Raw genomic sequence first — 57,671 nt, forward strand, 5'->3', positions numbered from 1 at the left:
AAAGCCCCCCATATTTTGATTCTTTAAGGTGACATTTTCATGCGATAATTAACCACATTTTGGCCTATTTTTAGGTGACATTTTTAAAAGATATTGACATAGTCTTTTGAATATACCTTCAAAAAGACAGGTGCCTTTTATCCCCTCTCAAAAATAATTTATGTAATCGTTTCATGTGAAACCATTATCTTACAATTATGCTATATTCTTGTTTTTTAATTACCTTTCCTAATTACATGTCCTATGCCCTTAAACTTCAGTGCATCGGACCGCTGCACAGATATCATAAGGCCGCTGGAGGTTTGGGGATCATACAATATGTCTTGCATGTATACCGATCAAAGCATCAGCAGCACTTATAGTTCCATAATTATAGGGATTATCTACAATCGGCGTAAAAAAGTCCAAAGTATGGATAACAGCGGTATTTTCATTTAACATGTGCACCGCAGTGTCATCACCGGCTTCCATATCTACCAGCAACTTGTCGTTTTTCATAACAGGTATATAACGCAGAACCTGCGTCAGGGTATCCAAACTCATTTTTGATGCTCAGCCCGCACAGGTGGTAAGATTTGTAAGCTTGATATCCATCTGTATTCACTTCCCTCGATTATATTGTTATCTTATCCTTGATATTTTCAAATGTCTTGGGACCTATCTTTTCCACATTCATAATGTCCTCAATTTTCTTAAACGGGCCATTGGCATTTCTGTATTCTATTATCCTTTCCGCAAGTACATCTCCTATGCCGGGCAACGATTTTAACTCTTCCAACCCCGCAGTGTTTATATTTATTTTATGCAAATTCGCAGGCGCCGGGCTTGTTGAAAAATTTGCCGTTGCAGTGGCTGGATTATTTGATACCGGTATACTTTCCCCTTTTTTAGGCACATATACCTTTTCTTCATCATTTAATTTTTTTGCCAGATTAAGGCTATCAAGGTCAGCCTCATCTAACGGACCCCCGGCCATATTAACGGCATCAATAACACGCGCACCAAACTGCAATTCATAAACACCAGGATTTTTCACCTGACCCGCCACATGGACAAATACAGTCTTTGTTTCCAATTCTCCCTGGGTTTTATCCTTAGAAGCAGATACAACATTTTCATCTGTCACCTCTACATTCCCCTTGTCACTTTCACCTGCCTGTATTACGGTAACATCACCTGAATCCGATCTTATGTAAAAAATTATGCAACCTGCAACCGCTATCATGACTAATATCATTATTAGAAATCCCTGCATTTTTTTAAAGTTCATTGCCAGAATCTCCCTTTCAAAAAGACATTCTTTTTTGATATACTATAAGTGTTAAACTTTAATGCTATTTAGCTTCACTCACTTTAGATATACAAGGAGGACACCTGATGAAAAAGTTCTTAGTTATGTACATATTGGGCATGATTATATGTATGTCCTTACCTTTTGCAAGAGTTGCAGCACAGGATTTAGATATTTCTGCTCCATCTGCTGTATTAATTGACTTCAATACAGGCCAGTTCCTTTATGAAAAAAACGCAGACCAGAAGATGTACCCCGCCAGCATCACAAAGATACTCACTGCTATTATAGCACTGGAAAATTCAAATCTCAATGAGCAGGTAACAGCTGGCGAAGATGTACTTAATGTAGATGGAAATAAGATATATATTTCACCTGGAGAAACCCTCTCAATGAAGGACCTGATATACAGCCTGCTTATTGCATCGGCAAACGACTCTGCCATTGTGATAGCTGACCATGTTGGCGGCAGTGTAAAAGGATTTGCAAACATGATGAATGAAAAAGCAAAAGAACTTGGTGCAAAAAACACCCATTTTACTAATCCAAATGGCCTGCACGATGATAATCATTATACTTCTGCCCGTGATATGGCATTGATTGCCAGATATGCAATGCAAAATGAAACTTTCAGGAAAATAGTTACAACCATGAAATATAGCATACAACCTACCAACAAATTTGACAAGGTAAGGGAATTGTACAACGAAAATAGGCTCCTGAAAAATACAAAGTATAAGTACGAAGGAGCAGACGGCATTAAGACAGGATATACAATCAAGGCCGACCAGACACTGGTAGCAAGTGCCACAAGGGACGGTCACAGATTAATTGCTGTAATTATGGGTGCAAAGGGTACAAAAGTATGGGAGGATGCTATTTGCCTGCTGAATTACGGGTTTAATAATTATAAGCTGGTTTCATTAAATAATAAAGACGATGTTATAACCACAATGAATTTTGATAATCAGAAAATAACATTAAAATCTAATAATAGCTTAGCGGCTGCGGTACCTGTTGATGCACAGGATATAACAAAAAAAATAAGCATAGTTGAAAATATATCCTTCCCTTTAGACGCAGGTACTGTACTTGGAAAACTTGAATATTATATAGGTGATAAAATGATAGGGTCTGTTGATCTCGTAACCGACAAGTCGTACCAAAAGGGGTTATTTGGAAAGATACATGTTGTTGGAGAAGATAACGGCATCAAAAGTAAAATAATATATACTCTCTTTTTTATAGTTATTTCCGGGACAGCCTTGTTGTCTTTTCTGTTTTTAAAAAGAGCAAAGCAAGATAAAAAATTTATGTTTAAAAGATCAGATGAGTGGTAGTCTATTTACCACCATTCACCTGATCTCCCGCAGCCCTTATTTCATCCAAGTAATTGTAAATTGTATAGCGAGATACACACAGGACTTTTGCTACATAATCCACAGAACCCTTTATGAGGAAAACACCTTTCGAGTCTAAAATCTTAACCACATTAACCTTGTCCTCCTTGGTCATGTAGTTTATAGGTCTGCCAAAGTTATCCAGTGTATTGCTTACAATATTTGCAAGTACGCTGTTTACATCATCAGCAAATGTTTCATCGACCATCTGTGTATTGTCTGATTCTGTGTCACATATCTCAGTAAGTATATTCCTAAGCATTTCTACCTCTGATATATCAAAGTTTATGCAGATGCATCCAAAAGCCCTGTTTTTTTCATCTTTAAGGAATATTGTACTAGATTTTAGTATTTTCCCATCCTTGCTTTTACTCCTGTAATTTATAATGTCCTCATACTTACCCTCTCTTAAAATCATAAGACCATAGTCAGTCATAGGTCCCCCTACCTTCCGCCCTGTTACATGGCCGTTCGCAATGGCTACTATGGACCTTTGAGGGTTGCTAATATCGTGAAGAACAACCTCACAGTTCTTCCCAAACATTTTCCCTAATGCTTCTACAAGAGGTATAAAACTATTGAGCAATGGATTATAATTCTCAGCCATCTCTAACTCCCCCAACATAAAATTTATCATAACTCAAGTCCGGTAAGTCCGGCGGCCTGGACAGGTATAATCTATTGCATATAAAATATAATATGACATCCCTGATGAGTTTTTTAAAGCCTACTTAAAATATTTTGTACATGCATATCTTTAACATATCATTATTCCTTACACCACAATATTTATCAGTTTTTTAGGCACAACTATAACATTCTTAATAGGTTTTCCTGAGATGTATGCGCCGACCCTTTCGTTGCTTATAGCAAGTTGCTTTACAGTCTCATCATCTGCATCTGCAGGTATATTGAGCTTCCCCCGTACCTTTCCGTTAATCTGAATTACCAGTTCTATCTCATCTTGTTTTAACGCCTCTTCGTCCCAAGATGGCCAGGAAACCTGATGAATACTTCCTTCATATCCAATCTGGTGCCACAGTTCCTCCGAAACATGTGGGGCAAATGGTGCCAACATTACCAGCATGTTATATATCAATTCACTAACAACATTCATATTCCTGTTATTGTGTTTCAAAGAAAGATAATCATTTAATGAATTAGAAAGCTCCATTATTGCACTAACAGCTGTATTAAAGCTAAACCTTCCATCCATATCCTGAGTAATCTTTCTAATTGTACTGTGTGTCTTGTATCTAAGTTTTTTGTCTTCTTCATCCAGGTTATCAAATCGCCACTTATTTTTAACATATAGATCCTTTAGCTCCGAAACCTGTCTAAATACCCTGTTTATAAACCGATAACATCCCTCCACCCCCTGGTCACTCCATTCCAGATCCCTCTCAGGAGGCGCTGCAAACAATACAAAGAGCCTGGTCGTGTCAGCACCGTATTTTGCTATAATATCCTCAGGGCTTACTATATTTCCCTTTGACTTTGACATCTTTGCACCATCTTTTAAAACCATACCTTGAGTTAGAAGGTTTGTAAATGGTTCATCTACCGGAACAAGTCCGATATCATATAAAAATTTTGTAAAAAACCTTGAATACATAAGATGCAGTATGGCATGTTCCACACCACCCACATACTGATCTACAGGCATCCAGTATTTCACTTTATCATAATCAAATGGCCTCTCATCATTTCTCGGATCTGTATACCTCTCAAAGTACCAGGATGAACACATGAATGTATCCATGGTGTCAGTCTCTCTCTTAGCCGGTTTACCACATATTGGGCATATGGTATTCACAAATGACTCACATTCAGCTAAAGGAGATTCACCCTTTCCAGTAAATGTAACGTCTTCAGGTAGCAGGACAGGCAGATCTTCTTCAGGCACGGGTACAGTGCCACACTGTTCACAGTATATGATTGGAATAGGCGCTCCCCAGTACCTCTGTCTGGATATCAACCAATCCCTCAGCTTATAGTTTACTTTTCTTTTCCCATATCCCTTATCTTCAATATATTGTTTTATCTTCTCCATCATCTCAGCGGAAGGAATTCCATTAAATCCCGGTGAATTAACCATTACCCCCTCATCCACATAAGCCCTTTCCATTGTAGCTGGGGAGAGGATATCATCCTTCGGTTGAATTACTACCCTTATCGGAAGTCCATATTTTCTGGCAAACTCAAAGTCCCTTTCATCATGAGCCGGAACCCCCATCACCGCACCTGTACCGTATTCCATAAGCACATAGTTAGCAATCCACACAGGTATCCTCTCATCATTTAAAGGATTTACAGCATAACTTCCTATAAACATGCCAGTCTTTTCTGTTTCCGTGGAGGTGCGGGTTATTTCATTCATTGACTGAAGTTCATATATATAATCGCTAACAGGCTTCTCATACTCTGTTCCCCTTATCAGTTTTGATACAAGGGGATGCTCAGGAGCAAGCACTATATAAGTAACACCAAAGATTGTGTCCGGCCTTGTAGTAAAGATTGGTACCTCATCACCGCTCTCCAGTTTGAAGGTAATCTCTACGCCTTCACTCCTGCCTATCCAGTTTTTTTGCATGGTCTTTACCTTTTCTGGCCAGCCTGGAAGTCTATCAAGTCCTTCCAAAAGCCTTTCTGCATAATCAGTTATCTTAAAAAACCATTGTTCCAGTTCCTTTTTTCTCACCACAGTACCGCAGCGTTCACATTCTCCATTTACTACCTGTTCGTTGGCAAGAACCGTCTTACATGAAGGACACCAGTTTACAAAGGATTTCTTCTTGTAGGCCAGGCCGCGCTTATAGAGTTGTAAAAACATCCACTCAGTCCACTTATAATAGCCAGGGTGGCATGTGGCAACCTCTCTGTCCCAATCATAACTGATGCCAAGCCTTTTAAGCTGGCTCCTCATGTTGTCAATATTATTCCATGTCCATACACTTGGATGTATCCCATTTTTTATTGCAGCGTTTTCTGCAGGCAGGCCGAATGCATCCCACCCCATAGGGTGCAGTACATTGTAACCCCTCATTCGTTTATATCTGGCTATAACATCACCAATAGAGTAATTCCTAACATGTCCCATGTGAAGTTTGCCCGAAGGATATGGAAACATTTCTAAGGCATAATATTTGGGACTTTCACTATCCTCCGTAGCTTTATAAAAGTTATTCTCTCTCCAGTATTCCTGCCATCTGCTTTCAATCTCTTCAAAATTATAGTCCATGTTGATCCCTCCTGCTATAAAATAAGGACTCATCCCTGTAGGGACGAGTCCTGTAAACCCGCGGTACCACCCTATTTGGCATTAAGCCCTCTCATTAGACCAATGCTTTTACAGAGGCGAGTTCAGGTATCTTTCCTGCTGGCTTTCACCGGCCGCCAGCTCTCTTTAAGGCAGGCATACCCTACTACTCCTCCAGCCTTATTATTAATTTTTAATAGTTATTATATTAAATAGGATAACCAATGTCAAGCGTTATTTATAACTCAGCCTTTTAGCATCGGCCCATATTCTATCCAGATTGTAAAATCCCCTGTCTGCAGGACTGAAGATATGGGCAACAACACTGCCATAGTCCATTAATATCCAGTTATTGCTCCTGAGTCCTTCTATATGACCAACTTTTATGCCATTTTCTTCCATTTTTTCTTGTATCGAGTCACATATGGATGATACATGAGTAGCATTTTTACCTGTACATATCACAAAGTAGTCAGCAATAACCGTAAGGTCCTTTATCTCCAAAATCACAATATCTTCAGCCTTTTTATCTTCCATTACATCTGCAATACACTGGGCAATTTCCAAAGGATTATCCACCAAAAATTCATCACTCCTTTATTGTTTATAATTCTTCCCTACTATTACGGTCACATCAACTCCCAGGGATGGGTCTGGGTCATTGATAATCACAGAATCACCAATAACTTCCGATAACATCTTACCAATATCAGTATTATCTGTTCTATTAATTATCTGAGTGCTACTGTATTCAGTACCGGAAATATTTGAAATTCGCTTTACGTCAAATCCATAATCCTTTAGCATATTTCCAACTTCAGTAGCTGAATTGGGCGGTGCACCTCCATTTAAAACCTCAATTTTAATCCCTGATGGGTCAAGTCCGTACTTTTTTATCGCATCCAGTGCTCCATTCTGTAAGTCACTATTTTTATCATTATTTTCTACATTTACTTCTTGCAGAAGTTCCTTAGCCTGCTCTTCATCCATCACGTAATATGATATGCCGTCGATGTATTTCGGCTCACCTGGTAACGTATACATCTTAATATTTTTACCAACTTTTAATGCATCATCCACATAGCTCAAGGCTTCCGATGGAGTCATGTTTGTTTCTACATATTCATTGATGGTTTTTAAAATCTTTTGTGCATTCAAAACAGCAGCCGGACTTGTTAACTTATCTATAAATGCCTTTACAAATAGCTGTTGAGTCTTTATACGCCCAAGATCCTGATCTACATAACCCTTTCTCCACCTGACCAGGCCAAGGGCCTGTTCCCCATTTAACACCTGCTCACCCATCTTTAAATGTATATGCAGATTGCCAGCATCATCATCATAATCCATTTGCAGTGGCACATTCACTTTGACACCACCAATATCATCTACAAGCTTAATAAAACCCTGATAATCGATCTTTACATAATAGTGAATAGGTATATCAAGAAGGTCAGAGACAGCTTTCATACTTCCCTGTTCATTTTCATACGTGTATGCGGCATTTATCTTTTGATATCCATACCTATCAAGTTTTATTCTGGTATCCCTTGGTATTGATATCAGTGTGGCTTTTTTCAGGTCAGGATTATATGTTAGCAGCATCAGAGTGTCTGACCTTCCCTTGTCTGTTTTATTAATTCCATCAATACCTAAAATCAATATGTTAACTGGTTCATGTTTGGCCGGTTTTGGCGTGTCCAAACTTGAAGATTGATTTTCACTGTTTTGGCCATATCCAGGATTTAAATTTTTTAAATAAAAATAGGCACCTGAAAGAACCAGCAATACCAAACATGCTAATATTATAGCAACATATCTGATTATTTTTTTCATTCATATTCCCCCATCTTTTCTCATTTCCATTATTAAAGAGTTTCTGGCATATATGGTATTGGGGTGAAGCAGGGACTTTAAGGATATGACATAATTAATTGTATTCTCAAAAGACTTTAGGAGCGCAGCATTAAGATCTTTAAATGCCAACTCTCTTAAGTATTCTACCCCTTCATAATCTCTTCCTTCCTCAATAAAATCAGACAGATATATTATCCTGTCCAGTTTACTCATAGATTTACCACCTGTGGTATGCAGCTCTATAGCGTGAAGAATTTCTTCATCTTCTATACCAAAAAAATCCCTTGCCAATCTTGCGCCCAGTGGACCGTGGATAAGGGCTTTCTCAGCCATGCTTACCTCATCCAGTTCAACACCATACTTGGCTGCCATATCAATGAGTTTATTCTCAGGTATGTTCTTAGCGCAATCATGGACAAGGCCCGCTATCCTGGCTTTTTCGATGTCTACACCATACTTTTCCGCCAGTAAAACAGCCATCTTTTCAACCCTTAAAGAATGGCTGTATCTTTGAGGAGTAAGCATTGATCTCAACCTATCATTAATTTCATCATAGGATAGCATAAAATCACTCCTGATACAAATGGTTTTTCTGAATATATCTCTCTACTGCCTCAGGAAGCAGGTACTTTATGGGCTCCCCATGGGCTACTCTTTGCCTTATATCTGTCGATGATATGGCAAGGGACGGAACCTCAACCCTGAATATATCCTTATCATAAGTCTTCTTTATATATTCCAATTTGTCAGCCAGATCCTTAGTATTAAATCCAGGTCTGGTGGCTGCGACAAAGTTACAAAGATTCAATAGCGTATCAATGTCCTTCCATTTCAATATTTCCAAAATTGCATCGGCACCTGTAATAAAATAGAACTCAAAATTTTCCCCATATATGGTCTTAAATTCTTTCATAGTATCAACAGTATAGGTATACCCCTCTTTGTTGAGTTCAATTGCTGAAACCTCAAAATTAGGATTGGTCACAGTGGCCAGAATAGTCATTAAGTATCTATGTTTTTTTTCAGTAATAACCCTGGCCTCTTTGTGTGGCGGATTACCCGATGGCACAAAAATGACTTTAGCAAGGTTGAACTTGTATCTTACTGCTTCGGCGGTAACAAGGTGCCCATAGTGTATGGGGTCAAATGTACCCCCCATGATTCCCACCTTGATATGGTTATCCAATCCCATCCTTCTTCCCCTTAATTTTTATTTCTGAAATCATTAATATTTATTATACTATATACACAGTATATTTAACAAGTTAATAAAAGCTTAAAAGGCTGATGCCTCATGTATCAGCCTTTAAACCTCTATTCTGGGCTTTCGTGTTGACCTCCTATATATGACAAATCTTTTGCCAATCACCTGAATTGGTTCAGCTTTGAGTTTTTCTGTTATTAAGTCGATGGCATCTTTGATAGAAATCGGCGAATTTTCCATAACATTGATTTTAATTAACTCTCTTGCCTCCAACGCATCCTCAATCGAAGCCAGTACAGTTTCATTTATCCCATCCTTACCAATGTTTACTACCGGTCTTATACCATTGGCCATTGCCCTTAACCGTGCTCTCTTTTTACCCGTTATTATATAAACCACCCGCTATTCAATATATTCAAATTCAAATCCTCTTACACTTATATAATCACCATTCTTAAGCCCCATGTTTTTAAGCTCTTCTAATATACCATATTTCAACAGGGTATTCTGGAAATATCTTAATGAGTCTTCATCAGTGAGGTTCACCCTTTTTAATATTCTATCTATCATCGCCCCGGAAAGCTTAAAGGTATTCCCATCTATTTCAATGTCTATCTCTTTTGTTTCTTTTATCGGTGGAGGTAAAGTGACAATCTCATCCTCTTGGGGGATATCTTCTTTTTTTTCATCTTTAAAAAATGTCGAGACCTCCTTTAAAAGTTCATCAACACCTTCTGTAGTAACTGAAGAAATACCAAATACTCTATAGCCTTTAGACTCTATTTCTTTCTTAAACCGCTCGTATATCGTCCTATCCTCAACTATATCCAACTTTGTTGCAACAACCAGTTGGTTTTTTTTTGATAGGTCCTCATTATATAATTCAAGCTCTTTATTTACTTTCTCAAAATCCTCAACCGGGTCCCGCCCTTCCATTCCTGAGACGTCAACAAGATGGAGGAGAAGTCTTGTCCTCTCTATGTGCCTCAAAAATTCATGTCCAAGTCCTACACCCACGTGGGCCCCTTCAATAAGACCCGGTATATCTGCTATGACAAAGCTGGTATCATTGTAGTAGCACACCCCTAAATTTGGTGTGACAGTAGTAAATGGATAATCTGCTATCTTTGGCCTGGCCTTTGTCAAAACCGAGAGAAGCGTAGATTTGCCTGCATTTGGAAAACCTATAAGACCTACGTCGGCTAATAGCTTGAGCTCCAGTATCAGCCATCTCTCAACCCCGGGGTCTCCACTCTCAGCAAAATGTGGAGTCCTCAAGGTAGATGACTTAAACCTAGCGTTGCCTCTACCCCCTTTTCCACCTTGAGCTGCAATTACCCTCTGACCTGGCCTGGCCAAATCATAAAGCACATCCCCTGTATCAGGATCTTTCAAAACAGTACCTACAGGCACCTTTATAACAAGGTCTTCACCGTCCCTTCCATGCTTATTGCCACCCATACCGTTACCACCATTTTGGGCTTTATAGTGCTGCCTATACTTAAAATCCATCAACGTCTTGAGGTTTGGGTCAGCCATCAATATGATATCTCCGCCATTACCCCCGTCTCCACCATCTGGACCACCATAAGCCACAAACTTTTCTCTTCTAAATGAAATCACTCCATTACCGCCATCGCCGGCCTTTACATATATCCTGGCTCTATCAACAAACATAAAACCACCTATCCGACCCTTTCTAACATTACTTTCCCGTTGAAAAGAAGCCTGAGATGAAGTTCCTCATAGCCGTTTGCCACTGCATCATCGATGTATCCATTCAACTGGTTCTCTATTTGACTATAATCCTCATCAGTGCAAACCATATCCGAAAGACCATCTACATCTATATCAAGTCCAATAAAGTTCTCCTTAGCCCTATTATACCCTTTTATTAAGACATATTGCATACGGTAATCACTAATATGTGATATTCTGGATTCAGCCTCCATCAACCTGCTTATCTTTTTAATGTATTCGATAGCTGCGTCCTGCCTACCCAGCTGGATATACCCCATTATCACCTGCAGGTCATTCAGGTAGATATGCCTGTATCCTTTTAGAATATCAATCATGTCTTTTTCAGTAAACATATCCAGAGAGCCCCCCATACTCAAAAGGTTCTAGCAGTGCTAGAACCTAAAAAAATTATATTGCCTCATTTACCGCAGGAATGATATTTACGTATTTCTTATCTTTCCCCTTGGTCTCAAATTTCACAACACCATCTTTTAAAGCAAAGAGTGTATCATCCCTACCTATGCCGACATTTTTCCCCGGATAAATCCTGGTACCCCTCTGCCTAACCAGTATATTCCCAGCAAGTACAAACTGGCCATCAAATTTCTTAACTCCAAGCCTTTTGGCCTTACTGTCTCTACCGTTTCTTGAGCTTCCCACACCTTTCTTATGGGCAAAAAGCTGAAGATCCATCATATTAACCCCTCCTTTCCATCACCTTGATATATTTTGGATAACTCTCCTCTATGCTATTTAACCCTATTAACAGTCCCTCAAGGAGAACATTAATCTTCACGGCATCTTCACCCGAGGCATAATCTAAAACCTCAAGATAAAAATCCCCGTTTTCTATCCTTATCAAAAACCTTCCAGCAGTAAGTTTTTCAAGGCTCTCAGCGCAGGCCTGACATAGAGCCGATACTCCGGCACACACTATATCCTTTCCATAGGGCCCATATCGGGAATGCCCCTTAACCTCAAAAACTTTAATACATTCATCTATTCTGGTTACCACTGCCTGTATCATAATTAATAGTTTATCTTATTTATTTTCAGTTCAGTGTATGGTTGCCTGTGCCCCTTTTTTTTACGTTCATTCTTTTTAGCCTTATACTTATAGACGATTATCTTGGGAGCCTTACCCTGAGCTATTACTTCCGCCTGCACAGTTGCGCCTTGAATAGTTGGTGTCCCAACCTCGACGCTGTTGTCATCCTTTTTCACAAGAAGGACTTTATCCAGGTTCACTTCACTGCCCACACTGGCATTGAGCTTTTCCACCCTTATCACATCGCCCTCGGCTACCCTGTACTGCTTTCCACCTGTTTCTATCAGTGCGTACATCATACTTCCCTCCTCACACACAGACTCGCCGGAACAAGGTAATAGCTTTAGACCTTCCCCGAGCGGTTTACCTTAAGTATTCTAACACAAGGTTCACTCCTTGTCAATCAAACTTCAGATACCCATTTTGATCACGCTTCCACCGGATATACCTTGTAACCGTCCAGCGGGAGGTTCCTGTTGTCTTTTATTATTATTTCAGAATTTGAAATATTCTTTAAATCTATCAAAAAAGCATTCCCATCTGTAAATGTTTCACGCAGGTATGGATTTAGTTCCACCACCATTGCCATATCAGAGATGTCTCCGGCAAGTCGGATTATGTCACGCTTTATCTTGCTTATCAGATATTCTTCGGTAAAGACCCATCCGCGCCCATGGCAGTATGGACACTGGTTTACAAAATAACTGTCATTAGTTTCTTTTTCTTTTTTCCTTGTTATTTCTACAAGCCCAAGGGCTGTAATGTCAACCACATTGGTTTTTACCCTATCCTTTTTTACCAGTTCCTTTATATATTCTATAAGTGCCTTTTTATTATCTTCTGAAATCATATCTATGAAATCGATGATAATTATTCCACCTATATCACGTAATCTAATCTGTCTGACTATCTCAGTGGCGGCCTCTAAATTAATAGCATACACGGTTTCCTCTAAAGTGTCCTGCCCTGTAAACTTCCCGCTATTTACATCAATGGCAGTAAGAGCCTCAGTAGTGTCTATAACAATATATCCACCGCTCTTTAAGTTAATTTTTCTCATAAAAATGTTTTCTATGCTGTCTTCTATTCCAAGGCTTTTAAATATATTCGGATCAGAGTTCAACTTCAGTTTCGGTAAATACATTGGCATTTCTACAGACATATAGCTATGAAGGTACTCAAAGTCCTCTGTGCTGTTAACTATTATCTCATCAACGCCAGGTGTGACCATATCCCTTAATATGCTCTCCAGCATGTTCGTATTTTTGTAAAGCGGCACAGGAACCGTAAACAGTTCATAGGTATTTAAAATTTCGGTCCATGTATCAAGCAATTTTTTAAGGTCATACTGCAGTTCATCTACTGGTATATCAGCAGCGTTTGTCCTCATTATAATGCCCATATTCTCCGGTTTTAACTGCCTTGCCTTATCTCTCAGTTCCCTTTTTCCCTCTTCGGAATCAATTCTGTGGGAAATGCCTATATTATTTGTAAATGGCATAAGAACAATATATCTACCCGGCAGGGTAATATCCATGGTAAGCTTCGGTCCCTTCTTACCTATAGACTCCTTTGTAACCTGAACTATCACAAAGCCTCCAGGGGTTATCTTTTTCATATCATCTTTTTTTAATGGAAGATATGCATTCTTCTTATAACCTATATCTACAAAAGCTGCTTCCAAACCAGGGACAATATTCACTACCCTGCCTTTATATATGTTGCCAACTAACCTGCCGGCAGGCTCGACCTTAAACTCTAAAACCTCCTCATTTTCAGTCAAAGCTATCCGTCTCTGCCCCGTATAAGAATCAATTATTAATCGGTTCATTAATAACACCTTCCCGCATTGGTGTATTTTTTTTCTCATCTATATATTGTTCAAGCCTTGTTATGATGGCATTGCTCTCCTCAAAGTCAAATCCGCTAAAATGCAAAAAGGCCTTAACAACATATACGGGATTTACACTCTCGGATGAATTCGAGGCCAACCACAGACATATATTCTTCTCATCTACTTTTGAAAAACTATATATCAACGGCCTTATATTAATTGTCTTTTTTCCCTTTTTTGATTCCTTCTCAACCATTATCTCATCACTCAGAAACCTCTCAATCCCGGACAGGACCCCCTCTGGAAAAGGATAGTAAACATTATACTCAGAACTTTTGATGATGCTGTTTAACGATTTTGACTTTTCATCTATGGATATAGCTTTAATTACCATTATACCTTGCGGCAATACGTTATTCATCCTGTATATGAACTCTTCAGGGATCATATCGTCACCTACATCCAAGTCAAAGTATTCAGCCTTACTGATATATCCTAATGAAAGAGGAGGAGAAAAATTTATCTTTGGCTTAGGATTAAAACCCTCAGTTAAGACAAATGGAATATCAGCCCTCCTGAAAGCTCTTTCTAATGCCCTTACAATGTCAAGATGAGATATAAACCTCACTTCTTTATCTTTAATGTATTTTGCTCTAATTCTGCCCATAGCACTTTAACCCCTCTTCAAAATCCTGGATGCCACACTTTATGCAAAATTTCCTACAATCAAAAGTGCTTTTTCCTTCATATGCTCTTCTCCTCTCCCTCTTCAAAAATTCCTTAGTTACACCTACATCTATATGGTCCCATGGAAAAACTTCATTCTCTTCTCTTTTCCTATTTGCATAAAATGCTGGATCTATACCAGTCTCTTTAAATGCATCCATCCAGGTCTCAAAATTAAAGCACTCATTCCATGAATCAAAGCGGCATCCCTTTTCCCATGCCTTTTTAATCACCATTGAAACCCTTCGATCTCCTCTAGATATGACGGCCTCCAAGAAACTTAAACGGACATCATGATAGGTAAACCTCAGGGCATGTCCTCTTATTTTACTCTTTATCAATAACTGTTTCCTATAAAGTTCTTCCATACTATCCTGCGCCTCCCATTGAAATGGGGTATGCGGTTTTGGCACAAAAGATGATGCACTCATAGTCACCGTAAGCCCTTTGAGATTTCCATTAACCTCTTTATACACTTGAAGTACCCTTTCACCCAACTCTGCAATTCCATCAAGGTCCTCATCTGTTTCTGTGGGTAGGCCAATCATAAAATAAAGTTTTATGGTACGCCATCCAAATTTAAATGCCGAAAAAACTGCATTCATCAGGTCTTCTTCTGTAACATTTTTGTTGATTACATCCCTCAAACGCTGTGACCCGGCTTCTGGCGCAAAGGTTATACCTGATTTTCTAACCTCTTCTATCTTATTAAATATATCCACATAAGCAGCATCAATGCGCAGGGACGGCAGGGATATACCTACACCCTTTCCCTTAAATTCGTCTATAAGTGAATAAATCAGTTCCTCTAAAAATGTATAATCACAGCTGCTCAATGATACCAGCGATATCTCATCATAACCAGTTGATGATACCAGCTTTCTGGCCAATTCTAATAAATTCTCCCATGACCTTTCCCTGACCGGCCTGTAAATCATACCGGCCTGGCAAAAACGGCAGCCTCTGGTACATCCTCTGAAAATCTCCAGCATTATCCTGTCATGTACAGTCTGTAGATATGGTACAATCATTTTTTCAGGATAATAGCTGTTATTCATATCTTTTATGACCCTCTTTTTTATTTTCAGCGGAAGGTCGACGTCTACAGGTTTTACATTTTTTACTGTACCATCCTCATTATATGTCATAATGTAGAGTGAGGGAACATAAACCCCATCTATATGGGCCATACAGTGCAAAATTTCTTTCCTCGAAAGCCCCTTGTCTTTGCAGTCCTTATAGGTATCTATTATCTCATTTATTACCTCCTCACCCTCTCCCATGACAAAGAAATCTACAAACTGTGCCAGAGGCTCTGGATTATACGCACATGGGCCACCTGCTATGACGAGAGGAGAGCTTTCACTACGTTCTGCAGCGTTAATAGGTATACCAGCTAAGTCCAGCATGTTGAGTATATTTGTATAGCTCATCTCATACTGAAGGGTAAAACCTACAAAGTCAAAGTCCCTGACCGGGGTCATACTCTCCAGTGAAAAAAGCGGGATACCCTCTTTCCTCATTATCTTTTCCATGTCTACCCATGGTGCAAATACCCTCTCACATACAGTATCTTCTCTCTCGTTGAGAAGGTGATACAGTATCTTTATTCCTAAATGAGACATACCTATCTCATATATGTCGGGAAACGCAAATACAAATCTTACCATACCATCCATGTATTGCTTATGAACACTATTCAGTTCATTCCCTATATATCTGGCGGGTTTTTCAACGCACGGCAGTATCTCATTTAGTATTCTATCCTTAAGCATCTCACACCTCATTCCTAACGTGTTTTTAGATAGCCTTATTTTATCACATATAGGCAAAAACTACTTTAAATTATAAAAAGAGGTCAGCCCTCTTCTTAATATATATCGTAATTATATCGCAAAATCACAATCAAAAAAACAAAGGATAGCAGCTTCCTTTAATAATCGATGACCTGTACACTAAAATTGAAATGGATTGAAGCAGTTTTTATTGTCTGAATTGACCCAGAGGCATAATTGCTTAATAAGCGACATCTGCTATGATAATTATAGAAAAACACAAAGGTAAAATCAATGGGACATTGGATAGAGGACAGTGAAATCCTCATTATCGTATAGTTTTAAATACATTTTCAAAGCATCATGGTCCTGTAAAGAGCCTCTAAAATGTCGCAAAAGTTTAGCCATACTTTACATACAGGCCATTATGATATATAATGGGCACAATCTTTAGATTTTGGATAAACTACTTACTCTTTCCCTTCTGATTTAACATAGTTAATGGATCAACGGCTTTTTCGCCGTTCCAAACCTCAAAATGCAAATGAGGATTTGTTGTAATTCCTGTCATCCCCACTTTTGCTATTATATCTCCCTGTTTGACCTTGTCGTCAACGTTCACTGTAACATCAGATAGGTGGGCATACAATGTCCTTAGATTGCCTGAGTGTTTCAGAACAATGTATGTACCCAGTTCGTTATCTGTATCAATTTTCTCTACAGCACCATCGAGCACAGCCTTTACAGGCTCGCCCTCATCTGCGGCTATATCTATTCCTTGATGTGGGCGTAAGTCATTGAAAACCGGATGTATCCTCATCCCAAATTCTGAGGTAATCGGGCCATCTATAGGCATTATCATATCCTTTTTTGTGTCAGAGCTTCCCAATTCTTGAAAAACAGAGATAATCCTATCACGAAACACGGGTATCTGGCTAAATACATATTTTATCCCATTTATACCGTCTTCAACAGTGTAGTCATAGGCCAGGCCCTTTTTTACGTATCCTATTGCATCATCTACAAATGACACTTTTATAGATGACAGACTCAGCAAAACAGTTAGTATCAATAGTGATACAGCTAACTGCTGTAAGAAAACCGCCACCTTATTTTTGGTGCTTACCTGTCCCATCCTTCTGATTTTTCCTCTAAATGGTGCTTTATGCATAAGAAGGCCTCCTTCGTCCTTTTTATTAATAAAATATATTTGAAGGAGGCTCTTTTTATTACACTATTCCATTTTTTTGTCCAGTAAAGGGTTTACCACATCACGCCACGCCAGGTCTCCACGTGATAGCCCTTTAATCAATATCTCCGCTGAGGCCACGTTGGTAGCCAGAGGGATATTGTGGACATCGCATATACGGAGAAGTGCTGTTATATCCGGCTCATGGGGCTGAGCCGTAAGGGGGTCTCTCAAAAAAATCACCATGTCTATTTCGTCCTGAGCTATCATGGCACCGATCTGCTGGTCACCACCCAAGGGGCCAGGCCTAAACTTAATTACTTTTAACCCGGTGGTTTTTTCAACCAGTTCGCCGGTCGCTCCTGTTGCATACAAAGTATGGTTAGCCAATATATCCTTATATGCCAGAACAAAATTAGACATCTGTTCCTTTTTAGCGTCATGGGCTACCAGAGCAATATTCAATAAGATCACTCCTTAAAAGTTTATCTTCTGTCTTCTCATACCCACATTGATTACCAGACCTATAGCCAGCATATTAGCAAGGAGAGAACTGCCGCCATAGCTCATGAAAGGCAGGGTTATCCCTGTTATAGGCATTAAACCTATAGTCATACCTATGTTCTCAAATATTTGGAACAACAACATAGACACTACGCCAACACATATATACATTCCAAACTTATCCTTGGCATTCATAGCTATCCTTATTATGCGATAAACTATGATAAAATAAAGAATTACTACGGTCATTGTACCTATAAACCCAAGTTCTTCACCAACCACAGAAAATATAAAGTCAGTATGCGCTTCAGGCAAAAAGTCCAGTTGGGTCTGTGTACCATTAAACAATCCCCTGCCTGTAATCATACCTGAACCTATGGCAATCTTTGACTGTATTGCATGGTATCCATAACCCAGTGGATCAAGACTTGGATTTAAAAATGTTAAAATTCTCCATTTTTGATGTTCCTTAAGCGCAAAAAGCCATATTAACGGCGTTGCAACTGCTATGGTTAGACCTCCTACCACAATCCATCTGAAGTCAATTCCAAAAATAAACAGCATGCCTATCATTATGGCAATAAAAACCAGGGCAGTCCCCAGGTCTGGCTGTATAAATATCAACAAAAATGGTAAACCAACATGAAAACCAACCGTCAATATATCTTTAAGATTATTAAGAGGACCTTCCTTTCCCGAAAGATATTTAGAAAGCGTCACAATTATAGCTATCTTTGCAAATTCAGATGGCTGCAGCATAAAAGATCCTAATTGTATCCAACTCTGGGCACCGTTAGACTTGTGGCCAATCACCATAACCAAAAGCAGCAAAATGAGATTCAAAAAATAGATATATGTGCTGTAGCTACCTATAAGGTTATAATCAAGACTTATAATAATGATAAAGGCCACTGTACCAATAGCAAGCCACAATATCTGCCTTATAACCATTGAGTATGAACCTGTCTCCTGCACGTGAGTAGCACTGCTTATAGCAACTATACCTATCGCGCATATAAGGTATATGCTCAGTAAGAGAAAATAATCGATGTTTTTGATGAGCTTCTTATCAACCATTTATAGACCACCCCCACATCATTCAATTATAACACATAAGAGGGTGGCATTTTAAACAAAATATACCGAATATCATTTTCCAATATTTTTTATTCTCTTTATCGGAACATTGGCAATAAGCTCTGGTATGTTTGCATTATCAGAACTCCTTACTATATTGGCAATTTTTATTTCGAGGCCGTTTGGATCTATTTCAATATAATCTGAAACAACCTTGATAATGTCATTTTTTATCATATCCAAGTATTGAGGATACACATTAACCCTATCGTGAACCAGAATAGAATGAAGCCTCTCTTTAGCAACATCTCTGCTGTTGCCTCTGGAAGACAACGAATCAAAAAGTCCCATATATCACACCCCCTTATTTTGCGCCCATGCCAAAAAGCCGTTTCAAACGTACAAAAAAACCTTCCTCTGTTTCCAGTTCCATAAAAGGAACATCTTCACCAAGAAGTCGTCTGGTTATGTTCCTATAAGCTTTCCCTGCTGCAGATTTCTCATCGGTTATCGCCGGTTCTCCTCTATTGGTAGAAATCACTATTTTTTCATCATCTGGAATAACGCCTAAAAGAGTTATTGCGAGAAAATCCATCATATCGTCTATACTAAGCATATCATTGCGTTTAACCATATCCATACGTATCCTGTTAATTATAAGCATAGGGTCCCTCAGGTCATTTGCTTCAAGCAACCCTATTATCCTGTCTGCATCCCTCACTGCTGACATCTCCGGAGTAGTAACAACTATTGCCTTATCAGCCCCTGCTATAGCATTTTTAAAACCCTGCTCAATACCTGCCGGGCAATCCACAACCACATAGTCGAACTCTTCTTTTAATTCATTGCATAGTTTTTGCATCTGCTCCGGACTTACAGCCGTCTTGTCCCTGGTCTGTGCTGCAGGTAATAGATACAGGCCCTCAAAACGCTTGTCCTTTATCAATGCCTGTTTTAGCCTGCATTCACCCTCAACTACATCTACAACATCATATACTATTCTGTTTTCCAACCCCATAACCACATCCAAATTTCTAAGGCCAATATCTGCATCAATTAAAGCCACCCTATTACCTGCTAAAGCGAGCCCCGTTCCTATATTGGCTGTGGTGGTTGTCTTTCCCACTCCACCCTTACCTGATGTTACCACGTATACTGTTCCCATAATTTTTCCCTCCCTTATGTTATATTTTACAACATTTTACTTTTTTGGTTAAGAGGTTCAATAAAAATTTTATCATCTTTCACATATGCTATTTCCGGTATATCAGCACGATATCTTTTCCTGTCTGGCGCCCTGGAAATTATATTGCCAATCCTTATCTGAAGGCTTTCTAATCTGAATGCAGCTATAAAGGAGTCATTTTTATTGGGATATCCTGCATGGAGCAAACCGTTTGTTCTACCCATAATCAGAATATTTCCCCCTGCTTTAATTTCAGAGCCATCATTTACATCGCCCAGAATCACCACATGACCAGGTGTTTGTATTACCTGGCCAGACCTTATTGTTGTCCTCACAAACTTAATCAGTTGATCATCCTTTTGTTCCACAGGATTCAAAAATAATGTGTTAAAGCCAAAACGAGTTTCCAGTAGCTCTCTTATCATATTTCTCTCTTCGTTGTTCATCTCTTTACCCTTTACTATCGCTTTCATTTGCGACCCTTTAAAAAATTCGGGATACTTTCTAAGTTTATCTGCAAGGTCATTATATGCATCTATAAAGTTTTCATCTTCATCAATATTAATAATCAATCTATTCCTTGCTCCTCTTATATCCACTCTTGGCGCAATCCTCCTCATAATATATGTCTTTATTACTAATTTCTCCATCTTTTGCAAAAATCCTTCTTTACTTAATATAAAAGATAGATGGATTCTAAAACCCCATCTATCTTTCACTGGTATTCTGAGTTTTGACTTGGTCATCAGGTTTATTAAAGCCAAAATAGGCATCAAAAATGCTTTTAGCCACATACGCCGAATAGCTGCCACTACCACCCTCATAAATAACTACTGCTACAGCTATCTCAGGCTTATCATAAGGAGCAAAACCCACAAACCATCCATATGGTTTGTATGGTGGTCTTTGCGCTGTCCCTGTCTTACCACCTACCGTAATTGGATAGTTTACAAACGCTCCAGATGCTGTACCACCCATTTCCGTAACAGCCTTCATTCCTTCTTTAATGTACTTTACATATTCTTGGTCCAGATTCAGCCTGTCTACAACCTCCGGCTTGGATGTCTTTATAACCTTTCCGTCAAAACTATCAATCTCTTTTAAAAGATGTGGCCTGTATCTGACCCCTCCATTTACCAGAGTAGCAATGTAATTGGCCATCTGAAGAGGAGTAAAGGAGTTTTGTCCCTGACCTATGGAGGCGTTCAACGTCATGCCGAGATTCCACTGAACCCCTTTTAACGTATATAATATCTTATCTCTGGCGTCTTTCTCTTTTATACCCAATTCATCCAGTCTTTTTAAAATTACACTATCTCTTGTTTCTCCTGCCTCCACTAGTTTTGCCAGCTCATTCAACTGGTCTTGATCTATCATCTTAAGCACATTTTTGATATAATAAAGGTCATTTATTGCCACGCTCTTTAAGACCTCAGGGCTTGCCAATGTCCCGGCCTGCTCTTCTATCTCTATGCCGGTCTTTTCGCCAAGGCCAAATCTTTTCGCATACTCAGCCAACTTATCTATACCCAACCTTCTTGCAACCTCAAAAAAATAGATATTACAAGAAACCTGTATAGCCTTGGTTATATTAACCAGCCCATGGGTCCTGTGATACTCATTCCACAACCAGCAGGCTGGTCTATGTGCATATGGGTACACACCGGTGTCAAGTATCTTCTCTTCCGGTGTTACAACCCCCTCTGTGAGCCCCGCTATACCTGTAACCATCTTGAACGTTGAACCCGGTGGTATGGCACCTTTAGTAGCATAATTCCACAGGGGTTTAGGTGTACGTTCTGTAGCATTCTGTGGGTTTAATTCAGCATATTCCTCAACTGATGGGCTTCCCTTGGCAAATACATTAGGATCAAAACTCGGCACACTGGCCAAGGCTATAACCTCTCCTGTGTTTACGTCTATAACAACTGCAGCACCTATATTAGCATACTCAGATTTTTGAAACCTATTGTTGCCCTCTCTAATGTTTTTCATTGTCTCTTCTAATCCCTGCTCTGCAGCTTTCTGGACATCAGCGTTAATAGTTAGTTTTACAGTGTCTCCAGGTACTGGTTCTTTATATGAGACACTTCTGACCTTCCTACCCAATGCATCTACCTCTACATATTCACCCCCATCAGTCCCTTTTAAGTACTCTTCAAAAGACTTTTCTATGCCTACCGTACCTATCAGGTCATCTGGGCTATATTTCTTGGTATCAAGCTGTTTCATTGTTTCGGGGTCTATTCTACTTATATATCCCAGCACCTGCGAAGCTAAGGTCCCCTCTGGATATTGCCTTATAGGTTCTACATCCACCACAATACCAGGCAGATATATATGCTTTTCCTCAAGTTCTGCTACAGTCTTGTCAGATACATCCCTCGCTATGGTAACGGGTTGATAAGATTTATAGCCCTGTTCTGCCATAATTGTACGGACATTCATTATGTCCCTAGTCTCCTGCATAGTATATGTATCATCTATATGATATCTTTCTTTTAATATCTCCCATGTCTTCTTGGCATCGTCTCCAATATCAATCTTATGGTTTTCTTTCCAGCGTTTTTCCCGTGCTTTAAGCGTCTCCTCAGTTACATCTTCATTTTCAAAACTTTTAAAATTAAAGTACACATTATTTGTATTGTCAATAAAAAGAGGAAGGGAGTCAATATATTCCTCATTGTTTGCCTTTAGAATATTTATCATATCAAGTATTACACTATTTAGTTTATTATCGTCTATGTTTGTCCTGACGATATCCACACTGAAACTTGGCCTGTTATTGGCAAGTTCAACCCCATTTCTGTCCACTATTTTCCCTCTTGGAGCCTTCACTGCGATAAGTCTTAACCTTTTTTCATCAGACCATTCGCGATAATAGGAACCCTGCACTACCTGAAGTTGAATCAGTCTTCCAGCTATTACTGAAAACAGAAATGTTATAATGATAATAAATATTATGAACCTCTGCTTGAATTCTTTTAAGTCCATATTATCATTCCCTCAAAACATTGTTTTGTTCTTCCTCAGATAGGAAGAATCATTTAATCTGAGAATATAACCATAAAGCAAGAAAATTATTATGCCGTTTAAAACCGCCTCAGGAAAGATTAACGCCAAAAATGTCATCCACACATCAGTTTTATAGGCTAAAAGAATCTTAAAAAACAGTATTACTACACCTTTATAAATGCTGCCTGTAATTGTAAAAAATAATGCAGCAAAAGGACTCTCTTTAAAGATGTTTTTGCTCAACTTACCTACAGAAAAGCCAAACGTTGCATAAATTATACTATATATGCCAAAAACCGGACTATAAAACATATCCATCAAGATGCCGGTAACAAGCCCAAATATCATGCCTTCCCATTGCCCGTTTAATATGGACAGTGCTGTAATTGCTATCAAAAGTAGGTCGGGGGAAATATTGTAAATAGAAAAGAAAGGCAGCATGGCAGTCTGAATAGAAAAAACAAGTATAAAAAGGAGTAAAATTATAATGTATCTCCTCATTGGCCACCTACCTTTCCAAGGTCTATTTTATCGTTGTACGTTTTTATGACCAGGATATCCTCTAACCTTTGGAAATCTGCATCTGGTTTTATTATGGCTGTTTTATACAGGTCACCATGGCTGTTTTCTACACTTATTACCTTTCCTACATAGATACCCTCTGGAAGGATTCCACCAAGACCTGAGGTAATGACATCGTCACCTGGTTTGACTTCAGAGGTCATGGGAATGTATACAGCCCTGGCCAGGCCCTGTGCTTTGAGTTCTACATCACCCTGTAGTATACCATTATCCCTTGTTCTGTTAATGCGTATGCTTACCGAACTGTTCTCATCAATTATCGAAAGTACTTTAGACCAGTTGTCATATGATTCTATTACTGTACCCACTATTCCTTTATCTGTAACTACAGCCATCCCTTCCTTTACCCCGCTGGACCTGCCCACATTGATTGCAAAAATGTCAAACCACCCACCGCTGGATTTCCCAATCACCTTTGCGCCAATCATATCATACTGCTGATGGGTCTCTTTATAGGCAAGGAGGTTTTTCAGTCGTTCATTCTCCTGCTTTAATTCCTCCACCTGTAGCCTCAAATCGTTGTATTCTTCTTCCTTGGCCCTTAGCCTCTCATTTTCGCTTTGTAAACTACCTATATTGCTGAGAGAATAAAAAAAGTCTGAAATACTGTTGCCAATTTTATACAGGGTGCTGCTTACAGGTTTTATCAAATTCCCAGAAAAGAATTCCAGTCCACTTAGACTCATCTTACCTGAAGAGCTAACACCCATCAATATCAGGATAGATAAAACCACGCTACCTATTATCAGATAATCCCTGTACTTCTCCCACCAGGGCAAACTACTCCCCCCTATTTGGACATACCAGATATTCTTTTAAATAGATTAACTTCTTCCAGTATCTTTCCTGTACCTAAAGCCACACAGTCCAAAGGAGACTCAGCTATTTCTACCGGCATCCCAGTTTCTTGTTTTACAAGCTTATCAATCCCGTCCAGAAGAGCGCCACCTCCCGCCAGCATTATACCCTTGTCCATTATATCTGCAGCCAGTTCAGGGGGGGTTCTTTCTAATGTCGACTTTATAGCGTCAATAATAGCAGATATTGGTTCTTTCATGGCCTCCATAATTTCAGTTGAAGAAATTTTAAGCGTCTTAGGAAGGCCTGTAATCAAGTCTCTTCCTCTTATCTCCATAGTTTCTTCCTTTGGCTTGGGATATGCAGAACCTATAGTTATTTTTATCTCCTCTGCGGTTCTCTCGCCTATCATAAGGTTATATTCTCTCTTTATATAGCTGATTATTGACTCATCCATCTCATCCCCAGCTATCCTTAAATTCTTGCTGGTAACAATACCGCCAAGAGAAATTATAGCTACATCCGTCGTACCGCCTCCAATATCTACAATCATACTGCCTGTAGGTTCTTCAACAGGTAATCCAGCACCAATAGCTGCAGCCATTGGCTCTTCTACGAGATGTACCTCCCTGGCACCAGCCTGAAATGTGGCTTCTTCTACAGCCCTTTTTTCTACTTCTGTTACACCTGAGGGCACTCCAACAACAACCATTGGCTTTCTTATACCAGACCTGGCGTTTGTCTTTCCAATAAAATATTTCAGCATGGCCTGAGTGATGTCAAAATCAGCTATTACTCCATCCTTCATAGGCCTTATGGCTATTATATTGCCTGGAGTACGGCCAACCATCCTCTTCGCCTCGGCCCCAACAGCCAGTACCTTTTTACTATCTCTATCTATAGCTACAACCGAAGGTTCACTTACTACAATACCCTTACCCCTTACAAAGACAAGGGTATTAGCTGTACCCAAGTCAATACCTATATCCTTAGACAAATTCATATATCTAACACCTCTCTATACTATTAGTCCTTCATCCTTAAAGCTGAAATATCTGCCATCACCAATAATGACATGGTCTAATACCTCTATCCCTAGTATTTTGCCACTTTCAACAATTCTTCTTGTAACATCTATATCCTCATTACTTGGATGTGGATCACCACTGGGGTGATTGTGGACCATGATGATTGCAGCACTGGATTTCTTTATGGCAGACTTAAATATCTCCCTTGGGTGAACCAGTGAAAAGTTCAGCCCCCCAATAGAAATATTCTCTATTGTAATTACATGGTTTTTTATGTCCAGCAGTATTGCTTTAAAATACTCTTTTTTTAAATAACGCATTTCACCCATAAGTATTGCAGACACATCTGCAGGAGATTTGATCGTATACCTCTTCCTTTCTGGCATGCTGTTAAGCCTCTTACCCAATTCCAGCGCAGCTTTTATCAGTACAGCCTTCGAAATGCCTATACCTTTAAAGGCAGCCAATTCTTCAATGCTGTCCTCTAATAACGCCTCCAATCCCTCTTGAGAAATAAGGTTTTGCGCTACGGTAATAGCATTTTCACCTTTTATTCCCGTCCTTATAATTATTGCCAAAAGTTCAGTATTTGATAATGCCTCTGGACCATATTTTATCATTCTCTCTCTGGGCCTTTCATCTTCAGGAAGGTCCTTTATTTTTAGACTATACTCTCCCAATTTTCACACCCCAGTCTTCAAAAGGTCAATACCCCATTTTAAAAGCATCTGACGAAGTTTGCTAATGGGCAAACCCACTACATTATAATAGCACCCTTTTATGCTGTTAACAATAAGGGAACCTTTCCCTTGAATGGCATATGCTCCCGCCTTATCCATCGGTTCACCTGTCTTTATGTATTCCATTATCTCTTCATCGGTAAGTTCATTCATAAGGACCTCAGTACACTCATAGTCATTTAAAAGTTCTCCATTGGATGTATTTATAATGGCCAGGCCGGTATATACCCTATGTATCTTTCCACTCAATCTCCTGAGCATTCTATATGCATCATCGTTGTCAACAGGCTTCCCCATTATTATATCATCTATGCATACTATTGTGTCAGCACCAATTATAATCTTATTCCCTACTACCTTCTTGGATACACAAGCAGCCTTTTCTAAAGCAAGATTTTTCACCATCTCACCGGGTGTATTCCCCTTTAAGACCTCATCGATATCACTGGGAATTATTGAAAAATTCAGCCCCAATTGCTCCAATAATTCCTTTCTCCGTAGAGATGATGACGCAAGAATAAAATCAGTCATAACATCACCCTTAATCATCTATGATAGTAAATATATATACCCAAAAGCATGCCAGCAACTGAAAGAAGGTTAATCTTCAAGCTTAAAGCAAGTAAAAATTCAAGATTCAATACATTCAGTACAATGTTAATGGGTATCCTAAATGCCAGGGTCTGTGCCTTTCCAAGTGCGGGGACCCATCCAGACAAGAATTCGCCCAAAAAACTTCCTATAACTGCAAAAATCAATACAAGAGCTACCAGATACCACAGACTTTTATTCCTCCGCAATTATATCATCCCCTCAAATTTTTAATCGAAACCTCCACACTGGACTTTAATACATCTTTGGCTGCGTTAGAAGCAAGTCCAATGAAAAAGCCAGTCCCCAAGCTTAAAAGACTCAGTATTGGAAGGTAAGTAAACATATTTATATTACTTATAATAAGGGATGAAACCGTTACCTGTGCTGCATTGTGTGCAATGGCACCAAATATACTTACGCCAATCATGCTGAAATAATTGCTGAAATACTTTAAAACAACCCACATTACTATAGTACTCGCTATGGCACCACTCAGACTGTAGAGAACGCTGGATGCCGCACCTCCCATAAGAGCACCCAGTATAGACCTCATCACAGCAACAATCAGTGCATCCGAAAGTCCAAAAACATACAGGGTTAACAGCGAAGCAATATTGGCCAGGCCAAGTTTGGCACCAGGAGCTATGAATGGTACAGGGATCATGTTTTCAAATATATGAAGCACCAAGCCTATACATATCAGCATGGATATATATATAAGTTTAAACGTATTTAGCCTCATTTGCGACACCTTCCTGCAATAATTACTTTCTTATTATAACATAAGAGGGTGGTTTTTTTAACAATATCCTTAAAATAAAAAAAGCGGGTCCCTTACCCCGCCAAATGCAATTCTCATATTTTTAAGAAGCAACCACCTCTGAAATAATTTCATCGAGGTTCAATATTGTCTTTGTAGGACATCTCGGTATACATGCACCGCAGTTTGTGCAGCCATCATAGTTTATCACAGCAAGGTCATTATCCATGGTTATAACTTTTTCTGGGCACTGCCTTACACATATACTGCACGCTATGCATCCAACTTTACATATTTGCCTTACCCTTTTACCCTTATCGTGATTATTGCAGAATATTATAACCCTCTTGCTGATATCTATGAGCTGTATCACATTCTTTGGACATACATCCACACACATGCCACAGCCAGTGCACTTTTCCTCATCAGATTCAGCTATGCCCTCCGCTGTCACATGTATGGCATCAAATGGACATACCCTCTCGCATGTGCCAAGGCCAAGACAACCAAACTCACATTCTTTGTCCCCACCTGAAAGAGCATTGGCTGCCCTGCAGTCCTTAACACCATGATACTTATATTTCTTAACTGCATTATTGTCTGTACCCTTACACATAACCCTGGCTATCCTTTTCTTCACAGTACCGGCATCAGTACCCATAATAGCCGCCAGGGCTTCAGCAACGGCCTGGCCGCCAACCACACATTTATTTATGTCAGCCCTGCCCTCTGCCACTGCCTGCGCATAGGCGTCACATGAAGCAAAGCCACACCCTCCATCATTGGCGCCAGGCAGCGCATCCCTCACCTTTTGCTGCAGTGGATTTACCTCTACATAGAACTTCTGAGAAGCATAGGCCAGTACTGCACCAAACAGCAATCCCATTCCACCCAATACAAGTAGTGGATATAAAATCTCCTGTATCAATTGATTACCCCCCTATACTAAGCCTCTAAACCCAAGAAAACCCAAGGACAATAAACCTGCTCCAATCAAGGCAGAAGGAAATCCTTCCAGGGCTTTGGGAATAGGAGCCAAGGCAAGCCTCTCTCTGATCCCTGCATATGATATCAGGGCAAATGCAAAACCTACCGAAGATCCAAAACCATTCACTACCGCCTCTATAAAGTTATATGGATTTTGCACGTTGAGAAGCGCCACACCCAAAACAGCGCAGTTGGTGGTAATAAGTGGCAGATAGATGCCAAGGGCTTGATAAAGTGTTGGGCTTGTCTTTTTTATTACCATCTCCACAAACTGAACCAACGATGCTATAACCACAATAAAAGCTATTATCTGCAGATACTCCAGACCAAACGGAACAAGTATATAATAGTTAATCAAATAGGTAATTGCAGCAGTCATAGTCATAACAAATACAACAGCCACACTCATACCTGTAGCGGTTTCTACCTGCTTCGAAACCCCAAGAAATGGGCACTCCCCCAAAAACCTTGACAGGAGGAAGTTATTCACAAAGATTGAACTAACCAATATTAGCAGCAGATTTGTCAGCATCTATTGTCCCCCTCTCCTTAGCTTCTCTTCTTTTTGCAAGCAACTCAGTAATCATATTGAAAAAGCCAATAACCAATCCGAGAGTCAAAAAGGCGCCTGGTGGTAAAACCATTAACAGAACGGGTTGAAATGTTGCCGGCATTACCTGAATTCCAAGGAAAGTACCGTTGCCAAGAACTTCCCTTACGCCGCTTATTATAACCAAAGCAAAGGTAAATCCAAGTCCCATCCCTAAAGAATCAAAGAATGTATTTATAACAGGGTTTTTCGATGCAAAGCCCTCTGCCCTGGCCATGATTATACAGTTGACAACTATCAATGAAATATACAGTTTCAACACATTATATAAGCTCAAAAAATATGCATTCATAAGCATTGATACTATAGTTGTAAAGGTAGCAATACTGATAACAAATATAGGCATCCTAATCTTATCAGGTGTTATCTTCCTAAGTGCAGAAATTATCACACATGAACCAATCAGCACAAAAGTAGTAGCAAGGCCCATTGCAATACCATTAGCGACAGCATTGGTTACAGCAAGGGTTGGACATAATCCTACAACCATTCTAAATGTAGGGTTTTCTCTCCATAGTCCCCTTGTCAAATCAACTAAATAACCCATAAACGTACCCCCCTTTGCCTATCACTTATTAATCCTATTAAATACATCTATTGCCGTTTGCACACCATTTGTTACTGCTGTAGAGGTTATTGTTGCGCCAGTCAAAGCCTCTATCTCATTCGCACTGGATGGCGGGACCTTTACTAACTTCAGCTGCATATCTGCAGTCTTACCCTTAAACTGAGCCTGCCATTTTGGGTCTTGAGCTTTGGCACCAAGTCCCGGTGTTTCCGAATGGTTTACTATGTTTATACCTGTCAACTTACCATCTTTTGTTATCCCAACAATAGTCTCCACCGGCCCACCATACCCTTGAGGCGCCACCTTTATAACATACCCTAACACATTTCCACTGTCTTTAGCCATATCAACTGATTTAACTATCTCTTTCTCATCACCACTTAAAAGTGATTCCCACTCTGATGTATCCATAGGTGTAAACTCTTTTGCTCCAGGAAAAGCCGTCATCTTAGCTTGATCTTCAGCAATTTTATTCTGTTCTGCAATAGGCCCTTTTGTAATGGCATTTACAAATCCTAAAGCTGCACCTGCAACACCAGCAATCAATAGCAATATAAGTCCAGTAACAATTATATCCCTTATGCCATTATTCTTAGGCAACCTTCTTCACCTCCCCGGTTCCAAACACCTTTGGCATTGTATACCTGTCTATCAGAGGCGTTACCATATTCATTATTAATATAGAATAAGACACACCCTCAGGATAACCGCCCCATAGTCTGATTACACTGGTGAGAAGTCCGCAGCCTATGCCCATGATAATTTGTCCTAAAGGTGTAACGGGCGATGTGGGATAGTCTGTAGCCATGAAAAATGCTCCCAGAATCAATCCTCCACCCAATATATGATACATAAACTGCCCTGTAAAAAGACCATTTGGGCCAAATATCCATGTAATTACACCAACTGTAATAATAAATGAAAGTGGTATCCTAAGGTTAATGACCCTCCTATAGAGGAGATACGCCGCACCTATAAGCAGTGCCAGCGCTGACGTTTCACCAATCGTACCTCCAATGTTCCCTACAAACATAGACCATAGACTGGGCAGCTGTGCCCCTACGGCTTCAGAACCTTTTAATATTGCAAGCGGTGTCGCTGATGACACTCCATCCACTGCACCCGGCGTTGTCCATGTAGTCATCTGGACAGGCCATGAAGCCAGCAGAAAAGCTCTTGCGGCAAGTGCCGGGTTTACAAAGTTATTGCCTATGCCACCAAAACACATCTTAACAATGGCTATCGCAAAAAAAGAACCTACTGCTGGAATCCACCACGGTACAGTTGGTGGAACATTAAAAGCTACTAACATACCCGTAACTACAGCACTGAAATCATCAATAGTAATCTCTTTGTGAGTCAGAACCTCTATAACATACTCCGTGAGAACTGCCGTTGCAACTGATATTATGGTAAGCATAAGTGCTCTAATTCCAAAAAATATCGTACCAGCAATCAATGCAGGTATCAACGCAATAACAACATCTAACATAATTCTTTCAATTCTAAACTCCGAACGAACATGTGGTGATGAGGTGACAAGAAACTGGTTATCCATTCAATACCCCCCTTAGGCCTGTTTTCTTCTTTTAGCCAGTATTTCTCTTTTAGCCAGTCTGATAGACTCTACAAGCGGTCTATTGCATGGGCAGATATACGAACATGATCCACACTCAATACAGTCCAGCGCATGATATTTCTCTGCAGTGTTAAAATCGTTATTTAATGCATAAGCACTTATAAATAACGGCATTAGATTCATAGGACATACATCCACACATTTTGCACATCTTGTACACGGTCTTATCTTTTCTGGTTTAGTAAGTTCTTCAGGTAAGATGAGTATCCCCGATGTGCCTTTTATAACCGGCAGCTCCAAAGTAAACTGGGTAATGCCCATCATAGGGCCACCTGTAATCAATTTGCCCGGCTCACCATTAAAGCCACCACAATATTCTACCAAATCTTTTAACATTGTACCAATCCTCACGAGGAGATTTTTTGGATTTTTTACCGCTTGGCCGGTAACTGTGACAATCCTTTCGACAAGAGGCATACCCTCTTTTATGGCCCTTGCAATAGCATGGGACGTGCCCACATTGTCTACTACAACACCAACATCGGCGGGCAATCCCCCAGAAGGCACCTCACGTCCCGTCACAGCCTTGATTAGCTGTTTCTCTCCCCCCTGTGGATATTTTGTAGCCAGCCTTACTACCTCCACACCATCAATACCTGATGCGGCCTTTTCCATTGCCTCTATAGCATCAGGTTTATTTATCTCAATGGCAATATATCCTCTCTTTACACCGAGGGCCTTAAGTATGGCTCTTAATCCAAAAACAATCATCTCTGGGTGTTCTACCATTAACCTATGGTCACAGGTAAGATATGGCTCACACTCAGCACCATTTATTATTACTGTATCAACACTCTTGTCAGGAGGAGGCGAAAGCTTAACATGCGTTGGGAATGCAGCTCCTCCCATACCGGCAATCCCGGCCTCCTTGATAATGTTTTTAATATCATCAGCAGAAAGGTCTTCAAGATCACCCTTTGGCTTCACACTCTCATCCAGCGTATCTAAGTGGTCATTCTCAATGACCACAGAATTAACAAACCTGCCGCTGGGGTGCATCCTTGGTTCTACAGCCTTTACCTTACCTGAAACACTTGAGTGCACAGGTACAGAAACAAACCCTTTTGCCTCCCCGATCTTCTGACCTAGCTTTACCTCATCACCAGCTTTAACGATGGGTTCGCATGGGGCACCTGTATGCTGGGAAAGCGGTATCACGACCTCATCAGGTACAGGCATTCTTTCTATCGGTAAACGGTTTGTGAGCTCTTTGTTATAGTGTGGGTGAACACCACCCTTAAAGGTAAGTATTTGAGCGCACATCTAATCTTATCACTCCTTTAAATTTAAGTGGGACTAATACTTATTCTACAGTGTCCCCCATAAATCCTTTTTTGTTAAAAATTTAATTATTATATCTTGAGCACTGTATACAAGTTATATTTTAACATAAAGTTTATCAATATAAAAGTTCAATTTAAAAATTATATAATCTCATATCTTCTAATTCTGCTATCAGTTTTTTATATAAATCCAACGATTCATATATAGACTTTTGTAATATATAAAATGACTTCCCGTCATTTAACATAGTAGATATTTCAAGTTTATCAACAGCATCCTCTTGCACCACTAAAATATCCTCTAATTCTCTTTTGCAGTTGCAATCTATGTCCCACTCATCCAAGAGCTTTCCCATATCATCCACCATCTTTATGAGTTCCGGCAGACTGTCATTATTATATTTTTTTGTTATCAAGTCTACACTCAATTGACTTTCTTTATCCATAATTAAAATTGCCTTATTCAAACATTCATCCAAAAGTTCCACCTCATCATGTTTTTGCTCAAGGTACGGGATCGTTATACTGCTTTCTCTCTTTTCTTCTGACACGGCTTTAATTCTCATCAAACTTAAAGCCTCAACCAATTTGTCTGCATTTTTTTTAGAAAAGGTAATGGCTGTAAGGTTGTTTCCATTTATAGGGTATACCTCTGATGATAAAAAAGGTCCGACAGCGTTGATTTCGTAATAAATAAGCGGGCGTACCTCATAGACATATATGCTTTCTGTATGAGTGGGTTCTAACTGCTTATATAGAGGAGCAACCAAATTAGATATTATATTATTCGATAAGTAGAACGATAATAACGGGATTATCATTAAAAACAGAATCATCCCAACGTATATTCTCATTTTCTGTCTTTTATTAACATTTTGTCTTTTCACCCTCATAGTCTTTCCCCCATTATTTATCATTTATGTTATATATTGTAAAATAAATATTAAAAAAAATAAAGGGGCCCACCCCTATTTCTGTCCCGACTTCACCATCTTCCCTGCTTTTTTATATCTATCTTTCTGAGACAGTATCTTTTTCCTTATCCTTATTGATAATGGTGTAACCTCCAGTAGTTCGTCATCAGCCAGAAAATCAAGTGCCTCTTCCAGACTCAAGGTTTTGGGAGCAGCAAGTCTGATAGCTTCATCGGCAGTTGCAGACCTCATGTTTGTGAGATGTTTCTTTTTGCATACATTGACATCTATATCTTCCTCGCGGTTGTTTTCTCCCACTACCATCCCCTCATACACCTCTACTCCAGGACCTACGAAAAGGGCACCTCTCTCCTGAGCATTATTGAGCCCGTAGGTTGTTGTGGTACCTGCCTCCGAAGCAACTAATGAACCATGATTTCTTTGTTTTATCTCTCCTTTATACGGCTGATAATCTATAAAAACATGGTTCATTATGCCATTACCCTTGGTATCAGTTAAAAACTCCGTCCTGTAGCCCATAATTCCTCTTGATGGTATATTGAACTCCAGCCTTATATACCCCTTGTCATTAGGCGTCATATTAATTAGTTCTGCCTTCCTCGGGCCCAATTTTTCCATAACAATCCCCATATATTCCTCAGGAACATCTATCATCAGTAGCTCTATCGGTTCATACCTTTTCCCATGTACGTTTTTGTATATAACCTCTGGTTTCGACACCTGGAACTCATATCCCTCTCTCCTCATGGTCTCAATTAATATGGACAAATGCAGTTCACCTCTACCTGAAACCTTAAAGGTATCTGGGCTGTCCGTATCCTCTACCCTCAAGGAGACATTTGTCTCTAATTCTTTATACAACCTATCTCTAAGATGTCTTGATGTAACATACTGGCCCTCTTTCCCGGCAAACGGGCTATTGTTGGTAGAAAAACTCATGGTAATTGTAGGTTCTTCTATTTCTACAAATTCCACAGCCTCAGGGAAATCAACATCAGCTATCGTTTCACCTATCTCTATATCTGGTATCCCAGATACAGCAACAATATCACCCATCAGTGCACTTTCAGCTGCCACTCTTTTTAAAGATTCATACTGGTATACTGTACCAATCTTACCTTTAACAACAGTACCATCCTTCTTTACAACGCTAACCTGTTGACCGCCTGTTATACTGCCCCTAATTATTCTGCCAATGGCCAGCCTGCCAACATAGTCGTCATAATCTAAATTTGTTACCAATAGTTGTAAAGGTCCGTCCACATCGCCTTCCGGCGCAGGTATGGAGTTTATAATGGTATCAAAAAGCGGCTTTAAATTATAGCCACTATCATTAAGGTCATACTTGGCAACCGCATCGCGTGCTGATGTATACACAATTGGAAAATCAATCTGTTCATCGGAGGCGCCAAGATCTATAAAAAGGTTTAGTACCTCATCTATTACTTCATATGGCCTGGCGTCGGGTCTGTCAATTTTATTTATTACAACTACGGGTTTTAAATTTAACGACAGGGCTTTGCCAAGGACAAAGCGCGTTTGAGGCATTGGCCCCTCACTGGCATCAACAAGAAGAAGGACACCGTCCACCATTTTTAAAACCCTTTCGACTTCTCCACCAAAATCAGCATGTCCCGGAGTATCTACAATATTTATTTTAATATCGTTATATCTTACCGCAGTATTTTTGGCCAGTATGGTAATGCCTCTCTCCCTTTCCAGTTCATTGGAATCCATTATCCTTTCATCTACTTTTTGATTTTCCCTAAAAATACCGCTCTGTTTGAGCATTCCATCTACCAGTGTAGTCTTACCATGGTCCACATGGGCTATTAGAGCTATATTTCTTATATCATTCCTCTTCACAGTTTAACATACCCCTTCCAAATAAAAAATGGATACATTAGTACCCATTGGCTAAACAGTATTATATTATATACCTTTAAATGATCTCTGTCAATGCCTATAATTACTTCACACGCCTTGCGGCTGCATAATGGTCATTATAATAACCGGAGAGGAGTGTGTCAATACGCACCTCATCACCGCCTGAAGAGCTATGAATAAAATTGCCATCACCAATGTATATTCCAACATGGTTAATTCTTTTCGAACCAAGAGTTTTAAAAAATACCAGGTCTCCCACCTCAAGATCTTCCTTATCCACTGCCTCTCCAAACCTTGACTGTTCCAGTGACGTCCTCGGTAGTTCTACCCCAAAATTCTTATAGACATAAGAAACAAACCCTGAACAGTCAAACCCCTTGGGCGATGACCCTCCATATGCGTATTTAACACCCAAAAACCTTTCTGCAAAGTCTACAATGTCTCTGAGCCCATTGCCCCTTGATACATCCTCTTTCCCTAATGATACATATGAAGCACTCATCCAACCCTCTCTGCCATCGGATAACTTTACCTGATACCACCCATCTGTCTTACCCAGCACCATTACAACATTATTTATATCTACCTGAGTAATCACTTTTGAGTCAAGGCTAGGGTCTTCCCTCAAATTGACATTGTCACCGGTTACTATACCCCTGGGAAATTCATCAGCAAGAACAGGATTAAAGAAACCAGCAAGCATAAGCGATGTGGATAGTACAGAAATCCCTAACAGGAATCTACTATATGTCCTCATTTGATTTCTCCCTTCTCATGCCTCCGAGGTTAGCTGACGGGTTCGGGCCGAAGGTAACCCTACCATCAGGCGAAACTGATAGATTCACCCCAAAATACGTCCCCCGTACCTTTTGCAAGGATTCGGCAGCCTTAGATAAATATGTATCTAACATGGATATAAAAATGGTGCCGAGAGCGGGACTCGAACCCGCATGAGGAATCCCTCACTACCCCCTCAAAGTAGCGTGTCTGCCAGTTCCACCATCTCGGCACATTCAACGAAAATTATTATAATATAAGTTTGGACATAAGTCAATACAGTAATTATATCATTTTCACAAGTTTTGGGTTTTCTATTATTCCAGGTATTCTACCCCTCTTGGCAATCGGCTTACCATCCACCTCTTTTAAATCCATCGTCATATCTATCGGTTTAGCATCTGAAATAAAACTGCCCACTCCAAAAGCATCTACACCTGCATCAGCCAGTTCAGCTATTTTTTCTGGATAAAGGCCACCCGAAACAATAATTTTGACATTTTTATAACCCTTTTGGTCCAGTCTGGCCCTAATTTCCTTTATAAGTTCGGGGGTTACCCCACCTCTTTCGCTGGGCGTATCTACCCTTATCCCATAAAGCCTGTCTCCTAAAAGTTCTGCCACTCTAATGGCTTCTTCAGCCTCATCTTTGAATGTATCAATGAGTATTGTCCTGTTTTCGTCTGGCTTTGATATTTCATCATATGCCTTTGCTACCGTCAATGTGTCACCGGCAATCAAAAAAGCAGCGTGTGGTACTGTACCGGTCGGCTCTTTTCCAAACAGTTTTGCTCCCAGTATACAGCTCGCATTGTCAGCCCCACCTACTAATGCTGCCCTTTCCATGACAGGAGCTACAGCAGGATGCACATGCCTTGCGCCAAAGCACAGCAGTGGTTTCCCCTTGCACGCTTCTTTGGCTTTTCTCGCAGCCGTCGCCCATGCACAGGAGCTTGCGAGCATTCCCAATATAACTGTTTCATAAACACCAAACTCTGAGTAGGGCCCTTTGATCCTCACAAGTGTATCCTTGGGGTTGAATGTATCCCCCTCTTTTAAAGCCCATACCTCAACGTTTTTATTCCTTAATATGCCCAATGCCTCAGTAATACCAGCAAATACCCCTTCTTCTCTCGCAAAAATCTCGGCGGTTACAGGAGTATCTCCAAGACCCAGGTGATTTAATATATCCATCGTCCTCAAAAAGTACACATCAGTTGTCTTTCCCTCTAGTATCTCTTCATGGGTTGCAGAAAACAATTTCCTGTCATGTTCTATCTTAACCCTTTCAAGGTCATTCAGGCTTTTCATTTGTTCCATTTATGTTATTCCCTTCTTTCTTTTGCCTTCGTAAAGTCTTGTAAAAATATGATAGTTTCTAATTATCTTATCTACATAATCCCTCGTTTCCTTAAATGGGATACTCTTTAGTTTTTCCCCATCATCACTATATTCCTTATCATTCAACCATTTTTGTACATTTCCTCTCCCAGCATTATAAGCCGCAAATACCAGGACAGGATCTTTAAATTCACTGTTGAGATTATTTATATACCAGCAACCAAATCTTATATTTACCTCAGGATTATAGAGAAGATCTTCATTATAGTTTTCAATCCCAAGGTTTTCCGCAATCCACTTTCCTGTATCAGGTTGTATCTGCATCAGTCCGATGGCACCCTTGCTTGATTTAGCTTCAGGATTAAAATTACTTTCCGCTTTTATTACTGCCAACACAAGATAAGGGTCAATTCCATATTCAACGGCATATCTTTCAACTATATCCATATACTTTGTGGGATAAATCATCTTCTGTACAGTGTTATATACCTTCAGCGAAACAAGTATGAGCAATAAAAAAAGTAAGACAGCAATTATTACGCCTATCCATTTACGAGGAATAAAAATCAATGGAATATACCCCCACATTGCAGATACCATACATTAATATAATTCTATGTAGGCCCAAATTAATTATTCTTTTTTATCACCCTTTCCCAAAGTTTACTTATCTGTTTTCTAATATATCCTATGTCTTTACTGTTGTCAATCACATAGTCAGCATACTTTACCTTCTCGCTTAACGGCATCTGCATGCGTATACGGTTCATGGCATCTTCATATGATAGTTTATCTCTCTCTATAAGTCTTTTTATCTGCTTGTCTTTGTCTATTGAAACTACCCAAACCTCGTCTACCATATTTTGCAGCCCCATTTCAATCAGTATTGCGGCGTCCAGTATTACAGCCCTTTCTTTCCCTTTTTCTTTCTCTGCATCTATAATTTCTTTTATTCTCTGGATTATACGTGGATGAGTTATAGCGTTTAGCTTATCCAATTTTTCCTTATCCGCAAACACTATATTCCCAAGTTTTTTTCTATCTATCTCTCCATCAGGTAGAAGTATGTCATTTCCATAGTAATCGATAATTTCTTTCCATGCCTCACTCCCTTTTTTAATGATCTCTCTTGAAATTTCATCTGCATCTATTACGTAAGCTCCCATTTCCCTTAATATATTTGAAACAGTGCTCTTTCCGCTGGCAATTCCCCCTGTTAACCCTATCACCTTCATTTTACAACCCATTCCCTTCATTACACTTTTAGGTACAAAAGCAATAAGTGGTTTAGCAACTCACTTGGCATCATACCAATTATTGCCATATTTTATTTCGGCTATCAGCGGTACCTTCAAGTTGACTGCATTCTCCATTTCCCACCTTACAATTTCCTTAATTTCATCCAACTCTTCCTTAAGTACGTCAAATATCAGCTCGTCATGAACCTGCAGTATGAGCTTTGATTTAAAATCTTTTATCTTCTTATGCACATTGACCATAGCTATCTTTATTATGTCAGCAGCGCTACCCTGTATAGGGGTATTCATTGCAATTCGTTCTCCAAACATACGTATATTTCTGTTTTTGGAGGTTATTTCCGGTACATAACGCCTTCTATTCATAATGGTGGTAACATAGCCCAGTTCTTTAGCCTTTTTTACACACTCATCAAGGTATTCCTTTACCTGAGGATATCTCTTGAAATAGCTCCTGATGTATTCAGCGGCCACCTCCCTTGGGATCCGAAGGTCTCTGGCCAGGCCAAAATCACTTATGCCATATACTATTCCAAAGTTCACAGCCTTGGCACTTCTTCTCATCTCGGGCGTAACCTTATCTATAGGTACATTAAATACCTCTGAAGCGGTCCTTGTATGAATGTCTTCACCAGCGATAAAGGAACCTATGAGGTTTTCATCACTCGATAGATGTGCAAGTACCCTTAGCTCTATCTGAGAGTAATCTGCGGAGAGAATAACGTGTTTGTCATCTGATGGTATAAATACTTTTCGTATCTGTCTTCCAATATCTGTTCTAATTGGTATATTTTGTAGGTTTGGCTCAGTGCTGCTTATTCTTCCCGTTGCAGTTACAGTTTGATTGAAACTGGTATGGATTTTAGCGCTCTTTTCAGTAAGTTTTATAAATCCATCAATATAAGTGGATTTTAATTTGGATATCTGCCTGTACTCCAGTATTTTTGCCACGATATCATGCTGAGGTGCCAGCTCTTCCAGGACTTCAGCATCTGTAGAATAGCCCGTCTTAGTCTTTTTTATAACCGGCAGGCCAAGTTTTTCAAATAAAATATGGGAGAGCTGTTTTGGCGAATTGATATTAAATTCTTCTCCTGCAAGATTATAAATCTCCTTTGTTATACTGGTGAGTTGTTCAGTAAATTCACTGTCTAACCTCAAAAGCTCATTCCTATCGATATTAAAGCCAGTACATTCCATATCAGCCAGTACCATGACAAGAGGCATTTCTATATCATTAAACAGCCTGTCCATAGAGAGTTCATCAAGTTTTTCCCGCATAAGGGGCTCTGACTGACCTATGACCTCTGCTTCTTCTCCGAGGAGCTGATTTAACATTTCTTCTTCAACATTGTGGAAATCCGTCCTGTTTCTTCCCTTGCCAAATATCGAGTCATCCAGTATATCCCTGTTAAGAAAGTCCTTTGCAATCTGTCGTATGATATATTCGGATTCTGTTGCATTGATAAGATATGCGGCAATAGCCGAATCGAAACTTATGTTTGCAGGTTTATACCCCTCGCTTATTGCAAAATTTAGAAGTCTTTTTATGTTATGTCCAGACTTCTTTATGTTCTCGTTAGACAGAAGTTTATAAAGTGCATATTTCATGCTGTCATCAAGTCTATAAAGGGGTAAAAAAACAGTACCCTTTTCTTGACTGCTAAGAGAGGTCATGGCCAGGCCATCCTCATGAACCTTGAAACTTATAGCTATCCTTTCAACACCACTGATGTACTCATTGAAATCATCAACGTTGTCGATGACCCTGTAGACAACCCTGTCCACGTTCGGTGCAGTATCATCCTTGGAAACCTTGTCTAATAATGATTTAAACTCCAACTCTTCAAAGATAGCTCTAACTCTTTTTTTATCCGGTTCTTTAACAGTATATTCCTCTATGTCAAACTCTATCGGCATATCCCTGATTATGGTAGAAAGTCTTTTACTCAGCAGTGCCTTGTCCACATTGTTTGCAATTGCTTCTCTAACCCTCTTATTTTTTATCCTATCTACATTTTTAATAATTTCGTTGACCGATCCGTACTCCTTTATAAGTTCAAGCGCTGTCTTCTCACCAATACCTGGTACCCCGGGAATATTGTCGGACTTATCGCCCATCAGCCCTTTCAGGTCAATAAACTCACTGGGTGTTATACCATATCTATCTCTAAAGATATCATAGTCATATACCTCCACATCAGTCATGCCTTTTTTGTTTAATATAACCCTGGTCTCTTTAGAAACCAGTTGCAGTGAATCCCTATCGCCTGTTACTATGTAAGTCTCAAGTCCATTCTTCTCTGCTTGCTTTGATACTGTACCAAGTATATCATCGGCTTCAAACCCAGGCACTTCTATAATCTTTATATTTAAAGCAGATAATATATCGCGCAAAATGGGTATTTGACAAGATAACTCATCCGGCATCTTTTCTCTTGTGGCCTTATATGCATCATATTCCTTATGTCGGAACGTTGGTGCTTTCACATCAAAGGCCACTGCTATATAATCGGGTTTATAGTCATCCATCACCTTAAAAAGCATCATCATAAAACCATAGACAGCGTTTGTTCTCGTACCCTTACTGTTCATAAGCGGGGGAAGGGCAAAAAAAGCCCGGTAGAGCACACTGCTTCCGTCAATTAGCATTAATTTTTTCAACTTCTTCCACCACCCAAAAATGTTATTATAGTTATTATACTATAAAAATAAGCGGTCAATACCGCTTAATTTGTATAATACCATATCTTGAATCTATTTCATAGTCAAATTTAAAGATTTCCGATAGTTCTTTAATCCCCATATATGATATACCATTTAAAATCACTGGAGATACCGGCTGGTCATTAATGCTAACGACACTTGTCGCCTTATCCCATTTTACCTCATGTCCAAACAACTCACCAATAACCCTAAGAGGTAGTTTTATATCCCGACTATCGTAGTTTGTATACTGCACCGGTGAAACATACATCCCATCTATATAGACCATATCATTTTTAATATCTATCCTTTGCGCCTTCTGTTCTATCTCATAGGACAGTTCAAAAATATCAAGTAATTGTATAAGATTTATATATATACTCTCTTTATTCATATATTCTATATCATGCCCGTTTATGGACATGATACCGGTGTCTAAATTCAACAGATAGTCTATCCCAAATATACTTTTCAGGGACTTTGCAGATATATATAGTTTGCCATTATCATCCAGGATGTCAGATGAAAGCAGCTTATCACCTTTAGTTAAGACCCAATCACATGAATAAAAAGCTGCCTCCTTTTTATAATTGTTGAATATATATTTGAATTTCTCATCCTCTATGGCCAGGCCCATTTCCATAAGTTTCGCTTTTATCTCTTCCTCCGTATTTACCCCTCGGCCATAAATATCCGGATACACCTCCAAAACCTTATTTGTGCCATCACTCAGTTCAAACATGGTATGATAGGTTATTATGACAGGAATCCCCACTTCAACCATCTCATAAAGCTCATCAACATCGCTGTTATACATGCGGACACAACCTAATGAAGCCATGGTTCCTATAGACCCTGGATTATTATTTCCATGTATCCCATAGCCGGGATAAAAGTTAATCCACCGATTACCTAAAGGGTTATTTTTCCCCGGTGGAACAGGTTTACCACCATTAGGGGGATACCATACTGGATTTTTAATCTTCGTTCTGACGTTATAAGTCCCATCAGGTGTATTGGTCAAAGTCTTGCCTATGGCTACTGGATAATCCTTATACACATTTTGTCCTTCAAAATGCAGTGTGAAACTTGGCAGATTTATAGTTATACTGTCACCAGGGGCAGTGATTCCTTCTGTATGTATGTAAAATAAGATCAATATAGCCAGAAAAATAAACAATAGTTTTTTCATGGTAATGTCCCCTCTTAATAAGCATTTTTTATATACTTATTAAAAGGAGACTGCTGTTATGATTTATTAAATAAATTTTAACCAAAGTTTAACCTCTTGATATAATGCTCGTAAGCATTTTTTACTTCATCGATATTATCTCCGCAAAATTTATCAAGAAAGGCTACTGCTATCTCCCATGCCACAACAGCCTTAAGAACCACTGAAGCTGCAGGCACTGCGCATACATCACTCCTCTCCACATGAGCTTTTGCAGACATTTTTGATCGTATGTCAACACTATTTAAAGGCTTTAAAAGGGTTGGTATTGGCTTTAATGCGCATCTTACGATTATATCCTCACCATTGGATATGCCTCCCTCTATGCCACCAGCATTATTGGTTTTTCTATAAAATCCATTCTCACTGTAAAAAATCTCATCATGGACCTCACTTCCATATCGCTCTGCAGTCTTGAAACCCATCCCGATTTCAACACCTTTAACAGATTGCACGCTCATGCAGGCAGCTGCAAGACGTGTATCTAACCTCTTATCCCATGTTGTATGACTTCCTATCCCTGCGGGTACCCTCTCAACTATAATTTCTACTATCCCCCCTACTGTGTCGCCCATTGCCTTGGCCTTATCAATCTCAGCTCTCATTTTCTCTTCTGCCTCTTTGTCTCCACATCTTAATAGAGAATTTTCTACATTTATCCAGAAAGACTTGTCTTTTCCATTTGGTTTAGAAACTATACCCCCTATGCTACAAACATGAGACTTAACCTCTATATCAAATTGTCTTAAAAACTCCATTGCTATACCACCTATTGCAGTCCTGATGACTGTTTGTCGTGCGCTTGCTCTTTCTAATATGTTTCTTGCATCATTAAAGCCAAATTTCAATATGCCTGGTAGATCTGCATGGCCAGGCCTTGGTACTGTAACCCCTCCTTTCCCCTTTATCCCATCTATAGGAGACATAAAATCTTTCCAGTTCTCATAATCTCTATTTTCTATCATCAGTCCAATAGGTCCACCTGTGGTCATCCTGCCTCTTAATCCAGAAAGTATGATGGCTTCATCATTTTCTATCTCCATCCTCCCGCCTCTTCCATACACACGCTGTCTCTCCTTTAATAGCCTGTTAATGTTCTCCATCTCTATCTCTACGCCTGCAGGTATTCCATCAATGATGCCAACATAACATCTGCCATGAGATTCTCCTGCATCCAAAAATCTGAGCATAGTGAAATACCTCCAAAAAACACCTTGAAAAATAATATTATTTATGTTATTATAGCTACGTAACGTGCCGAAGTGGTGGAATTGGCAGACGCGCCGGACTCAAAATCCGGTAGGGCTTACACCCTGTGCGGGTTCGACTCCCGCCTTCGGCACCATTTTTATATCTTTATAAGTTGTTCCATATCAAGTACAAATATGGTTGCCCCTCCAATGGTCACTTCCATGGGGTATGATAGATACACCTCACCAGCTCCACCCATAATTGGCGGTGTTATAAGTTGCTTTCTGCTTTTACAGATGCTCTCGATGCAGCTTATGGCCTCTTTAAGACGCTCATCTTCCAATCCTATAATTAAGGTCGTATTGCCTGCCCTTAAAAAACCTCCAGTGGTAGCAAGCTTTGTAAACTGAAAACCTGATTTAGTAAGCTTCTGCATCAACTCACCTGCATCTTCATCCTGTACAATTGCTATTAATAGTTTCATCTGTCACCCCTCCTTATCATTCTATACCAAAATTATACTTAAAAAATGAATATATTACCAGCAATTTAAACTAAATTTAACTTTTTTAATGATGATTTATCCTTTACAATATATACGTAAACATTATAAGGAGGATACAGATGTGAAGAAAACAAAAATAACAGGCATATTAATGGTAATATTGTTCTCACTTATCTTGGCAGTACTTTTCTTATTAAAAGGATATTCAAAAACCGGCGCTTATGAAAACAATCTTCCCTCCTATCAGGAGCTTGTTGACGAAAAGTTGGTTATTCATAAGGCAGACAGGGATGAAGCTTTAAAAAAGCTTAATGAATGGAAAGAAAATGATAAAATTTTAAGAGAAAAACTGAAAGAATACTATGTTCCTCTCCCTAAAGAAGAGACACCAAAACCCAATCCGCCTATAGTTAAGGGGATCTATGTTACGGGGGATATAGCTGGAAGCAAAAAAAATATAGAACATCTGGTTGACCTGTTAGATAACTCTGAGCTCAACACAATGGTTATTGATGTAAAGGATGACAATGGTCTTATGACCTATAAAAGCAACATACAGATTGTAAATGACGTGGACGCAAACAGATATGTACGTATAAATGATATCCAATCATTCATAAAAAACCTTCAGGAACATAATATTTATCCAATAGCCCGAATAGTTACTTTTAAAGACCGTAACCTATCAGAACACCGTCCGGATTTATCCATACAGAAGAAATCCGGAGGAATATGGCGTGATAGAAAGGGTGTATCATGGGTCAACCCTTATGACAAACGGGTCTGGGACTATAACATAGCTATAGCTAAAGAGGCGGCACTAAATGGCTTTAAAGAGATACAATTTGACTATGTCCGCTTTCCAGAAAATGGTACAATGGTGGATGCTGAGGCTTTCTTCCCAGGGCAGGATGGCAAACCAAAGGAAGACTGCATAGCCGAATTTCTATCCTACGCCAAAGAACAGCTCAAAGCATATAACGTCGTCATCTCAGCAGATGTCTTCGGACTGACCACAAGTGTTGAGGACGACATGAATATAGGGCAAAAATGGGAAAAGATATCACCTGCAGTAGATTATATAAGTCCAATGATATATCCCTCCCATTATTACTCAGGTAATTATGGATTTGACAACCCTAATGCACATCCCTATGAGGTCATCGATAGGGCAATAAAGGATGCTATTAAAAAGAACGAAAAGCTACAGAAAAAAGCTATCATACGTCCGTGGATACAGGACTTCACTCTCGGTAAGCCAAAATATACCGGTGAGGATGTATTAAAGCAGATAAAAGCATTAAAAGACAATGGAATAGAGAATTATATGCTATGGAATGCCGGTAATAAATACTCAGAAGATGTGTTCAGAAAATAATAGATACTTAGTATCTCCGACACTGGTATTTTATGACTTAATCTGTTAAGAAATTTTAGTCTTATACCCACTGTCCAACTGTATTTGTCCTAATATATTATAACATAATTGGCCTTTATGGGGGCTGAACCTTTTGATACAATGTTATAGTTGCAATATTGTTTTTTTCTATCTTTTTTAGATTGTGGTTCACACGTGCAGGTTCCCATCACTATATGCCAGCCGCATAAAAACAAAGCCACCTTCATGGTGGCTTTAGCTTTACCAGGCCTACTTCTCCTCACCCTCGAGAACAATACAGTCTACAGGGCATACGCTGACACATGTCGCATCTTCAGTGCATTTTGCTGGATCTATAACATACACAAAATCCTCAGTAGCTGAAATGGCATTTTCCGGGCACTCTGATTCGCAGGCACCACATCCAATGCACTCTTCAGCAATAATCTTATATGCCATTTTTTCACCCCCTCGCATAATGAAAAACTTCAACTATATTTTAACACAATTTTTCTCTTTGAAAAGGGCTAATTAAAAATTTTATCCAAAGTTGCATCTTTAGAATTTGTTATAATATATTATGATATATTTCGAGGAGGATGATAATATTGATTGACTACCACATACATACGCAATTTTCAAAGGATTCTAAACTAACTATGGAAGATATTTGCATAAAGGCAATTGAACTGGGGCTAAAAGAAATTTGTTTTACAGACCATTGGGATTTAAACCCCAATGGTGAATCATTTGACTTCAACCTTGACTATCTGAACTATACCAGTGAATATCTTAGATGCTCAGATAAATACGGAGATAAAATAAAGATAAAAAAGGGACTAGAAATAGGCCTCCAATCCCATTTACTCAAAAAGATAGATGCATTGCTCAAAGATAAAACCTTTGATTTTATCCTTGGATCTATACACTATGTCAATAAGACAGATCTCCTCAAAGATGATTTTTATAAGAATAAGGAGAAAAAAGACGCTTTTAATGAGTATCTGCAAGAGGTATATATCTGCATATCTGAATTCGATAATTTTGATTGTTTGGGACACTTGGATGTAATAAGGAGATACTGTCCATATGTCGACAAAAGTTTGAATTATATAGATTATCACGAAATATTAGATAATATATTGACTTTACTCATTAAAAAAGGAAAAGGCCTTGAAGCAAATATATCGGCAAAAAGATATAACCTTGGTAATATCCTTCCTTCAGAGGAAATACTTAAAAGGTATAAAGATTTAGGTGGGAAGATAGTTACCTTGGGGTCTGATTCACATCTACCAGAACATTTTACAATTACCAGAAAGAAATACATTGATATTTTAAAAGAAATTGGCTTTATGAACATTGCCTCCTATGAAAACAGGAACCCCTATTTTATACCTGTAGACGAGCTCGAATAACACTAAGCTCGTCTTCAAATATATTATCCCATTTATATCTCTTTGCATATTCAATGCCATTACTCATCATTTCCTGCCTCTTTATAGCATTCATACCAAGAAGCTGCAATATTGCATCCTTTATTTGCTCTTTTCCATAATCTATAAGTATTCCAGAACCTGATTCATTTATTATCCGCTCCATGTCACCACATTTAGTTGCTATCACTAGGAGTCCAGAAGCCATATACTCAATAAGTTTTATCGGAAAGCTGTATCTTACTAATTCTGTGGGTTTCAGCAAACAAAGACCTATTAACGACCTTGAATATATATCAAGCAGTTTTTTGTGAGATATTTTCCCCTTTATAAAGGCCCTATCTGCTATTTTAAGCCTGTTTATCATGTTATTATATTCCTTTGTCATTTTCCCGTCTCCATATATCAACAGCCTGCTCCTCGTTTCAACAGTGGTAATCTCACTATATGCTCTTATAACCAAGTCAAGACCTGACCATTCATCAATGGTACCAGCATACAAAATGATATTTTCTTTTAAATCAGTTGTTTTATTTATTTTCTCAATCCCATTAGGGCTAAGGTATATCTTATTTTTATCAATATAGGAGCTTCTAAGTTCTTTTAATGTATTACTCACTGAAAATATGACATCAGCTTTTGTCATGCATCGATTTTCCATACTCCTTACGATCTCATAGATATAGTCATATTCGAAAAAAGCCGGAAAATAGTCAATATCTTCATAAACATACAATCTTGCCTGGCCTCTATCCTTAAGCCGTATTCCCAGAAGCCCTGCCCACGGCCCCTCACATATGACAACGTCATAATAGCTGTTAGGTTCTAACCTATCATATAGAAAATTTTCATTGAAAAGGTCTATAAAGCGGCATTCTACAGCAATGTTTATATAATCACCACAATTCTTTATCTTTCTTTTCCCAACCTTTTGGCCGTATTTTATAGATAATACATGGAGAGACCCATTTCCTCTCAAATATTCAACAAGATAATGCGGTCTTTGTTTTAAGGACCTCTCCATATCGATAAAAGTAACTAACAGATATCTCATAAAAAAGCAACCAGCAACATTTCAGTCGCTGGTCTTATTTATTTTAAAGACAGTATGGGCTGTAAGGGCCATAGGGTGGGCAGATTTCAAATATCTGCGGTGGGAAAAATTCCGGGAACGGGGCAGTCATAAACTGTTCGCAAACGTTGGTCGGAAATTCCTCACACTCCGGCGGTGTAGGACAGAATCCATAGGCCGGTATCAAAAGCTGCACTGTAATAGCCGATTTGATTATAACAAATACACCAATGATCACATCTATCGTATTGATTGGATTTACTCTGCCAAATAGACATTCCGCCATAGCTTCAAACCTTATATTAGCAGGGCTTGGTTGAGGTACATACAGTACCACATCCTTGTCAAATGTTGTGGTTACAGGTATAAGTTGTGTAGTATTTGTAACAGTATTACTTAAAACCACATTAAAGGATACCTGAAATGTCCCCATCACTCTGGAAAAACCGTCCCTGTCAGGTATTGGAGTTACAGAAAAACCTGCCGGCACAGTAATGACAAAATCTCGACAACCTCCAAATTCAATGGGTGTCGATATTGTTGGAATAAAAGGTATGGCAGGAATTGTATCAATACATACTCTCTGTGAACATGCATCATATACCTTATCGGTTATAATACAAGCAATTTCAGTAGGATCCGGCACCTGACCCGGTTCTACAGGACCAGGGACAATCTGAAACTGACCAACCTGTTTTTTTGAAAAGGCCATACTCCAAAACCTCCTTTTCTGTTACTTCTACTCTAATATACGTATTACAAGCGTGATATGTTACAAAATAAGCTACAGGTTCAATTAATAATTCCATAAGCATATACATTTAATGAAAGGTGATGATGTAAAATGCTAAAACATAAAAATTCTTATGTAATAGAGGATGCAAACAACTGCTGCTGGTATTTTTATTTTGAATCGGATGAGGGAATCAATTATATTGTCAAGTCGGCAGAAGAAAAAAATCCACAGTCTGAAAACCTCATAAGCACCAGTATCGATGAATTTTCTGTAGATATTGACAAAGATTTTATATATCTCATATACTGTGATATTGACAATGAACTCAACATGATGACATGGAACGGAAGAGTATGGTCTAAAAATAAACTTATTAAAAATCCTGTGGATGGCATTATATTTAATCCAGGCATTCTCACAAGCAATGGCCTGATTCATATATTTTATGAAATAAGCAGCAAAAAGGATAACTTCTACTACCTTGTCCATCATTTCTGGAATAAAAGCAGGTGGTCGTCTTATACCATAGCCAAATCCAATAGTAAAATATTTTATTTTGTAACCAAAGGCCCATCAGGTTTATATTGTGTATATATTGAAAATGGCCAGTTGCTATACACGGTCTATAATTATTTATCAAATGGCTGGACAAAGCCCACTGCTATCTGCAACATTAAAGATACAGAAAATCCGTACATATATGCATATGTCAATACATCAAACAATAGTGTAAATATAATTTACTCCGATAATGACAAACTCTGTTATATCAGGAGAACAGCAGGGAGCTGGCTTGCTAATAGTGAAAATACCAAAATATTGTTCTCAGACAATGCACAGTTCCCTGCTGTATTCAATATAAGCGGAAATCTGTGGGCTATGTGGTATTCAAAAAAATTCCTTTATGCCTGCATTTCGGCCGACTCTGGCGATACATGGTCAGAACCTTTTAAGATACCTTCTGAAGCAGACGTATTGTCCACCTGTATCTTTATTTCACTTACAAAGCCCGGGCTAATGCGTGTTCGCGCCTTTAATTATGCCAAGAATCCATATCATTTAATTTTGATTGATGATATCTTCAACCCTTATAGTTCAGGTTTTAGTTACTTTACCATTTCTATAAATCAAATACAACAATACATCAGCCATTTAAATAAAGCTCTCCAGAGTGAAAAAAATAAAAATGCTGAATTGGTTAAAAATATGCAAAAAATGGAATTATATTATAAAGACCTTAATGCTCACTATAATTTGTTAAAGAGCAGCTATGGAAACCTGCTCAAGACTGTAGATGAACTGAAGCGTGAATATGAAACCCTAAAAAAAGAAAATATGACCCTAAAGGAAGAAGTAGAGAAGGCAAATTGTGGATTAATTAAAAAAATCTTTCCATGGGGCAGGTCATAAAATTCTTTGATATGAGTCTTTACCAAACATCTCCACCTTTTTATATATACCATGAATTTTAATGTTATATAATTTTAACATCTTTTTAACAGTCTCAAAGCAAGTTTCGTCAAAATAGTATGAATATGCGCAGGTTTGAACTATGCCCCTCGGAGTAGGGGTTCTTATAAGACTACACCCTGATGTTTGTGCTCTGGTCTGTAGTAGCTGTGCCTGCTGAGGTGAATAGACTATTACAAGGTACATATTTAATCCCCTCCTATGTCTATTTTATTAATAAAATTAACCAATGTTACAAAGATGTTGCCAGTGTATCCATAACTTACTTAAAGGTTTTGTTAAATTTGTATAGAATATAGAATACATAACAATATAAGGAGGGGTAACATAATGAAGGGGAAATTTCTTGCAACTACCTTATGTATTACTGGTCTAGCAATTATTGTGCTTCCTACCAGCCATTCTGACGCCAGCTGGGCAACTCAGTATTTAAAAAACAATGGATACGGAGCAATACCTCAATCAAAAAGTTTTGATGCTTATCAACCTTTAAAAGACTTTGTTTCAACTACTACTAATGTATGTTACTCGTATTATTACAGGCAGTATCGCAATACCAAACTTGCAAGCGAGCCCACACCTATTACTGTCCCTGCAGACTCAGAAACCAAGGATAATGAAGATGTCAACGGTGTTAATTATAACATATCGCAGGATGAGGAATATATGCTCCAACTCATAAACAGTGAGAGAGAAAAATTGGGAATCGAAAAATTGACGATGGATGCATCATTGGCAAAGCTCGCAAGGATTAAATCTGAGGACATGGCACAAAACAATTATTTTAACCATCAGTCCCCAACATATGGTAGCCTTTCTGAAATGCTGAATAGCAATGGGATAAGCTATCAGATGGCTGCAGAAAATATTGCAAAGAATTCTTCTGTGTATAAGGCACATATGTCATTAATGGCTTCTGAAGGGCATAAAGCCAATATATTAAATCCAAGTTATAATAAGGTGGGCATTGGTATAGTAAAAGATGGTAGTACATATATATTTACGCAGATATTTATAAAAGACTAAAGAGAAGGGATATTCTCCCTTCTCTTTCAAGCGTTGTGATAGAAAGCACTGTATGCCTTATGGGCCATGTATACATCTGCTTTTGAAGATAACTCATAGGGTGAATGCATACTTAGTAAGGCAACGCCACAATCGACAACCTCCATTCCATAGCTCGCTACAAACTGTGCTATTGTCCCCCCACCACCAACGTCCACCTTTCCAAGTTCACCAGCTTGCCATACTACACCACTGGAATTAAATATTGCCCTTATAGCACCTACAAACTCTGCATTGGCATCATTAGAGCCACTTTTGCCTCTTGACCCTGTATATTTAGTAAGTACAACACCTTTTCCAAGGAATGGGGTATTGGTTTTGTCATAAGCATCAGCATATAATGGATCATAAGCTACATTTACATCGGCAGACAGAAGTTTAGAATTGGCCAGTGCTCGTCTTACATATATTTCTCCTGTGTTGCCTGTTAACACCAGAAGTTCTGCCACTGTGTTTTCCATAAAATGTGATTGCAGCCCGGTATTACCCATGCTGCCAACCTCCTCCTTGTCAGCAAATACCGCAAGGCATGTATGCATTGGATTTTCAACACTTAAAATCGCAGTAAGGGCTGTATAAGCAGATACCCTGTCATCCTGGCCATATCCACCTATCATGGACCTGTCAAGGCCAATATCTCTTACCTTAAGTGCTGGCACTATCTCTATCTCTGCACTTATAAGGTCTTCCTCCATGATGCCGTACTTTTCCTTGAGCATCTTTAGTATATTCAACTTTACCCTTTGCTCAGTCTCTTTGTCAGGATACGGTATACTTCCAACAAGCACATCGAGACCCTCGCCAGTAATAACTTCCGCCGCCTTCTTTTCCATTTGATCCTTGCTAAGATGTGGTAAAAGATCGGATATGTACAAGACGGGGTCATTTTCATTTTCGCCTATACTTATATTAACCTTCTGACCATCATTTTTGATTACAACACCATGCATGGCAAGCGGGATAGCAACCCACTGATACTTTTTGATCCCACCGTAATAATGGGTGTTAAAAAGGGCCAGGCCACCTTCCTCATACACCGGTGTAGGCTTTAAATCTATCCTTGGGGCATCTATATGTGCTGCTACAATATTCATACCCTTTTCTATCAGCGTGTTCCCAATAACAGCAAGAATTACTGATTTATCTTTGTTATTTACATAAACCTTACTGCCAGGTATGAGTCTTAAATTTCTGTCTATAGCTTCATCCAATGAGATAAATCCGTTTTTGATTGCCTGAGATATAATAAACTGAGTGCTCTCCCTTTCCGTTTTACAATTGTTTAAAAAATACTTATAACCCTCACAGTAGTCATAGATCTGCTCCTTCTCTGCTTCGTCTACCCTCTCCCATACAGTGCTATCTTTCAGCATTAATTCATCTTTTAATTTTTTGCTTTCTTCCATTTGTTATCATCCTCCATGTTAACTTAAATTATTTTTTATTGCATACAGCACAGCCTGAGTCCTGTCCTGAACACCAAGCTTTTTAAAAATGCTGTATAAATGATTTTTGACAGTCTTTTCGCTTATAAGCAACTTTTGAGCAATCTCTTTATTAGTAAGCCCTTGAGTAAGCAAGTTCAGAACCTCAACCTCTCTGGTTGAAAGTTCGCACACATCATCATTGCATGTACATATATCATATACATCAGGATATGTGTAGGTACCTCCTTCATGTACGGTCCTTATAGCATCGATAAGTATGCTACTGTCAGCATCCTTTAATATATATCCACCTGGTTTCAATTTCATGGCCTCATTCATATAGGCACGGTCATCATGTATAGTCAAAAAAATTATCTTGCTGCACGGTACCTCCTTTTTTATGGTTTTTGCTGCTTCAATCCCATTAATTCCCGGCATAGAAATATCCATAAATATAATATCCGGCATATATCTTATGGCATTGTCTATAGCCTCCTGGCCATTTCCTGCCATAGCTATGACCTCAAGGTCGTCCTCCATCTCTATCAATTTTTTTAGTCCTTCCCTCAACATGGTGTGATCATCAACTATCATTATCTTAGTTTTCTCCATTTTTAAACTCTCCATCATATAAAGGTATGTTTATACTTATTTTCGTACCATTTGAAGAACTGTTTATATCACATCTGCCCTGCAAAAGAGCAACCCGTTCCCTTATCCCCAGAAGTCCATAATGGCCCTTAATGGGATTATTTACTATATCCGTATCAAAACCAACCCCATCATCCTCAATTACAAGTGAAACTCCACTGCTTGTAAACTCACACCGTACACAAGCGTTTTTTGCCCTTGAGTGTTTTTTTATATTACTCAGGCATTCCTGAGCAATACGAAAAAGCGCTATTTCTATTTCATCGTCCAGTCTTGTCTCTATACCAAAGACCATCATCTCCGTATTAATGCCGGTCTCCATTTCGAAATCGGAAATATATGTCTTCAGGGCTGAGATAAACCCCAATTCACTCAATCCATGGGGCTTCAGCTCATAAATAATCCCACGCAGGTCTTTGATACACTGTTTTATAGCCTTTTTTAACCCTTCAAGCTCTTCCAAGGCCTGGCCAATGTCCTTATTTATCAACCTCTGACATATCTCTACCTTATAGAGCAGGTTAGCAATGTCTTGAACAGGCCCGTCATGAAGATCCCGCTCCATCTTCTGCCTCTCATCTTCCTGCGCTCTTAAAACATGAAAGATAAGTTCCTCTCTGTTTTGAAAATTGACAAGTTGAGTATTAATATTATTCAATGAGTCTCTCAAGAACTTAAAGGCAATATCTACATTCTTATACAGGTGTCTTGCTCTCTCTAAAAGCTCATCCTGCTTTTTTAATCTTCTTTCAAGTTCATTTCTATTCTCTATTAGAATTTTTTCCTCCTGTTTTTTCATCATCAGTTTGATCTGAATATCCTTTGCCTCATCATAAGCATTTTTTATATCTTCTTCACCATATCTGTTGAAGTCCTTGCTGATGACCATGAGTCTGTATCTTGCCGAACGATCCCTCTTCTCCAGTTCTTCCACTTCATCAATAATTGTATTGACCCTTACTTTTATTGACTCCAACTCATTTTTAATATCGTTCAGCTCTTTTTCTGCATTGTCCACAATAGAAATAATATCCTCTTTACTCTCTTCCAGAGACCTTAAAACCCTATCTACAATGACTTCAATTTTTTTACTGCTATCGCTCATAATCATTACCTCAAAACCTGCAAGTATAAAGAGGGGTATAATAAAATCCTGCCCCTTTGTTTTCACTGAGCATTAACGAAATCTCGCTTACTACAATTTTACTCAGATTCAATCTGAAAGATGGGCCATCAAGAGAACTTAAAATTCTTACATCCCTGGCAATGGTTATGTGTGGTTTAAAACCCTTCTTGTCTGAGGGAAAGCCCGAATCTTTAAAAGTTTTTTCAATATTGTTATGAAGAAACATAATTTCTTCTATGCCGCCATTTAGGCCAATCCAGACAACCTTCATATCCCCTTGGGTACCAAAATATCCCAAACCATCAAATTCAATTTCAAAGGGAAGCATGTCCGCACATACCTGCTTAATAGCCGCACATGCTGATTCCTTTTGAATCCTGTCAATTTCACCCAAAAATTTTAGTGTAAGATGAAAGTTCCCCGGCCTGGTCCATCTGGCACTCTTCACATGTGGTTTCAGCGAGTCCTGAACGCCTTTGATTTCCTCCTTTATATACTCAGGAAAATTAATGGCCACAAATGCCCTCAAACTCACCACCTCAACTTAATTCTAATATTTTCTATTATTAATTTCAATAAGAATTGACGTGATGGAATATGTTGAGATAATAAATTATTACTTTACTTTTATTTCTGGAGGTATTATAGGACTGGGGTATGGAAGCGTTGTCGGCACATTTTCATCGTTTACATCGATATAGCTCTGAGGCACATCACCTACTATAATCATCTCGGCAATGGGCACATTGTTTAAAACATCTACACTGTCGCTTATAAAAGGTGCCACAACCTGCATCCTGACATTTACGATAAGCTCCAGCATATACCTTGTCTGATTAATTCCTGCCTTATCAAATGTAGTACGATAACTCACGCTTGTACTTCCTACAGAATATAACTTGAGCCTAATCTTTGGACCAAGATTAGCAAACAGCTGACTGTTAAAGATAGAACCGAGATATATATAGCTATCAATAGTACCCAATGCATTTAGTCTATTCTGCAAAATATTGACTGTATTTGAGACAAGGTTGTTTATCTTCACTGTGTTTGGCTCCACCATGGCTACCTTCTTGTTATTATCGGTTATCACGTAAAACAGGTCTTTATATCCATCATAACCCAGTGCCTCTTTAGCTGCTGTGTTAATTATATCGGTAGCTATAGTCCTTGCCTTTGCCTGGCCAATAGCAACGACAGTAGGCCTTATCTGCTCTTCAATAAACAAAAAAGCAGCGGAAAGCAGCACAATAGTGAACAAAAAATACAGCAGAGGCCGGTTAACCCTTATCCTGCTGCCAGCTTTCCTATAACGATGAACTCTATGTATCCTGAACCCCATTCGCCTTTTCATAGATACAATCCCCCCACATATTTTATGATGGAGGGATTTTTTATGTTACTTTACTATTAACCTTGCAAATCTTCTCTTGCCAACCTGAATGACGTCCCCATTATTGACCTTTATATCCTCTTCAATACTTGTAATCCTCTCTCCATTCAATCTTACAGCACCCTGTTCTATCATTCTCTTAGCCTCATTGTTTGTAGGGGTAAGGCCTACAACAGTCAAAAGCTTAGGCAGCCATACCTTCCCATCATTAAATATCTCAGAATCAACCATTATTTCCTCTATGTCTTCAGGTATCTCATTTCTCTGAAAAATGGTTTTAAAGTTCTCTTCCGCCTCTAAAGCCTTTTCCCTGCCATAATAGAGTGAAACTATTTCCCTGGCGAGTGCCATTTTGGCATCCCTCGGATTCAATGAACCATCATCCATTTTGGACTTTATCTCTTCTATCTTATCAGGATGGACATCCGTAACCAGATTATAGTATCTGATTATAAGCTCATCAGGTATAGACATAATCTTGCCGTATATATCATTGGGATCCTCATCTATGCCAATGTAGTTTCCCAGGCTCTTACTCATCTTTTTTGTCCCATCTATACCCTCTAAAATAGGCATGAGAATAGCTATCTGACCATTTTCTTTGCCATATTCCCTTTGCAACATTCTCCCCATCAATATGTTAAATTTCTGGTCTGTACCGCCAAACTCAATATCACACCCCAATGCCACAGAATCATAGCCCTGCATAAGCGGGTACATAAATTCATGTATGTATATAGGAATATTAGACTTAAACCTCTTCTCAAAGTCATCCCTTTCCAGCATCCTGGCCACTGTATACTTTGATGACAGGACAAGCACTTCCTCAAATGTCAATTTAGAAAGCCATTCGCTGTTAAATCTTATAATAGTTTTGTTTGGATCCAAAATTTTAAACGCCTGTTCCTGATACGTCCTGGCATTTTCCATTATCTTTTCCCGTGTCATTGGTTTTCTCGTCTCAGACCTTCCTGTAGGGTCCCCTACTAATGACGTAAAATCTCCTATAAGCAGGGTCACCTCATGCCCAAGGTCTTGAAACTGCCTTAACTTGCGTAATATAACAGTATGACCAAGATGAATGTCAGGGGCAGTTGGATCCATCCCAAACTTGATTTTCAATGGCCTTCCATCTTCAATAGATTTTTTCAATCTTTCCCTCAGTTCATCCTCTGAAATTATCTCTGCCACACCTTTTTTTATTATTTTCATTTGTTCTTCCAGATCCAGCATTCTATAACCTCCATGTCTTTTGCTATTTTGTCTTATTTTATCATAAATTAAACAAAATGTTAAACATAAATAGTAAAATGCAGCCATATGGCTGCATTTTACTTAACCCCACTTGCTCTTGTTCATATGAGTCTGAAGCTCAGCCATGATCTTCCTTTGGA

The 57,671-nt window shown here is 39.0% G+C and carries 63 protein-coding genes, 2 tRNA genes and 1 riboswitch (1 of these 66 running past the window's edge); of the genes, 6 read left to right on the plus strand and 59 right to left on the minus strand.

Annotated features, from left to right (window positions below; genetic code table 11):
* Positions 1 to 309: 309 nt before the first annotated feature.
* Together FWJ32_RS05540 and FWJ32_RS05545 are read right to left on the minus strand one after the other, a co-directional pair.
* Positions 310 to 543, minus strand: a complete 234-nt coding sequence (locus tag FWJ32_RS05540) for a hypothetical protein (RefSeq protein WP_162523524.1) — start codon at positions 541 to 543, stop codon at positions 310 to 312.
* Between the two features lie 70 nt (positions 544 to 613).
* Positions 614 to 1,270: a helix-hairpin-helix domain-containing protein gene (locus tag FWJ32_RS05545; protein WP_238988801.1), complete on the minus strand. Its 657-nt coding sequence runs from the start codon at positions 1,268 to 1,270 to the stop codon at positions 614 to 616.
* Positions 1,271 to 1,377: 107 nt separating this feature from the next.
* Between FWJ32_RS05545 and FWJ32_RS05550 the strand changes: the two genes are divergently transcribed.
* Entirely contained in the window at positions 1,378 to 2,631 is a 1,254-nt protein-coding gene (locus tag FWJ32_RS05550) for a D-alanyl-D-alanine carboxypeptidase family protein (RefSeq protein WP_149544985.1), read from the plus strand.
* A 1-nt stretch (position 2,632) separates the two neighbouring features.
* Here FWJ32_RS05550 and FWJ32_RS05555 read toward each other — a convergent pair whose 3' ends face one another.
* From FWJ32_RS05555 to aroC, 45 genes are all read right to left on the minus strand, one after another.
* Complete coding sequence (locus tag FWJ32_RS05555) at positions 2,633 to 3,298, minus strand: helix-turn-helix transcriptional regulator (RefSeq protein WP_149544986.1); 666 nt, start codon at positions 3,296 to 3,298, stop codon at positions 2,633 to 2,635.
* 168 nt (positions 3,299 to 3,466) lie between these two features.
* On the minus strand, positions 3,467 to 5,932 hold the full coding sequence (leuS, locus tag FWJ32_RS05560; protein WP_149544987.1) for a leucine--tRNA ligase: 2,466 nt from the start codon (positions 5,930 to 5,932) through the stop codon (positions 3,467 to 3,469).
* Positions 5,933 to 6,184: 252 nt separating this feature from the next.
* Positions 6,185 to 6,529: a ribosome silencing factor gene (gene rsfS, locus FWJ32_RS05565; protein ID WP_338028693.1), complete on the minus strand. Its 345-nt coding sequence runs from the start codon at positions 6,527 to 6,529 to the stop codon at positions 6,185 to 6,187.
* 18 nt (positions 6,530 to 6,547) lie between these two features.
* Entirely contained in the window at positions 6,548 to 7,786 is a 1,239-nt protein-coding gene (locus FWJ32_RS05570; protein WP_149544989.1) for an LCP family protein, read from the minus strand.
* A complete protein-coding gene (gene yqeK, locus FWJ32_RS05575; RefSeq protein WP_149544990.1) occupies positions 7,787 to 8,371 on the minus strand; it encodes a bis(5'-nucleosyl)-tetraphosphatase (symmetrical) YqeK in 585 nt (194 codons plus the stop codon).
* 4 nt (positions 8,372 to 8,375) lie between these two features.
* Positions 8,376 to 8,993, minus strand: a complete 618-nt coding sequence (gene nadD / locus FWJ32_RS05580; protein WP_149545089.1) for a nicotinate-nucleotide adenylyltransferase — start codon at positions 8,991 to 8,993, stop codon at positions 8,376 to 8,378.
* Between the two features lie 120 nt (positions 8,994 to 9,113).
* Positions 9,114 to 9,410 carry a YhbY family RNA-binding protein gene (locus FWJ32_RS05585; protein WP_238988802.1) on the minus strand — a complete coding sequence of 99 codons (297 nt, stop codon included), beginning with the start codon at positions 9,408 to 9,410 and terminating at the stop codon, positions 9,114 to 9,116.
* 3 nt (positions 9,411 to 9,413) lie between these two features.
* Positions 9,414 to 10,688, minus strand: a complete 1,275-nt coding sequence (gene obgE / locus FWJ32_RS05590) for a GTPase ObgE (protein WP_149544991.1) — start codon at positions 10,686 to 10,688, stop codon at positions 9,414 to 9,416.
* Positions 10,689 to 10,696: 8 nt separating this feature from the next.
* Positions 10,697 to 11,104, minus strand: coding sequence for a Spo0B domain-containing protein (locus FWJ32_RS05595; protein WP_162523525.1), 408 nt, complete (start codon positions 11,102 to 11,104; stop codon positions 10,697 to 10,699).
* Positions 11,105 to 11,159: 55 nt separating this feature from the next.
* The gene (rpmA, locus tag FWJ32_RS05600; RefSeq protein ID WP_149545091.1) at positions 11,160 to 11,444 is read right to left on the minus strand and encodes a 50S ribosomal protein L27; all 285 of its coding nucleotides are present in this window, start codon (positions 11,442 to 11,444) and stop codon (positions 11,160 to 11,162) included.
* A 4-nt stretch (positions 11,445 to 11,448) separates the two neighbouring features.
* Positions 11,449 to 11,778, minus strand: coding sequence for a ribosomal-processing cysteine protease Prp (locus tag FWJ32_RS05605; RefSeq protein WP_149544993.1), 330 nt, complete (start codon positions 11,776 to 11,778; stop codon positions 11,449 to 11,451).
* Between the two features lie 2 nt (positions 11,779 to 11,780).
* Complete coding sequence (rplU, locus tag FWJ32_RS05610; RefSeq protein ID WP_149544994.1) at positions 11,781 to 12,095, minus strand: 50S ribosomal protein L21; 315 nt, start codon at positions 12,093 to 12,095, stop codon at positions 11,781 to 11,783.
* Positions 12,096 to 12,226: 131 nt separating this feature from the next.
* Positions 12,227 to 13,630, minus strand: a complete 1,404-nt coding sequence (locus FWJ32_RS05615; RefSeq protein WP_162523526.1) for an Rne/Rng family ribonuclease — start codon at positions 13,628 to 13,630, stop codon at positions 12,227 to 12,229.
* Positions 13,611 to 14,300: a TIGR03936 family radical SAM-associated protein gene (locus tag FWJ32_RS05620; protein ID WP_149544996.1), complete on the minus strand. Its 690-nt coding sequence runs from the start codon at positions 14,298 to 14,300 to the stop codon at positions 13,611 to 13,613. The genes FWJ32_RS05615 and FWJ32_RS05620 overlap by 20 nt, the downstream gene beginning before the upstream one ends.
* Complete coding sequence (locus tag FWJ32_RS05625; protein WP_149544997.1) at positions 14,287 to 16,134, minus strand: TIGR03960 family B12-binding radical SAM protein; 1,848 nt, start codon at positions 16,132 to 16,134, stop codon at positions 14,287 to 14,289. The genes FWJ32_RS05620 and FWJ32_RS05625 overlap by 14 nt, the downstream gene beginning before the upstream one ends.
* A 466-nt stretch (positions 16,135 to 16,600) precedes the next feature.
* On the minus strand, positions 16,601 to 17,305 hold the full coding sequence (locus FWJ32_RS05630) for a M23 family metallopeptidase (RefSeq protein WP_149544998.1): 705 nt from the start codon (positions 17,303 to 17,305) through the stop codon (positions 16,601 to 16,603).
* A 63-nt stretch (positions 17,306 to 17,368) separates the two neighbouring features.
* Positions 17,369 to 17,788 (minus strand): methylglyoxal synthase, encoded by a 420-nt coding sequence (gene mgsA / locus FWJ32_RS05635; protein WP_149544999.1) that lies wholly within the window; start codon positions 17,786 to 17,788, stop codon positions 17,369 to 17,371.
* 12 nt (positions 17,789 to 17,800) lie between these two features.
* A complete protein-coding gene (rodA, locus tag FWJ32_RS05640; protein ID WP_149545000.1) occupies positions 17,801 to 18,904 on the minus strand; it encodes a rod shape-determining protein RodA in 1,104 nt (367 codons plus the stop codon).
* 72 nt (positions 18,905 to 18,976) lie between these two features.
* Entirely contained in the window at positions 18,977 to 19,255 is a 279-nt protein-coding gene (gene minE, locus FWJ32_RS05645) for a cell division topological specificity factor MinE (protein ID WP_149545001.1), read from the minus strand.
* Positions 19,256 to 19,268: 13 nt separating this feature from the next.
* On the minus strand, positions 19,269 to 20,069 hold the full coding sequence (minD, locus tag FWJ32_RS05650) for a septum site-determining protein MinD (RefSeq protein WP_149545002.1): 801 nt from the start codon (positions 20,067 to 20,069) through the stop codon (positions 19,269 to 19,271).
* A gap of 26 nt (positions 20,070 to 20,095) precedes the next feature.
* Complete coding sequence (locus FWJ32_RS05655; protein WP_162523527.1) at positions 20,096 to 20,740, minus strand: septum site-determining protein MinC; 645 nt, start codon at positions 20,738 to 20,740, stop codon at positions 20,096 to 20,098.
* Positions 20,741 to 20,798: 58 nt separating this feature from the next.
* Complete coding sequence (gene mrdA, locus FWJ32_RS05660) at positions 20,799 to 23,084, minus strand: penicillin-binding protein 2 (RefSeq protein ID WP_149545004.1); 2,286 nt, start codon at positions 23,082 to 23,084, stop codon at positions 20,799 to 20,801.
* A 12-nt stretch (positions 23,085 to 23,096) separates the two neighbouring features.
* Complete coding sequence (gene mreD / locus FWJ32_RS05665) at positions 23,097 to 23,606, minus strand: rod shape-determining protein MreD (protein ID WP_149545005.1); 510 nt, start codon at positions 23,604 to 23,606, stop codon at positions 23,097 to 23,099.
* On the minus strand, positions 23,603 to 24,466 hold the full coding sequence (mreC, locus tag FWJ32_RS05670) for a rod shape-determining protein MreC (protein WP_149545006.1): 864 nt from the start codon (positions 24,464 to 24,466) through the stop codon (positions 23,603 to 23,605). Before mreC ends, mreD begins: the two co-directional genes overlap by 4 nt.
* Positions 24,467 to 24,477: 11 nt before the next feature.
* Entirely contained in the window at positions 24,478 to 25,488 is a 1,011-nt protein-coding gene (locus FWJ32_RS05675; RefSeq protein WP_149545007.1) for a rod shape-determining protein, read from the minus strand.
* A gap of 15 nt (positions 25,489 to 25,503) precedes the next feature.
* Positions 25,504 to 26,193, minus strand: a complete 690-nt coding sequence (radC, locus tag FWJ32_RS13440; protein ID WP_238988803.1) for a RadC family protein — start codon at positions 26,191 to 26,193, stop codon at positions 25,504 to 25,506.
* 3 nt (positions 26,194 to 26,196) lie between these two features.
* Entirely contained in the window at positions 26,197 to 26,784 is a 588-nt protein-coding gene (locus FWJ32_RS13445) for a Maf family protein (RefSeq protein ID WP_203227590.1), read from the minus strand.
* A 14-nt stretch (positions 26,785 to 26,798) separates the two neighbouring features.
* Entirely contained in the window at positions 26,799 to 27,053 is a 255-nt protein-coding gene (locus FWJ32_RS05685; RefSeq protein ID WP_149545008.1) for a DUF4321 domain-containing protein, read from the minus strand.
* A 5-nt stretch (positions 27,054 to 27,058) separates the two neighbouring features.
* Positions 27,059 to 27,589, minus strand: coding sequence for a Gx transporter family protein (locus FWJ32_RS05690; RefSeq protein WP_149545009.1), 531 nt, complete (start codon positions 27,587 to 27,589; stop codon positions 27,059 to 27,061).
* Positions 27,590 to 27,710: 121 nt separating this feature from the next.
* Complete coding sequence (gene rnfB / locus FWJ32_RS05695; protein ID WP_238988804.1) at positions 27,711 to 28,535, minus strand: RnfABCDGE type electron transport complex subunit B; 825 nt, start codon at positions 28,533 to 28,535, stop codon at positions 27,711 to 27,713.
* 12 nt (positions 28,536 to 28,547) lie between these two features.
* Complete coding sequence (gene rsxA / locus FWJ32_RS05700; RefSeq protein ID WP_149545010.1) at positions 28,548 to 29,126, minus strand: electron transport complex subunit RsxA; 579 nt, start codon at positions 29,124 to 29,126, stop codon at positions 28,548 to 28,550.
* Positions 29,095 to 29,751 carry an electron transport complex subunit RsxE gene (rsxE, locus tag FWJ32_RS05705; RefSeq protein ID WP_149545011.1) on the minus strand — a complete coding sequence of 219 codons (657 nt, stop codon included), beginning with the start codon at positions 29,749 to 29,751 and terminating at the stop codon, positions 29,095 to 29,097. Before rsxE ends, rsxA begins: the two co-directional genes overlap by 32 nt.
* Positions 29,752 to 29,772: 21 nt before the next feature.
* Entirely contained in the window at positions 29,773 to 30,372 is a 600-nt protein-coding gene (locus FWJ32_RS05710; protein ID WP_238988805.1) for an RnfABCDGE type electron transport complex subunit G, read from the minus strand.
* On the minus strand, positions 30,365 to 31,330 hold the full coding sequence (locus tag FWJ32_RS05715; RefSeq protein ID WP_149545012.1) for an RnfABCDGE type electron transport complex subunit D: 966 nt from the start codon (positions 31,328 to 31,330) through the stop codon (positions 30,365 to 30,367). Before FWJ32_RS05715 ends, FWJ32_RS05710 begins: the two co-directional genes overlap by 8 nt.
* Positions 31,331 to 31,342: 12 nt before the next feature.
* Complete coding sequence (gene rsxC, locus FWJ32_RS05720) at positions 31,343 to 32,674, minus strand: electron transport complex subunit RsxC (RefSeq protein ID WP_149545013.1); 1,332 nt, start codon at positions 32,672 to 32,674, stop codon at positions 31,343 to 31,345.
* Positions 32,675 to 32,828: 154 nt separating this feature from the next.
* Positions 32,829 to 33,587, minus strand: coding sequence for a hypothetical protein (locus FWJ32_RS05725; RefSeq protein WP_149545014.1), 759 nt, complete (start codon positions 33,585 to 33,587; stop codon positions 32,829 to 32,831).
* A 75-nt stretch (positions 33,588 to 33,662) separates the two neighbouring features.
* Positions 33,663 to 35,495: a translational GTPase TypA gene (gene typA / locus FWJ32_RS05730; protein ID WP_149545015.1), complete on the minus strand. Its 1,833-nt coding sequence runs from the start codon at positions 35,493 to 35,495 to the stop codon at positions 33,663 to 33,665.
* Positions 35,496 to 35,598: 103 nt separating this feature from the next.
* A complete protein-coding gene (locus tag FWJ32_RS05735; protein WP_149545016.1) occupies positions 35,599 to 36,273 on the minus strand; it encodes a C40 family peptidase in 675 nt (224 codons plus the stop codon).
* 2 nt (positions 36,274 to 36,275) lie between these two features.
* Positions 36,276 to 36,411: riboswitch (cyclic di-AMP (ydaO/yuaA leader) on the minus strand.
* Positions 36,412 to 36,438: 27 nt separating this feature from the next.
* Positions 36,439 to 36,525 (minus strand) — tRNA-Leu (locus FWJ32_RS05740).
* 53 nt (positions 36,526 to 36,578) lie between these two features.
* Positions 36,579 to 37,613: a nicotinate phosphoribosyltransferase gene (locus FWJ32_RS05745; RefSeq protein ID WP_149545017.1), complete on the minus strand. Its 1,035-nt coding sequence runs from the start codon at positions 37,611 to 37,613 to the stop codon at positions 36,579 to 36,581.
* Complete coding sequence (locus FWJ32_RS05750; protein ID WP_238988806.1) at positions 37,614 to 38,204, minus strand: lytic transglycosylase domain-containing protein; 591 nt, start codon at positions 38,202 to 38,204, stop codon at positions 37,614 to 37,616. It abuts the gene before it with no gap.
* 59 nt (positions 38,205 to 38,263) lie between these two features.
* The gene (gene coaE, locus FWJ32_RS05755) at positions 38,264 to 38,869 is read right to left on the minus strand and encodes a dephospho-CoA kinase (protein WP_149545019.1); all 606 of its coding nucleotides are present in this window, start codon (positions 38,867 to 38,869) and stop codon (positions 38,264 to 38,266) included.
* Positions 38,870 to 38,929: 60 nt separating this feature from the next.
* On the minus strand, positions 38,930 to 41,554 hold the full coding sequence (polA, locus tag FWJ32_RS05760; RefSeq protein WP_149545020.1) for a DNA polymerase I: 2,625 nt from the start codon (positions 41,552 to 41,554) through the stop codon (positions 38,930 to 38,932).
* Positions 41,555 to 41,609: 55 nt separating this feature from the next.
* Positions 41,610 to 42,788, minus strand: a complete 1,179-nt coding sequence (locus FWJ32_RS05765; protein WP_149545021.1) for a L,D-transpeptidase family protein — start codon at positions 42,786 to 42,788, stop codon at positions 41,610 to 41,612.
* Between the two features lie 77 nt (positions 42,789 to 42,865).
* Positions 42,866 to 44,017 (minus strand): chorismate synthase, encoded by a 1,152-nt coding sequence (gene aroC, locus FWJ32_RS05770; RefSeq protein WP_149545022.1) that lies wholly within the window; start codon positions 44,015 to 44,017, stop codon positions 42,866 to 42,868.
* Between the two features lie 66 nt (positions 44,018 to 44,083).
* On the opposite strand from aroC, the gene FWJ32_RS05775 reads away from it, so the two are divergent.
* A tRNA-Leu gene (locus tag FWJ32_RS05775) sits at positions 44,084 to 44,172 on the plus strand.
* A 3-nt stretch (positions 44,173 to 44,175) separates the two neighbouring features.
* Here the strand turns inward: FWJ32_RS05775 and FWJ32_RS05780 are convergent.
* Positions 44,176 to 44,502, minus strand: a complete 327-nt coding sequence (locus tag FWJ32_RS05780) for a cyclic-di-AMP receptor (protein WP_149545023.1) — start codon at positions 44,500 to 44,502, stop codon at positions 44,176 to 44,178.
* A 142-nt stretch (positions 44,503 to 44,644) separates the two neighbouring features.
* Here FWJ32_RS05780 and FWJ32_RS05785 point away from each other — a divergent pair, with 142 nt between their 5' ends.
* The gene (locus FWJ32_RS05785) at positions 44,645 to 45,901 is read left to right on the plus strand and encodes a putative glycoside hydrolase (protein ID WP_203227591.1); all 1,257 of its coding nucleotides are present in this window, start codon (positions 44,645 to 44,647) and stop codon (positions 45,899 to 45,901) included.
* 270 nt (positions 45,902 to 46,171) lie between these two features.
* On the opposite strand, the gene FWJ32_RS05790 is transcribed toward FWJ32_RS05785, so the two are convergent.
* The gene (locus FWJ32_RS05790) at positions 46,172 to 46,360 is read right to left on the minus strand and encodes a 4Fe-4S binding protein (RefSeq protein ID WP_149545024.1); all 189 of its coding nucleotides are present in this window, start codon (positions 46,358 to 46,360) and stop codon (positions 46,172 to 46,174) included.
* Between the two features lie 149 nt (positions 46,361 to 46,509).
* Between FWJ32_RS05790 and FWJ32_RS05795 the strand changes: the two genes are divergently transcribed.
* Positions 46,510 to 47,319 (plus strand): histidinol-phosphatase HisJ family protein, encoded by an 810-nt coding sequence (locus FWJ32_RS05795; protein WP_162523528.1) that lies wholly within the window; start codon positions 46,510 to 46,512, stop codon positions 47,317 to 47,319.
* On the opposite strand, the gene FWJ32_RS05800 is transcribed toward FWJ32_RS05795, so the two are convergent.
* Entirely contained in the window at positions 47,294 to 48,391 is a 1,098-nt protein-coding gene (locus tag FWJ32_RS05800; protein WP_149545026.1) for a glycosyltransferase, read from the minus strand. The two genes, FWJ32_RS05795 and FWJ32_RS05800, sit on opposite strands and share 26 nt — an antisense overlap.
* Before the next feature lie 43 nt (positions 48,392 to 48,434).
* A complete protein-coding gene (locus tag FWJ32_RS05805; RefSeq protein ID WP_149545027.1) occupies positions 48,435 to 49,121 on the minus strand; it encodes a hypothetical protein in 687 nt (228 codons plus the stop codon).
* Between the two features lie 132 nt (positions 49,122 to 49,253).
* Between FWJ32_RS05805 and FWJ32_RS05810 the strand changes: the two genes are divergently transcribed.
* A complete protein-coding gene (locus FWJ32_RS05810) occupies positions 49,254 to 50,555 on the plus strand; it encodes a hypothetical protein (protein WP_149545028.1) in 1,302 nt (433 codons plus the stop codon).
* Here FWJ32_RS05810 and FWJ32_RS05815 read toward each other — a convergent pair.
* Complete coding sequence (locus FWJ32_RS05815; RefSeq protein ID WP_149545029.1) at positions 50,550 to 50,801, minus strand: putative Se/S carrier-like protein; 252 nt, start codon at positions 50,799 to 50,801, stop codon at positions 50,550 to 50,552. The two genes, FWJ32_RS05810 and FWJ32_RS05815, sit on opposite strands and share 6 nt — an antisense overlap.
* 144 nt (positions 50,802 to 50,945) lie before the next feature.
* On the opposite strand from FWJ32_RS05815, the gene FWJ32_RS05820 reads away from it, so the two are divergent.
* Positions 50,946 to 51,641 carry a CAP domain-containing protein gene (locus FWJ32_RS05820; protein WP_149545030.1) on the plus strand — a complete coding sequence of 232 codons (696 nt, stop codon included), beginning with the start codon at positions 50,946 to 50,948 and terminating at the stop codon, positions 51,639 to 51,641.
* Between the two features lie 26 nt (positions 51,642 to 51,667).
* Here the strand turns inward: FWJ32_RS05820 and FWJ32_RS05825 are convergent, their stop codons facing one another.
* The 7 genes from FWJ32_RS05825 to FWJ32_RS05855 all read right to left on the minus strand — a co-directional run.
* Positions 51,668 to 53,086 (minus strand): aminopeptidase, encoded by a 1,419-nt coding sequence (locus tag FWJ32_RS05825; protein ID WP_149545031.1) that lies wholly within the window; start codon positions 53,084 to 53,086, stop codon positions 51,668 to 51,670.
* A gap of 18 nt (positions 53,087 to 53,104) precedes the next feature.
* Positions 53,105 to 53,719 carry a response regulator transcription factor gene (locus FWJ32_RS05830; protein WP_149545032.1) on the minus strand — a complete coding sequence of 205 codons (615 nt, stop codon included), beginning with the start codon at positions 53,717 to 53,719 and terminating at the stop codon, positions 53,105 to 53,107.
* Positions 53,706 to 54,863, minus strand: coding sequence for a sensor histidine kinase (locus FWJ32_RS05835; protein WP_162523529.1), 1,158 nt, complete (start codon positions 54,861 to 54,863; stop codon positions 53,706 to 53,708). Before FWJ32_RS05835 ends, FWJ32_RS05830 begins: the two co-directional genes overlap by 14 nt.
* A gap of 10 nt (positions 54,864 to 54,873) precedes the next feature.
* Complete coding sequence (gene thpR, locus FWJ32_RS05840) at positions 54,874 to 55,413, minus strand: RNA 2',3'-cyclic phosphodiesterase (RefSeq protein ID WP_162523530.1); 540 nt, start codon at positions 55,411 to 55,413, stop codon at positions 54,874 to 54,876.
* Positions 55,414 to 55,500: 87 nt separating this feature from the next.
* Positions 55,501 to 56,238: a sporulation protein YunB gene (gene yunB, locus FWJ32_RS05845; protein ID WP_149545035.1), complete on the minus strand. Its 738-nt coding sequence runs from the start codon at positions 56,236 to 56,238 to the stop codon at positions 55,501 to 55,503.
* Between the two features lie 45 nt (positions 56,239 to 56,283).
* A complete protein-coding gene (gene tyrS, locus FWJ32_RS05850; protein WP_149545036.1) occupies positions 56,284 to 57,510 on the minus strand; it encodes a tyrosine--tRNA ligase in 1,227 nt (408 codons plus the stop codon).
* 102 nt (positions 57,511 to 57,612) lie between these two features.
* Positions 57,613 to 57,671: the end of a rubredoxin-like domain-containing protein gene (locus FWJ32_RS05855; RefSeq protein WP_203227592.1), read on the minus strand. 271 nt of this gene lie beyond the right edge of the window; the window shows 59 of its 330 coding nt (coding positions 272-330); its start codon lies beyond the right edge, outside the window; the stop codon is at positions 57,613 to 57,615.

Source organism: Calorimonas adulescens (genome assembly GCF_008274215.1).
In the GTDB taxonomy this organism is placed as follows: Bacteria; Bacillota; Thermoanaerobacteria; order Thermoanaerobacterales; family UBA4877; genus Calorimonas; species Calorimonas adulescens.

Coding starts and splice junctions, on each gene's coding strand:
- FWJ32_RS05540 (WP_162523524.1), bottom strand. CDS start 543: ATGAGTTTGGATACCCTGACGCAGGTTCTGCGTTATATACCTGTTATG.
- FWJ32_RS05545 (WP_238988801.1), bottom strand. CDS start 1,270: ATGAACTTTAAAAAAATGCAGGGATTTCTAATAATGATATTAGTCATG.
- FWJ32_RS05550 (WP_149544985.1), top strand. CDS start 1,378: ATGAAAAAGTTCTTAGTTATGTACATATTGGGCATGATTATATGTATG.
- FWJ32_RS05555 (WP_149544986.1), bottom strand. CDS start 3,298: ATGGCTGAGAATTATAATCCATTGCTCAATAGTTTTATACCTCTTGTA.
- leuS (WP_149544987.1), bottom strand. CDS start 5,932: ATGGACTATAATTTTGAAGAGATTGAAAGCAGATGGCAGGAATACTGG.
- FWJ32_RS05570 (WP_149544989.1), bottom strand. CDS start 7,786: ATGAAAAAAATAATCAGATATGTTGCTATAATATTAGCATGTTTGGTA.
- yqeK (WP_149544990.1), bottom strand. CDS start 8,371: ATGCTATCCTATGATGAAATTAATGATAGGTTGAGATCAATGCTTACT.
- obgE (WP_149544991.1), bottom strand. CDS start 10,688: ATGTTTGTTGATAGAGCCAGGATATATGTAAAGGCCGGCGATGGCGGT.
- FWJ32_RS05595 (WP_162523525.1), bottom strand. CDS start 11,104: ATGTTTACTGAAAAAGACATGATTGATATTCTAAAAGGATACAGGCAT.
- rpmA (WP_149545091.1), bottom strand. CDS start 11,444: ATGGATCTTCAGCTTTTTGCCCATAAGAAAGGTGTGGGAAGCTCAAGA.
- FWJ32_RS05605 (WP_149544993.1), bottom strand. CDS start 11,778: ATGATACAGGCAGTGGTAACCAGAATAGATGAATGTATTAAAGTTTTT.
- rplU (WP_149544994.1), bottom strand. CDS start 12,095: ATGTACGCACTGATAGAAACAGGTGGAAAGCAGTACAGGGTAGCCGAG.
- FWJ32_RS05615 (WP_162523526.1), bottom strand. CDS start 13,630: ATGAACCGATTAATAATTGATTCTTATACGGGGCAGAGACGGATAGCT.
- FWJ32_RS05620 (WP_149544996.1), bottom strand. CDS start 14,300: ATGGGCAGAATTAGAGCAAAATACATTAAAGATAAAGAAGTGAGGTTT.
- FWJ32_RS05625 (WP_149544997.1), bottom strand. CDS start 16,134: ATGCTTAAGGATAGAATACTAAATGAGATACTGCCGTGCGTTGAAAAA.
- FWJ32_RS05630 (WP_149544998.1), bottom strand. CDS start 17,305: ATGCATAAAGCACCATTTAGAGGAAAAATCAGAAGGATGGGACAGGTA.
- rodA (WP_149545000.1), bottom strand. CDS start 18,904: ATGGTTGATAAGAAGCTCATCAAAAACATCGATTATTTTCTCTTACTG.
- minE (WP_149545001.1), bottom strand. CDS start 19,255: ATGGGACTTTTTGATTCGTTGTCTTCCAGAGGCAACAGCAGAGATGTT.
- minD (WP_149545002.1), bottom strand. CDS start 20,069: ATGGGAACAGTATACGTGGTAACATCAGGTAAGGGTGGAGTGGGAAAG.
- FWJ32_RS05655 (WP_162523527.1), bottom strand. CDS start 20,740: ATGGAGAAATTAGTAATAAAGACATATATTATGAGGAGGATTGCGCCA.
- mrdA (WP_149545004.1), bottom strand. CDS start 23,084: ATGGACTTAAAAGAATTCAAGCAGAGGTTCATAATATTTATTATCATT.
- mreD (WP_149545005.1), bottom strand. CDS start 23,606: ATGAGGAGATACATTATAATTTTACTCCTTTTTATACTTGTTTTTTCT.
- FWJ32_RS05675 (WP_149545007.1), bottom strand. CDS start 25,488: ATGAATTTGTCTAAGGATATAGGTATTGACTTGGGTACAGCTAATACC.
- FWJ32_RS13445 (WP_203227590.1), bottom strand. CDS start 26,784: ATGACTGATTTTATTCTTGCGTCATCATCTCTACGGAGAAAGGAATTA.
- FWJ32_RS05690 (WP_149545009.1), bottom strand. CDS start 27,589: ATGAGGCTAAATACGTTTAAACTTATATATATATCCATGCTGATATGT.
- rsxA (WP_149545010.1), bottom strand. CDS start 29,126: ATGCTGACAAATCTGCTGCTAATATTGGTTAGTTCAATCTTTGTGAAT.
- rsxE (WP_149545011.1), bottom strand. CDS start 29,751: ATGGGTTATTTAGTTGATTTGACAAGGGGACTATGGAGAGAAAACCCT.
- FWJ32_RS05715 (WP_149545012.1), bottom strand. CDS start 31,330: ATGGATAACCAGTTTCTTGTCACCTCATCACCACATGTTCGTTCGGAG.
- rsxC (WP_149545013.1), bottom strand. CDS start 32,674: ATGTGCGCTCAAATACTTACCTTTAAGGGTGGTGTTCACCCACACTAT.
- FWJ32_RS05725 (WP_149545014.1), bottom strand. CDS start 33,587: ATGAGGGTGAAAAGACAAAATGTTAATAAAAGACAGAAAATGAGAATA.
- FWJ32_RS05735 (WP_149545016.1), bottom strand. CDS start 36,273: ATGAGGACATATAGTAGATTCCTGTTAGGGATTTCTGTACTATCCACA.
- FWJ32_RS05745 (WP_149545017.1), bottom strand. CDS start 37,613: ATGGAACAAATGAAAAGCCTGAATGACCTTGAAAGGGTTAAGATAGAA.
- coaE (WP_149545019.1), bottom strand. CDS start 38,869: ATGAAGGTGATAGGGTTAACAGGGGGAATTGCCAGCGGAAAGAGCACT.
- FWJ32_RS05765 (WP_149545021.1), bottom strand. CDS start 42,788: ATGAAAAAACTATTGTTTATTTTTCTGGCTATATTGATCTTATTTTAC.
- aroC (WP_149545022.1), bottom strand. CDS start 44,017: ATGCTCAGATTTTTGGATGCAGGAGAATCTCATGGCAGATGTTATGTT.
- FWJ32_RS05780 (WP_149545023.1), bottom strand. CDS start 44,502: ATGAAACTATTAATAGCAATTGTACAGGATGAAGATGCAGGTGAGTTG.
- FWJ32_RS05790 (WP_149545024.1), bottom strand. CDS start 46,360: ATGGCATATAAGATTATTGCTGAAGAGTGCATTGGATGTGGTGCCTGC.
- FWJ32_RS05800 (WP_149545026.1), bottom strand. CDS start 48,391: ATGAGATATCTGTTAGTTACTTTTATCGATATGGAGAGGTCCTTAAAA.
- FWJ32_RS05805 (WP_149545027.1), bottom strand. CDS start 49,121: ATGGCCTTTTCAAAAAAACAGGTTGGTCAGTTTCAGATTGTCCCTGGT.
- FWJ32_RS05810 (WP_149545028.1), top strand. CDS start 49,254: ATGCTAAAACATAAAAATTCTTATGTAATAGAGGATGCAAACAACTGC.
- FWJ32_RS05815 (WP_149545029.1), bottom strand. CDS start 50,801: ATGTACCTTGTAATAGTCTATTCACCTCAGCAGGCACAGCTACTACAG.
- FWJ32_RS05820 (WP_149545030.1), top strand. CDS start 50,946: ATGAAGGGGAAATTTCTTGCAACTACCTTATGTATTACTGGTCTAGCA.
- FWJ32_RS05825 (WP_149545031.1), bottom strand. CDS start 53,086: ATGGAAGAAAGCAAAAAATTAAAAGATGAATTAATGCTGAAAGATAGC.
- FWJ32_RS05830 (WP_149545032.1), bottom strand. CDS start 53,719: ATGGAGAAAACTAAGATAATGATAGTTGATGATCACACCATGTTGAGG.
- FWJ32_RS05835 (WP_162523529.1), bottom strand. CDS start 54,863: ATGAGCGATAGCAGTAAAAAAATTGAAGTCATTGTAGATAGGGTTTTA.
- yunB (WP_149545035.1), bottom strand. CDS start 56,238: ATGAAAAGGCGAATGGGGTTCAGGATACATAGAGTTCATCGTTATAGG.
- tyrS (WP_149545036.1), bottom strand. CDS start 57,510: ATGCTGGATCTGGAAGAACAAATGAAAATAATAAAAAAAGGTGTGGCA.